The organism is Methyloversatilis sp. (assembly GCF_030698125.1).
Taxonomy (GTDB): Bacteria; Pseudomonadota; Gammaproteobacteria; order Burkholderiales; family Rhodocyclaceae; genus Methyloversatilis.
In genome coordinates this window covers 1-54509 of record NZ_JAUYNV010000008.1, presented here as the reverse complement: position 1 = coordinate 54509, position 54509 = coordinate 1, and the positions used below count along the sequence as shown (strand labels likewise).

Below are 54509 nucleotides of genomic sequence, written 5' to 3'. Positions count from 1 at the left end.
ACGCTCGACCGGCTTTTCGATCAGCTGTACCTGGGCCTGGCCGTTGTCGCCCTTGCGCAGGCGGAACAGCTCCGGATGGCTTTCCAGCAGGCCGGACAGGCTGGCGTGGCCGTAGTCCTTGTTGCTGAAGCCGGGTTCGTACTGGCGCACGATCTGGCCGACCCGCCCGATACCCGCCCAGCCGGTGTCTTCGTCGGTGGCGGAACGGATGCCCTGCGACAGCAGATCGAGCACCTGCGCATCCGGCTGCGTGCTGCGTGCCTTGCGCGGTGCCTCGGCGCGTGCCGGCGCTGCGCCGGCCGGGCTCGCCGACGTGGTCCGTTCGGCCGGACGTCGTTTCGATGACGATGATGCGGCGGAAGGTGCGGCGCGCATGTCGTCGGTGAACACGAATTCTTCGCAGGCGCGCTGGAAGGCGACCGGCGTAGTGCGCCGGCCGACCCCCATGACGAACAGGCCGCTTTCCTGGATGCGGCGCGCCAGCGACGTGAAATCGGAGTCGCTGGACACGATGCAGAAGCCATCCACGAGACCGGAGTGCAGAAGGTCCATCGCATCGATGATCATCGCGCTGTCGGTCGCATTCTTGCCGCCGACGATGCGGAACTGCTGGATCGGCCGGATCGAGTGGTCGAGCAGGTGCGCCTTCCAGCTGGTCATGTTGGGCGAGGTCCAGTCGCCGTAGATGCGGCGCACCGTGACGCGCCCGCGCGATGCGGCGGCCAGCAGCACCGGCTGGATCAGCGACGGCTGGGCGTTGTCGGCGTCGATGACCAGCGCGAGGCGGCGTTGCGAGGTATGGGTATCGTTCATGCGGAGCAGTTGAAAATGCAAACCGGCATGCTACCCCTGTCGGCGCGGCAGCGCGGCAGTTGCGAGGGCTGTTCCCGTGGGAGCTGTTCTGTGGGAGCTGCGTCCGCGCCGCGATACGCACTCTGCAAGGCGACCATCGCGGCACCATCGCGGCGAGGACGCCGTTCCCACAGGGGACGCCGCTCACAAGAGCCCGGCTCAGTCTTCGATCGTCAGATAGACCAGCGTCTGGTTCAGCAGCTGATAGGCCACTTCGCCGTAGGTCATCGGGCCGAGCAGCGAAGGCACGCGCTTGCCTTCAAGTTCGCTGTACAGATAGTTCAGCACGCAGTTGCAGCTGAAGCCGACCGGCCCGGCCTGGCCGCCGTCGCGCGCGCGCAGCGCCTGCTGGAAGGCACTGACGTAGTCGGGCACCGGCGCGGCAAAGCGGTATTCGACGTCGTCGAACACCGGTGCATAGAAATCGACCGCGCCCTTGCCCAGATCGACGGCCTTGATGCTGACGTTGATCATCGCGCCGCTGTAATCGGCCACCAGCGGCAGGCGGGTGTCGATCGCGTTCGTGGTGACATAGCGCGCGAAATTGGCCGGCTCGCCGTTGATGCGGCATTCGGCGACCGAAAATCCCTTGGCCGGAAAGCGGATGCTGTCGCCATCACCCGGCGTGAACAGATTGATGATGTCGATGTGCGCGTACTTGTCGGCCGGCAGCGGCACGTGCATCACCAGTGCGCGGTCGGGTTCGAATTCCAGCGTTTCGCCATTGACCGCGAGCGGACTGGCGCGGCCGAGATCATCGAGATGAATGCCCGAAATCCAGCCGATCAACGGTTTGAGGTACATGTCCTCGTAGCCCGGCGCATTGCGCGCGAACAATGAGTGCACGGCCGAGAAGGCGGGAATGACGATGATCGAAAAGCCGTTTTCCGGTGCGTCGGCGCACACCCGCTCCAGGCTGATCTGGTCGTAGAAGCGCATCAGCGGCACACCGCCGCTGACCGGCACCTGCGCGACATAGAGCTGGTCGCGTGTGGTCACGCCGCCGTCCTGCCCCATGAAATAGGGAATGGTGCCGCCGATCCAGTGGCCGCGCGGCAACTCGCGCAACAACAACTCGTCCCCGGCTACGCTGTAGTAGCCACCACCGCGAATCAGGGCAGTCGCTTCCGACAGCCCCATCATGCGCCCGCTCAATTCCTGCTTGGTCTGACTGTTCATGAAATCGGGACGGGCGTCAGCTGGCGCGCAACTGGGACAGCTCGTGCCCGAGCATGCGTGCGTTCTTGACGAAATAACGGTGCAACTCGCGTAGCTTGAGCATGCGCACTTCTTCGTCGGTGATCACTTCGAGCTGGCTGCGCAGACGGGTCATCAGCAGCTTCAGGCTGAGCGCACGGATATCGAGATCCACCTGGCCTTCGATCAGCTTGAGCCAGACCGGATCCGTCAGGTCGGGGATATCGTCCGTCAGCGCGGCAGGCGCGACGGAGCCGGCGGGCGCCAGATCGACCAGCGGCGACGCAGGCGTCGCGATGGCAGTCTTGCCCTGATCGAGCGAGTACTTGAACTTCCACAGTTCCTGCAGCGGAATGCCGGTGATCGTGCAGATGCCGTTCAGCGGAACACCTTCGTTGAACAGTGCAAAGACGTGCTTTGAAAGGGCCTGGGAAAACGGCATATCGACGGCGCCGGCCCAGGGCAGCGCGCTCAGATCGGCACCGATCGGCGCCTGCACATGCACATGGCAACGCCAGCCCGCGAGATCAACATGGCGCCAGGCGCGCTCCGGCCCTTCGGCCGGCTGACGCCGCACGCGAGCGAACCAGCCGCGCGGCGGCTCGACGCCGACCCAGGCATCCAGCTTGCGGGCATCCGGATCGAAGCGAAAATCGCGTACCGTCCACGGCTCGTTCAACTGCAACAAGCGGCCCAGAAGTACTTTATCCAACGCCATCGGTTTCTCCTCCTCCGACCGAATTCTGTCCCGGTTACGTGACCGGAATTTTTTCTGTATTGAGACGGGCCCGGAATTGCGAGACGGATGGTAGCAAAGGGATGCCGCGACACGGTTTGCGCTGCAACATCGCAACCGGTGCCCGGCATGCCTGACCAAAACGTGGATTTTCCGGCCGGGCCGACCGGAGGGTGAAACAGAAACGCAATGAAGCGCCTGAGACACTGAATGTGTGGTGCGCGGAAAGAGACTCGAACTCTTACGCCTTGCGGCACTGCCCCCTCAAGACAGCGCGTCTACCAATTTCGCCACCCGCGCACTTCGGATAGGGGCCGGAATATACAACAAAACTGCCACAACAAGGAGTCAGCAGTGTGACGGATATACAGCGAGCGCGACAGGTGATGGTCGAAATGGTGAAGCCGCATCGGGGCCGGCTGCTGTTGGCCACCCTCGGTCTGGTACTGGCGGCGAGTGCGGCGCTGGCGCTCGGTCAGGGGTTGCGCAGCGTGATCGATCAGGGGTTTGCAGCCGGTGACGCGGCCTGGCTGGACCGGGCGCTCGGTGGTTCGCTGCTGCTGGTCGTGCTGCTGGCGGGCGCGACCTGGCTGCGGTTCTACAACGTGTCCTGGCTCGGCGAGCGGGTGTCGGCGGATCTGCGCACGCGGGTCTATGCGCATCTGCTGACGCTGCCGCCGTCGTTCTTCGAAGCCGGGCGCACCGGCGAAGTCATATCGCGGCTGACCAACGACACGGCGCAGATCGAAAATGTGGTCGGTTCGACGCTGTCGATCGCACTGCGCAACATCCTGCTGCTGACCGGCGGACTCGTGATGCTGGCGCTGACCAGCGGGCGCCTTACCTTGCTGGTGCTGGCCGGCGTACCGCTGGTGGTCGCACCCATCGTGCTGTTCGGCCGCAAGGTGCGGGCGCTGTCGCGCGAGCGTCAGGCGCGGGTGGCCGACCTCGGCACCCATGTCGACGAAAGTGTGCACGCCATCCGCATCGTGCAGGCCTGCGGCCACGAAGACGCGGACCGCGAACACTTCACGTCGCTGGTCGAGCGCAGTTTCGACACCGGCGTGAAACGCTACCGTCATTCGGCGCTGATGGTCGTGATGGTCATCCTGCTGGTGTTCGGCTCGGTGGCGGTCATCCTGTGGGTCGGCGGGCACGATGTGCTGGAAGGTCGGCTGAGCGCCGGCGAACTGTCGGCCTTCGTGTTCTACGCGGCCATGGTGGCCAGTTCGGTCGGCGCGCTGTCGGAAGTGTGGGGCGAGTTGCAGCGGGCAGCGGGCGCCACCGAGCGGCTGATCGAACTGCTCGACACCCAGCCCGACATCACGGCGCCGTCGTCACCGCGCGCGCTTCCCACGCCGGCGCGCGGCGACATCACCTTCCGTGACGTGCGCTTCAGCTACCCGAGCCGACCGGACACACCAGCGCTCGACGGCTTCAGCCTCGACGTGCGGGCAGGCGAAACCGTCGCGCTGGTCGGGCCTTCGGGCGCCGGCAAGTCCACACTATTCCAGCTGCTGTTGCGCTTCTACGATCCGCAGTCGGGCACGGTGAGCATCGACGGCGTGCCGCTGGCAGACGCAGATCCGGCCGAGGTGCGCGCACGCATCGCCCTCGTGCCACAGGAGGCGGTCATCTTTGCCGCCAGCGTGGCCGACAACGTGCGCTATGCGCGGCCCGGCGCCAGCGACGCCGAGGTGCGCGTTGCCTGCGAAGCGGCCTTCGCCGACGCCTTCATCCGCGCCATGCCGGGCGGCTATGACAGCCCGCTCGGCGAGCGCGGTGTGCGCCTGTCCGGCGGCCAGCGTCAGCGCATCGCCATCGCACGCGCCATTCTGGCTGACCGGCCCATCCTGCTGCTGGACGAAGCCACATCGGCGCTCGACGCCGAAAGCGAGCGCATGGTGCAGGCCGCACTGGCGCCGCTGATGGCCAGCCGCACCACGCTGGTGGTGGCGCACCGTCTGGCGACCGTGCAGCGTGCCGACCGCATCGTCGTGCTCGAGCACGGCCACGCCGTCGAAACCGGCAACCACGCCGAGCTGCTGGCACAGGATGGCCTGTACGCGAAGCTGGCGCGGCTGCAGTTCATCGACGCCTAGACGGGCACGGGGAACGCGCCGACATCCGGCGCATGCCGCAGAGCATCACTGCTTGCGCAGCGTCAGTTCATCGTGCAGCGCATGCACGCCCTCGACGCCGCGTGCCACCTCCAGCACCCGCTCGCGCTGCACCTGGGTGTCGACTTCGCCAAGCAGGCGCACATCGCCCTTGAGCGAAATGACTTCGATCGGGTAGGCCTTGATGCTCGGATCGGCCAGCAGGGCAGTGGTGACGCGGGTTGTCACACCGGCATCGTCGAGATTCGCTTCCGAACCGGGCATCGACTGGGTCGTCGCGTTCGATGGCATCGCAGCAGGCGCAGGCGAAGACGACTGGGTGACCGGCAGGGGCCCTTCCTTGTCGCAGCCGGCGAGCAGCAGCACGCCGAAGCAGGCAAGCGTCGCAGCCGTCCGCAGTGATCGTTGGGGGGTGTTCATGAGGGTTTCTCCGCGCAGACGGTCAAGTCGACCGCAGTTCCGATCATCGGCGTCCCGACGTGGCGCGTCCGTACCAGAACGAACACAGCGGACGACCCGCCGGACGCGGCCGATTCGGGATCGCGCGATGCGATTCGTCCGCCAGCGCACAGACCGTTGGTGTCGTCCGCGAGCAACGTCGCCTCCCAGGCATCGGTCGCGCGGATCGTCCATCCGGCGCCGCGCGTCCGGATCCACGATGACGATTCAAGGAGAAATCAATGAGCACGCTCGAGATTACGCCGAATGAACTGACGGACGCGCCAGTGTGGAAGACGGAGTCCTATCACGATCACGACATGCATGTCTGCACCGAACGACTCATGAACCCGAACCCCTCGCTGTCAGGCCACGGCAACGAGTGGACCTTCACGGTCACGATCAGCCGGCGGGATGCAAAGGTGCCGGACGAAGAAATGGTGAGCGCAAAAGCAGACCTGGGACTGTTCTACGCGTCACAGGAGATTGCAGAAGGCATGGGCTTTCTGCGGGGACGCGAACTGATCGAGTCACGGTGACGCCTCCTGGCGCCCGGTTTGTCTGTTGCTGCGAGGGACGGGCCGGACCGGTGACGCCGGGACGCAAACACCGGACACAAATTTCAGCGCCCTCTCATGACTCCCGGGCCGAACGCCCCTGATCCGGATCATTCCGGGCACGCCGTGCGCCCGCGTTCGATTTGACGGCGACCGGCGCGGGCGAAGATACTTCGGCCTGCAGCGACCATCCGGTCACGACTTTCGGTCGCCTGCCCCGTTTTTCCGCCCCGCCACCCCTTCCCTGGTCTTGCCGCCTGTCGTTGCGGGACGTCCGCTGGAGCTTCACCCGCATGATCACACTCAGGAACGTCACCCTGCGCCGCAGCGCCAAGGTGCTGCTCGACGGCGCCACCGCCACCATCAATCCGGGCGAAAAGGTCGGTCTGGTCGGTCGCAACGGCGCCGGAAAATCGACGCTGTTCGCGTTGCTCAACGGCACGCTGCATGAAGATTCCGGCGAATTCAACGTGCCGGTGCAGTGGCGCATGGCGCAGGTCGCGCAGGACATGCCCGAAACCGACCAGCCGGCGACCGACTTCGTCATCGAGGGCGACACCGCGCTGCTCGCGGCCCAGCAGGAAGTGCATGCCGCCGAGGCGGGCGACGACGGCGAGCGCATGGCCTATGCCTACATGGCGCTGCACGATGCCGGCGCGCACGACGCCCAGGCGCGGGCGCAATCGCTCATTCTCGGGCTGGGTTTCAAGACCACCGAACTGAACAATCCGGTGAACAGCTTTTCCGGCGGCTGGCGCATGCGCCTGCAGCTGGCGCGCGCGCTGATGTGTCCGTCCGACCTGCTGCTGCTCGACGAACCGACCAACCACCTGGATCTGGACGCGCTGGTCTGGCTGGAAAGCTGGCTGACGCGCTACGAAGGCACGCTGGTCGTCATCAGCCACGACCGCGAGTTTCTCGACGCCATCACCAATGTCACGCTGCACATCGACGCGGCGAAGCTGACCCGTTACGGCGGCAACTACAGCACCTTCGAAGACATGCGGGCTCAGCAGATGGAACTGCAGCAGAACGCCTACGCCAAGCAACAGGACAAGATCGCCCATCTGCAGAAGTTCATCGCCCGCTTCAAGGCCAAGGCGAGCAAGGCCAAACAGGCACAGAGCCGCGTCAAGGCGCTCGACCGCATGGAGCGGCTGGCGCCGATGCTGGCCAGCGCCGACTTCACCTTCGAATTCAAGGAACCGGCCAATCTGCCCAACCCGATGCTGGTGATGGAGAACGCGAGCTTCGGCTATCCGCCGCCGGACGACGCGCCAGCCGGCGCGCCGCCGACCACCATCGTGCGCAATGTGAACCGCACCGTGATGGCGGGCCAGCGCATCGGCATCCTCGGCGCCAACGGCCAGGGCAAATCGACCGTGGTGAAGACCATCGCGCGCGCGCTCAAGGCCACCACCGGCACGGTAAGCGAGGGCAAGGGTCTGTCGGTCGGCTATTTCGCGCAGCAGGAACTGGATGTGCTGCGGCCGCAGGACAATCCGCTCGAACACATGACGCGCATGGCGCGCGAAGGCCTGCCGGCCGGACAGAGCGGTCGCGAGCAGGACCTGCGCAATTTCCTCGGCACCTTCAATTTCAGCGGCGACATGGTGAAGCAGGCGGTCGGCACGATGAGCGGCGGCGAAAAGGCGCGCCTGGTGCTGTGCATGCTGGTGTGGCAGCGCCCTAACCTGCTGCTGATGGACGAACCGACCAACCACCTCGACCTCGCCACCCGTGAAGCACTGGCGATGGCGCTGAATGAATTCGAAGGCACGGTGATGCTGGTGAGCCACGACCGTTCGCTGCTGCGCTCGGTCTGCGACGAGTTCTGGCTGGTGTCGCGCGGCGGCATCGAACCGTTCGAGGGCGACCTCGACGATTACCAGCGTTACCTGCTCAATGAAGCGAAACGCGCACGCGAAGACCTGAAGGAATCACTGAAGACGCCGGCAGCCTCCGCAGCGCCAGCCGCCACAGCCGCCCCCGTACCGGCCCCGGCGATGAAGAAGACGCCGGTGAACCTCAAGGCGCTGAAGCTCGAACTGGGCAAGCTCGAACAGGCCATCCTTGACCTGCAGAAGCAGAAGCACGGCATCGAGGCGCGTCTAACCACGTCGTTGCCGCCACAGGAGATCGGCGAACTGGGCGTGACGCTGCAGAACATCGACGCCGAACTCGACACCCACGAAGAGCGCTGGCTGGTGGTGTCGGAACAGATCGAATCGGCGACCTGACGCGTCAGGCGGACGCCGCCTGACGCGCTGCATTACACGACCGTGACGCGACGGCGGGCGATCGCGCCGATCAGACCCAGCCCGGCGAGCAGCATCGCCCAGGTTTCGGGCTCCGGCACCGGCGCCAGCACGAAGCCACGGCGGGCGTCGGTCAGCGTGTTGTACGCACTGCCGACGATCCAGCCCTGATCGTTGATGTCATTCGCCGACTCAAGCACCCAGCCAGCAGTCAGCGTTTCGCTGTCGAGCAGACTGGTGAGATCGATGATCGAAGGGCCGTCCCACAGGAACGCCCTCTGCTCGAAGGTCGACGCCGGATCGAAGATGCTTGCCTTCAGGCCGGATCCCACGATCTGACCGGCATTGTTGATGCCGAAGGCTGCGGCAAACTCGCCTGCCAGCGTGCCCAGGTCCGTCGCGACCGTACCATCCCAGCGCACCGGGCGGATATACCCTTCGCTGCTGAACATCTCTCCCACGACAACGCCGGCGTCGTTGATGTCGTAGGCCTGGCTGTTCGGGCCGCCCAGCGTGCTGAGCACGTAGTTGTCCCAGCGGGCGGCCTGGTACGCGACGACCGTTGGTCCGTTCGAACCCGCTTCGGTGACGGCGTAGATGCCTGCAATCTGGCCTGCGTTGTTGATGGCACGGGCTTCGCCGCCGATGCCGGGCAGTACGATGACAGCGCCATTTCGCCACAGCGTGGCGTTCGACAGGCCACCCCCGAACGTTGAATCACCGACGATGTCACCCGCATCGTTGATCGCACGGGCGGTGCTTGAACTCATCTGCGGCAGCGCGAGGTTCGTCGCGTTCGCCCCCATCCACAACGTAGCCTGGCTGTTTGACCCGGATCCGGTGAGCGCGCCGACGATCTGTCCCGCGCTGTTGATTCCCTGCGCAATGGCGGTGCTAGCGGGCGGCAAAGCGAGCGTCGAGGTGACGCCGCCCAGCCACAGCCGTGGATGCTGTGCTGACCCATCCGGGCCGCCGGAACCGATGACCTGCCCGGCCGCATTGATCGTGGTTGCCGTCGTGTATCCGTCGCCCGGCAATTCAATCAGGGAGAACGTGTATCCGGCCGCCTGCGCGGCCACTGCATGACCGGCAAGTGCCAGCGCGACCAGCAATCTGTGAGGGGTGTTGCGCATTGTTGTTGTCTTTCTCTCCGCGAGGAGGGCAGTGATGAGCGACCTGTAGACGCGAGACGTGTCGTTCCCTCCGCTTGGTGCGTCAGGACCCGGTCGTGGCGAGTGGATTATGCAGATGCACCTCTCATCCGATCATCGTGAATCGATAACTTTTGATTCGCCGATTTGACTTTCGAATGACATTGACCTGCCGATCTATAACTTTCGATATAGAAGCAAAGCTGGCCATTCATTTGCCATACATTCGATCGTTGCCCGGCCGCGCGAGCAGCTCCAGCGCCGCCGCCCAATCGCGCGGCACGTCCTTGCGGGCCATGTTCAGCCGCTTCAGCCGGACGGTCACAATCGCCGACTCGCTTTTCGCGATGGCCTCCTGATGCACGGCGGAGCGGACGAAGCGGGCGCGCGGGGCGTCGCCGGCCCACACGCTCATCGTCCACGCCTCGTTGCCGAACAGTTCGCGCCGCGCCGAATAGCCGATCAGGCCGGGCTGTGTCGCCATGCTGTCGATGACGCGGCGCGTCTGGCGGTCGAATTCATCGCGCCGGGCGCCATCGACGACGATGTGCGTCAGCACCAGCACGACGGCGTCGTCCGCCTCGCCGGCGACGGCCGTGTGGATGCGCGGAAACGGTGTCGACAGCGCGCACGCGCCCGCCAGTGCGGACAGGCCGGCCGCCATCAGCAGGGTGCGCAGCGACAGCATGAAAGGGCGGCTTCCCGGCGGCAGGGCAGGTGACATGACGAAACCTCGCATCAGGGTCAGGGTGACGTGATCGACGCCTTGGGTTGACGCCGTCTACTTCAACCTTCATCCCACCTCGACGCGCGCGGGCAGTTCGACGATCCCGGGGACGATCTCGGCGCGCTGGGTCGGCAATACCTCGATTTCGCGCATCGCCATCCGCTGGAGTACCGGCTGATGTTCAGCACACCGTGGCCGGCGTCTGCCGCGCATCCCGACCTGGTGCGCGACGCCGCGCACGCCTTCGACATCCTGCGTCAGGTGCTGCGACGTGTGCATGGCGACACACCGCAACAGCAGGCGCTGGTCGATCTCGATGCGCTGTACATCCGGTCGGCGATGCATGGGTTGGCCGGCGTCATGACCGGCAATTGCATCGGCCAGCTCGACCTCGCCCCGGCGTGCTGGAGCAGGCCATGCGGCACGTCATGTCACGGATCGGCAGCGGGATGGCCCCACCCTGACGCCAGCAAGCTCAGCGCAGAAGTCGGCGCTGACCAGCGCAATCTTTACTGTAGTCCTCGATCATCCGGTTATGCGCCTCGACGCGCTGGTCATAGTCCGCATGGCGTGTGTTGACCGCATCGACGCGCGCGCGCAGCGCCCCAACAGCTTCGTTGTACGCCGCGACCGCCTGCCGAAGCGCCTCCAGCCCACGGTTATGCGCATCAATCGTTTCGTTGTGGCGCCTGACGTCGGCGTTGAAGGCGTCCACTGACTGCTTGCGCGCGGCGGCCTGTCTGGCGTCCGCGGGCGGCGCCTTGATTGCCGCTTCAAGGGCCGCGTGGCGCGTGTTGATCGCAGCGCCGTTGCGAGTCACCTCTGCGCCCTCTTGCACGGACGTCGCTTCAAGCGCGTCCAGCGCCTCGCGTTGCCGGGCCAGTGCGTCGATATCGGGTTTCAGTGTGGCCGCTTGATCGGTCTGTTCTCCGGCGTAGGCGGCCAGCACCTTTCGCTCGGCTTCGATGATGCGGCGCTTCCCGACACATTCGTTGAGCATGGCCGGATCGAGCGTGTCAGGTGGCTCGGGCAATTCGTCAGGCTTGGCGTTGTAGCGCAGCACGCTGCGGATTTCCGGCAGCCGGACAGGCTCGGCCAGGACATCCGCCGGCGCGGGGCCTTGCGTGCGGCCCGACAGGCTCACAAGCAGTGCCGGCAACGCCAGGAGATACAGGGGTCGGAACAGACGGTTCATGCCACCAGAGCCATTAACGGAACCGGAGACCACGCCTTCTGGCAGCCCGATTACTCCGTGTCCGGCGTACTGCCGTCGATATGTTCCAGCAACACACCCAACGCGGCGATGCTCTTCGGATCTTCGGCGTCGTCGAGCGCGTCGAGCAGCACTTCGCGGATATCGGCGCTTTCGACGAACTCCATGTCCCACTCGGGAAACAGCCGCTCGCGCACCTCTTCATTCGCGCACAGTTCCACCACGGTGTCGTGCCGCGGATCGGCCTTCAGTGTCTCCATCAGCGCGGTGACGCTGTCGCGCGGGCCTTCCAGCCACTGGAAGAACACGCCGCTGCCGAACACCAGCAGGCCGGTGATGCCATACGCCGGATTGCGCCGCCGCGATGACGCGATGATGCGTTCGACATCGGCTGCATCGACGCCGGGCGCGGAGCGGCTGCAGTAGACAACGTTGTAGAGCCGCGGCTGCAGCGGGTCCAGCATCGGCTCATCGCCACGCGTGGGGTGGACAGCGCTCATGGGATGGTTCTTTCCGGTAATGGTCAGGCAGGCGAAAATCGCTCTGCACAAAATTGAAGCATAAGTTGCCGTTGGGATCCGATGCAATAAAGCGAAGTTCCATCATCCGGTGGCTTGCAGATGGAGCGCGGACAACAGGTTCGGGCGCTTGCCAACGCTCATCCCCGAACCGTTGGCACAGGCCCGCAAGTGCAGGCGGCGACGGTTGCAGCGCGTCATCCTCGCCGTCCGCAGGCCACTCAGGTCACGCCGCTTTCAGGGCTTCGAGCGACCGTGCGGCCACGCCGATGTCACGCCAGGTCTCGGGGTGGCAGGTGAACAACAGTATCTGGTGCCGCGTGGCGGCGTCGAACAGCACGCGTTTCATGCGGGCCAGTCGTTCATCGTCGCTATGTACCAGCGCATCGTCGAGGATGATCAGCGTCGGGCGACCGGCTTCGCGCAGCAGGTCGGCGTAGGCAAGCCGGCTGATGACGCCCATCTGTTCGCGGGCGCCGAAGCTGAATTCCTCGAAGCCGCCGCTTTCTGCACCGTTGGCACCGGCACGCGTCATTGCACCGGGAACAAGCTGGTCGTCGATATCGAGACTCGCGTTCGGAAACAGCAGTTGCAGATAGCGGTCGAGGTGCTTCTGCAACGGCGCCTGCAGGCGACGGGTCAGTGCGCTGCGATGACTTTTCAGCAGTGTCAGCAAATGGTCGAGTGCGGCGGCGCGGCGGCGCAGTTCGGTGGTGCGACGCACGGCCCGCGCATGGTCGCGCGCACGCTCGGCGCGCCGCTCGTCGAGCCCCTGTGCGCCGGCTGTCTGCAGTTCCACCTCCAGCCGGGTCAGTTCGTCGCGGCGCAGGCCGGCTGTGCGCTCCAGCTGTTCGGCGCTGCCACCGAACCGCTTGATGTCCTGCTCGAGGATGTCCGGGCGCGCATCACGGCACTGGGCGGTCAGCGCTTCGATGTCGGCATCGGCGGCCATCTGCCCGGCAAGCGCTTCGTTCAGCGCGCGCTGCGTGGCGGCCAGTCGTGCAGCGCGCTCGGGCGCGTCGAGGGTGGCCTGCGCACTGCGCAATTCGCGCTGCGCGGCGTCGACCGCGCTCTGCGCGTTGGCCGCGGCGATGTCGGCTGCCGCCAGCTGTTTCGCCGCATCCGCCGCCGAGGCGCGCGCGGCCTCCTCCTGCGACTCGGCCTCGTTGATCGACGGCAGGGCCGCGTCGTCGTCGGGCTCCCCGATCAGCCGCGACAGCGACTGCGCGGCTTCGGCCAGACGGCCTTCAAGCATCGCCAGTTCGCCGCGCAACGCATCCAGTCCCTGCGGCGCGCGCGCCTTGAGCGCGGCCTCGGCGGTCTGCGCATCGGCCTGATGCTGCATATATCTATGCAGACGTGCTTCGGTCGCATCGAGCGACTCGACGCCGAGGCGGGCCAGCAGCGCTGCGTGACGGTCGAGCAAGGCGGCTTCCTGGCGGCCCAGATCCGCCAGATCGGCGCCGCCCGGGGTGATGTCGAGCCGGCCGAGGCCAGGCAGCGTCACCGCGGTGGCGTCGGTCAGCAGGCGCTCGCCGTCACCGGTCAGGCTTTCCTCACCGATCCGGATGACCCGGCCATCATCGAGCGTGAAACGCAGGCGGGTGGCGGCCGCCTCCTGCCGCAGGCGCAGCGTGCGGATGTCCTGCTGCTGGGCGCGCAGGGTGGCCAGATCGGCGCTGCGCAGCTCGGTGGCCGCCATCTGCTGGCGCGCGCTGCGCAGGCGGCCGGCTTCGGTCTCGGCCCGCATCAGGGAAGTCCGGGCAGCGTCGCGCCGGCGTGTCAGTTCGTCGAGCTGGCGTGACAGCGTGGCCCGGGTGTCGCGCTGGCGGGCGCGGTTGAGCGTATGTCGCGCAGCCTCATGGCGCGCCGCCGCCTCGCTGCTGCGGCGCTGCCACTGCTGCGCCGTGGCCTGTGCCGCGGCCAGCCTGTCTTCTGCGGCGGTCAGCGCCGAGCTGCGCTGTTCGACGTCGCGCTGATCCGCGCCGTGGCGTTCGAGCTGGCTGTGCAGCAGCGCCAGCGTGTCGCCGAAGCCGCGTGCGCGCTGCTGCGCGTCGCCCAGTCGCGCACCCAGCGCCTGTGCCTCGTCGAACTTGCGGCGCGCCGCCTGTTCCTGCGCGCGCAGCGCGAGCCAGGGCTTTTGCGCGTCGTCGGCCTCGTGTTCGCGGCGCAGCGCAGCGAGCCGGTCAACCTTGTTGCGGTAGGCGGCGATATCGGCATCCAGCGCGGCTATCTCTGCGGCAAGGCCGGTTTCGGTCTCGATCGCCTCCTTGTAGAGGCCGCGCGGCGTGGCGTTCGCCGGCGTCAGCAGTTCGTTGCGCAGCGCCTCGACCTGGTCGGTCACCGCGTCGCCGCCGCTGCTGGCCACTTCGCCCAGCGAGGTGTTCAGCGCCGTGCGCAGGTGATCGGTGGCATGCGCGACCGGCTCGCGGATGTCGTGCGCCGTGCCCTGCTGTATCCACAACAGGCCGGGGATGCCCCAGTGCTCGGCCGCGCTGGCGCCGCGACCGGCATGGCGGAAACCGAGCAGTTCAGCCAGCCGGTCTTCGGCGTCGGCGCCATCGAACTGCTGTGCGCCGCTGGTCAGCGTGCAGCGCTTGCGGACGAGGAAGCTCTTGCTCAGACGGTAGGCGACGCCGCCGGTTTCGAACTCGAGTTCGACCGTCGGCGACGCGGAGGCGTCGCCCCACGGACGCAGGTCATCGACACTGCCCGAACGGTGACGCTCGAAGAAGGCTGCACGAATGGCTGCGACGACCGTGCTTTTGCCGGCTTCATTCGGGCCGGTGAACAGGTTGAGGCCGAGGCCGAGCTCGCCGATCTGCAGCGGCTGGCGGAACTGCCGGAACTGTTCGATGCGGATGCGCGTGAGCTTCACGAGGCACCCCCGCCTGCAGAGCGCCGGTCACGCAGCAGGCCGGCGAGCAGCACCAGCGCATCACGCGCCGTTTCGGCTGTGCCGGCACGGTCGCCATCGCCGTCACCCTGGAGCGTGCGCAGTTCGGCGATCACGTCGCCGAGATAGCCGTCGGCGGACAGCGCATCGATGTCGTCTTCGGTCGGTGCAATGCGCAGCGCAGACAGATCGACCGTCAAGCTGCGCACCCGCCCCTGCGTCTGCGCGAAGGCATCGCGCAGACGAGCGTGACCGGCCAGATCGGTCTCGCCGTCGAGCGTGATCTGCACGACATCCGCATGACCGAAAGTGGCCAGCCGGGCGAGCAGCACGTCGATGTCGCTGGCCACCTGCAGCGTCGCACTCTCGTCGAACCAGCGGTACTGCCCGGTCACGACCGGCGTCACGAGCGGTTCGGCACCGGGCGAAGCAAGCTCGACGATCAGCGCACGGCCGGAGTCATTGGCGCGGAAGCGGTCGGTTTCCGGCGTGCCGCTGTACCAGGTGCGTGCATCGACCTGCCGGCAGCCGTGCCAGTCGCCGAGCGCGAGGTAGTCGAGCCGCGCCTCGGCGGCGCGCCCGGCGGCGATCGGATTGGACGAATCGATGCCGTCGGCAAGAATGCCCTGCACGCTGCCGTGCGCCAGCCCGATGCGATGAAATCCGGCCGGGGTGTCAATGGCAGCGAAGGCGTTCGTCAGGTCACTGTGCGTGATGCGCTGGGTCAGTGGTGCGGCCAGCACGGCCACGCGCAGGGCGTCGAACTGCACGGCGCCCGGTGCGAGGCAGACGGAGACATTGGGCGGGATGGCACCCAGACGCGCGGCGCGCGTCCATACCGATTCGCTCAGCGCGGCGTCATGGTTGCCCGGGATCATCACCCAGGGCCCGGCGTAGCCACGCAGGCAGTTGAACAGCCGGTGGATCGTCCGCTCGGCGACTCCCTGCGCATCGAATACATCGCCCGCCACCAGCACCATGTGCACGCCCTGCACGCTGGCCAGCTGCGCCAGCCGCTCGACGGCCGCGAAGCGCGCCTCGGCGAGCAATGCAGCGTCATCAGGCTCGAACTGGCCGTACAGCTTGCCGATCTGCCAGTCGGCGGTATGGAGAAGTTTCAGCAAGGTGCGAGGTCTGAAGCGATGGTGGGCGGACTATACAGAACGGGTGAACACGACGCGGAAGCGCTGTTGTGGGAGCTGCCATGACAACAATCGTTTCAACCCGGCCTGCGGAACACGACGACGTGCTGCCACGGCAGATGGTCGATCGTGCGCTCCCACTTCAGCCGGTGCACCGTGGCCTCGCGCCGCACGCGCGCCTCGCTCATCTTGTGCAGCGGCTTGATCGGGATGTCCGGATCTTCTTCCTTGAATTCGACGAACACGATCTGCCCGCCCGGCTTCGTCGCGCGCACGATGCTCGCCAGCATTTCGAACGGGAAGGACAGCTCGTGGTAAACGTCGAGCATGACCACCAGGTCGACCGCCGCTCGCGGCAACTGCACGTCATGCTCCAGGCAGCGGACGGCCTCGATGTTGTCGAAGCCGTTGTCGCGCGCCAGCCGCTCGATCTTGAGCACCATCATGCCCTGCACGTCGACCGCGATGATCTTCCCGTGTGGTTTCACAACGGGCGACATCAGCCGCGACAGGTAGCCGGTGCCGGCGCCGATGTCGGCAATCACCATGCCGGGCCGAAGGTCGAGTGCCTCGACCAGCAGGTCGGTGCGCTCCTCCTCAAGCCTCTCGGGGCGCTCCAGCCAGTCAGCGGCCCGCCAGCCCATCACGTCGGAAATTTCTCGCCCCATGTAGAACTTGCCGGTACGGTCGAAATCCGCGGGCGGCGCGATCAGGTAGCCGGGCGCACGCGGCGCGCGGGGGCGGTAATCGGGGCGCTGCGGCGCTGCGTCGGCGTGCGCACGGGGCAGGTATCGGGACATGGCGGCGAACATACCATCGCGCGCCAAATACGTAGCGCACAAGCTTCGCCTTTGGCGTGTATCGTGACGGTCGCCCTGTGCGCTTCCGCGGCGCTGCCGGATCCGGCGTGCCGCACCTTTCATGCTGACCCACAACGAGGAGGCAGACCATGTCGATTGCCCCCACCCTTCCTCTCTCCCCGGACGAGTTGTCCGAAGCAGAGGCGGCACTGCTGGCTGCGCCCGACAGCGAATACATGTCGGCCGGCCAGCTCGACTTTTTCCGCCAGCGGCTGCGCGCCGAGCGTGATGCGTTGCTGCAGTCGGCGCACGACACGACGCAGCACCTGCACGAGTTCGAGCGCACGCCGGACCCGTCGGACCGTGCGTCGCTGGAAGAGGACCATTCACTGGAATTGCGCGTGCGCGACCGCGAACGCAAGCATCTGCACACGATCGACGAGGCGCTGGTGCGCATCGACGACGGCACCTACGGCTGGTGCGAATTCACGGGCGATCCGATAGGTATCGCCCGCCTGCTCGCCCGCCCGACGGCCACACTGTCGCTGGAGGCGCAGGAACTGCACGAACGAAAACGCAAAATGCGCGGCCGCTGAGCCGTCCCCCGTTACGGTGCGGTTTGCCCCGATGAGAGGGGCGCACTGCCGACGGAGCAGCCCCAGTAGGGCAGCCCTGTGGGGGCGGCGTCCCCGCCGCGATCAGTGCCGCGATGGTCGCCGTGCAAAGTGAGTATCGCGGCGGGGACGCCACTCCCACAAAAACCACACTTGGTCGCCGCTCGCAGAGCCGGCTGCAGGGCCCGCAGTGGATTGCCGCTCCCGCAAGGGGCGACGCCCCGGGACGCGCTTTCCGGAAACCGGATCCGGCCACGTGGCGGGCCCGTCAACGACCGATCAATGCACCCGGCGGCGCGGCGCGGCGGCAGGACCGCCACGACCTTCGATTTCGCGGAACGTGATGCGACCCTTGCTGAAGTCGTAGGGCGACAGTTCAAGCGACACCTTGTCGCCGGCCAGGATGCGGATGTGGTGCTTGCGCATCTTGCCCGAGGTGTAGGCGATGATCTGGTGACCGTTTTCCAGCGTCACGCGGAAGCGCGAATCCGGCAGCACTTCGGTCACGACGCCATTCATGTCTATCAGTTCTTCTTTGGCCATGGGTACATCTCCAGGTTGAATTGGGTGCGGGCACGCCGACCGCGCGCCGGTGCCGGGGTCTGCCGGATCGATGACGCGCTGATCAGCGGTGGTCTGCAGGCACACTTGCCCGACAGACAGGTTGGGGCGGGTCGTCCGCGCTTTTCCGCATCGAAAGGATGCGGGGCCTGCACGGTGACCGGCGGGTGAGCTCTGCGGACTGAAGCCCGGGGCAATCCCGGAGCGCTGGCGTCCTGCGACATCCCTGCCGCGAGTGCCGAAGCAGCACACGGACCTTTCGGGGACGCCGATTCCAGAGGGTGAAAATCCGGTGGGAACGGAATGCGGATACAACGGGCGATGTCCTGGACGCGCGACATTCGCCGCCGGCCGATTTACACCGCCCTGCACTATGCCCTGAATCGATGCCTTCTGCAGCGCTTTCTTGCGCGTCGCGGACACGCCACGGCCGCAATGAGGGGCACAATGATGATTCAGGCAGCGCGCGACATCAATGACGATCCCGCGCCGCCTCCAGGGTTTTCCGCGCTTTCCGCATTCTGCCTGCGCCCTGCCACCCGCCTGCGCACGGCGCACTGACTGGTCCCTGCCTTGATGATCGAACCCATACTGCTGACTGCCGCGCGCGTATGCACGCTCGAAGGCGCGCGCGTGCTGACCAACGCGAGCGGCTTCTTCTTCGAACGCGACGAACGCCTTTTCCTGGTCACCAGCCGCCACGTGGTGGTCGATGAGCCGAGCAAGCACTTCCCGGACAGCCTCGAAATCGAGCTGCACACCGACTCGGCCAACCTGGCCGAGTCCACCGGCTTTTCGATCCCGCTGTACCGCGGCGGCAAGAGCATCTGGCGTCAGGGCCAGGACACGGCGGGCGAAATCGACGTCGCGGTGATCGAAATCGAACGCGCGGCGCTGCCCGCCAAGACCGTTTATCGCGCCTTCACGCCGGCCCATCTGGAAGTCGATGCACGACAGATCGAGGTCGGCAGCCTGCTGCTGGTGGTCGGCTTCCCGCTCGGCTTTCACGACACGCTGCACCACATGCCGGTGGTGCGCCACGCGGTCATTGCGTCGTCCTTCGGCCTGCGCTTTCAGGGCGAAGGCTATTTTCTGACCGACGCACGCACCCATCGCGGCACCAGCGGCGCTCCGGTGGTGATGCGTGCTCCGGCGGGCAGCGTCGCCAAGGGCGATCTGCCCTGGCAGTTGCTCGGCGTGCATTCCGCCCGGCTTGATGTCGGCACGCGCGACCGCAAGCTCGACGAGGCGCTCGGCCTGAACTGCGCCTGGTACGCCGACATCCTGATGACGCTGACCGAAAGCTGACCGCGCCGCCCGGGAACGCGATACGCGGCCAGGGCTCTCACCGGTGTCCGCTGCACCTCGCGGCGGGCTGATCAGGACTTCCCGGTGCCCGGCATGACCTTGAATACCTTCTTTCGCATGGCCCGCCGCCTGCTGCTGCTGGTGTGTGCGGGCGCACCGGCGTGGGCGGCTGCGCCGACCTGGCAGGGCGCCGCCTTCGAAGGCGACCGCGCGGCGCTGGAAAAGCTCGCGCAAGCTGGCGCCAAGGTGGTGCGGGTGTATCGCGAATCCGACGTCTGGGTGCTGGACGCGGCACACCGGCTGGGCATGAAGGTGGTCATGGGGCTGTGGCTTGACCACCCGCGCCACGGCTTCCGGCTTGATGACCCGGCGGCGGTGCGCGCGCAGGAACAGTCGGTGCGCCGCTTCGTCACCCGGTATCGCACCCATCCGGCGCTGCTGGCCTGGGGCGTCGGCAACGAGGTGGAAACCGGGGTCGCCGATCCGAAGCCGATCTGGCAGGAGGTGAACCGGCTGGCCGGCATCGTGAAGTCGCTCGACCCCGACCACCCGACGCTGATGGTGGTCGCGGACAACAGCGACGACTGGCTCGCACCGCTCGCCCGCTGTTGCGCCTCGGTCGATCTGCTCGGGCTCAACCTGTACGGCGGCTCGGTGTTCCAGCTGCCCGAACGGCTGCGCCGCCTGGGCATCGTGAAGCCGGTCGTGGTGACCGAACTGGGACCGCTGGGCCAGTGGCAGGCGGGGCGCAAGCCCTGGGGCGCGCCGGTCGAACTGACCAGCAGCCAGAAGGCCGATTTCTTTCGCGAGGCGCTGGGGTTTCTGGCCGCCCAGCCGCAGGTTGCGGGCGTCTTTCCGTTCCTGTGGGGGGCGAAGCAGGAACAGACCGGCACCTGGCACGGCCTGCTGCTGGCCGACGGCAGCCCGACTGCAATGACCGACGCGCTGTCTGCCGCCTGGGGCCGGCCGGTGAAGCAGGCCGCACCGCTGATCCGCGGCATCGGCATCGCGGCCGACGAGTTCTCGCCCGGACAAACCATGTCGGCCGGCGTGGACGCCGCATCCTTCGACGGCGCACCACTGACCACGGTGTGGGAAGTGCGCGCAGAAGCGATCCACCTGCGCGTCGGCGGCGATCACGAAGCCGTGCCGCCGCGCATCGACGTCGCGTTGCAGCAGGCCGATGCACAGGGCGTCCGCTTCACCGCCCCGGCTGCACCCGGCGCCTACCGGCTGTTCATCACCGTACGCGACCGGCTGGGCAAGGCCGCGACCGCGAACCTGCCGTTCCTTGTGCGCCAGGCGAACGGCGTAAGGGAGTAGCGGCTGTTGACGCTCGGCTTACGGGGGCGGAGGTCTGATACGGCTGCGCCTGCAGGGCCATTCCCAACGCCCGCTCTGGCAATCCGCCCCGCGATAGCGCTCAGCGCATCGCCTGCTCGAGCCACAGCGCGGGTTCTTCCATCGCGGCGACCTGTTCGCGCAGTTCGAGGATGCGCGCCTCCCAGTAGCGCGGCGTGTCGAACCACGGAAAGGCGGTCGGGAAGGCCGGATCCTGCCAGCGGCGGGCGATCCAGCCGCTGTGGTGGATCAGGCGCAGGGTGCGCAGCGCCTCGATCAGCTGCAGCTCACGCGGGTCGAATTCGCAGAATTCCTCGTACCCGGCCAGCACCTTGCCGAGCTGTTCGGCGCGATCCGCCCGCTCGCCGGACAGCAGCATCCACAGGTCCTGGACGGCCGGCGCCATGCGGCTGTCGTCGAAATCGACGAAGTGCGGCCCCTGCCCCTCCACCCAGAGCATGTTGCCGATGTGGCAATCACCGTGCGTGCGGATGCGCCGGATGACGCCGCCGCGCTCGAACGCGGCACGCACGCCATCGAGCGCCTGCGCGGTGATGCCGCGATAGACACTTTCCAGCTCCGGCGGCACGAAGTGGTGCTCAAGCACGAAGGCGGCCGGTTCTTCGCCGAAACTGGCGATGTCGAGCGACGGCCGGTGCACATACGGCTGCACCGCGCCGAGCGCATGGATGCGGCCCATGAAGCGGCCGATCCATTCCAGCGTGTCGGCGCGGTCGAATTCGGGCGCCCGCCCGCCGCGGCGCGGAAACACCGCAAAGCGATAGCCGGCGTGCGTCATCAGCGTGCTGCCGCACGGCAATTCGAGCGGCGCAACAACCGGAATTTCGCGCGCCGCCAGCTCAAGGCAGAAGGCGTGTTCTTCCAGGATGGCGGCGTCGGTCCAGCGCGACGGGCGGTAGAACTTGGCGATCATCGGCGCGCCGTCATCGACGCCGACCTGATAGACACGGTTTTCGAAACTGTTCAGGGCCAGCAGCCGGCCATCGACCGCATAACCGGCGGCTTCCAGCGCGTCGAGCACGGCTTCGGGTGTGAGCCCCGCGTAAGGTTGAAGCTCGGGCTGGGAATCCGGCTGAAGCTCGGTATGTGAATCGGTCATCGCGTCTCGTTGATTGAGGGCCCAACCTTGAATTCGGGGTCGGCAACCCCTACCCTAGCGCGTTTCCCGCCGCAACTGCGCTCGCCGTGACGTATCAGGTCAAGGAAATCTTCTACACGCTGCAGGGCGAAGGGCTGAACGCCGGCCGGGCCGCGGTGTTCTGCCGCTTTGCCGGCTGCAATCTGTGGAGCGGCCGCGAGGCGGACCGCGCCAGCGCGCAGTGCCGCTTCTGCGATACCGATTTCGTCGGCACCGACGGCACGCTGGGTGGCCGTCACGAGCAGGCCGACACGCTGGCCGACGCGATCGCCGGCTGCTGGGCCGGCGCCGGCGGCCCGCGTCTGGTCGTGCTGACCGGGGGCGAACCGCTGCTGCAGCTCGACGCCGCACTGATCGACGCACTGCACGCGCGCGACTTCGAAGTCGCGGTCGAAACCAATGGCACGCTGGCCGCACCGGACGGCATCGACTGGATCTGCGTCAGCCCGAAAGCCGGCAACGACGTGGTGCAGCGTCATGGCCACGAACTGAAAGTGGTCGTGCCGCAGCCGGGGCTGGATCTTGCGGCGATGGAAAGCTGGGATTTCCGGCACTTGCTGGTGCAGCCAATGGACAATGCGGCAGCAGCCGACAACCGCCGCTGGGCGATCGACTGGTGCATGCGCCATCCGCGCTGGCGGCTCAGTCACCAGACGCACAAGGCGCTGGGCATCCGCTGATCGACGCCGTCGCCACGGCCGTCCGCTTGCGTAGCGTCCTGTGGTGAATCCATGCCCCGCGTTTTCCTTCAATCCTGATTTCCCTCACCTTTCAAAGATGGTCGTCGAACTCAGTCAGCGCTTCTACTTCGAAGCCGCACACACCCTGCGCCGCAAGGTCGATACCGACAGCAGCCTGCGCATCCACGGCCACACCTATCACGCCGAAGTGATGCTGCGCGGCGAGCCCGACCCGGTCAGCGGCATGCTGGTCGATCTGGCGCTGCTGCGCGCCGCGCTGGCCGGCGTGCGCGACGCGCTCGACCACCGCTTCCTCGATGAGGTGGCCGGCCTCGGCCCGGCCACGCTGGAAAACCTGTGCCAGTTCATCTGGCGCGAGCTGGCACCGCAACTACCGCAACTGGCACGCGTCACGGTGGAACGTCAGGCCTCGGGCGACAAGTGCGCGCTGTGCGCGGCTTGAGCCAGCCGACGTCGGGCCGCGATGCAGTGCGGTGCGTGCTGTGTGCCGTCTGCCTGCTGGCCGGCACGGCCGCACACGCACTGGCACCCGACTTCGACACCGTGCGCAACGCCTGGCGCTCGTCGGAAGCGCGTCTGCTCGACCGTCACGGTGAGCCGCTGGCCGAGGTGCGGGTCGACTTCGACGAACGGCGGCTCGACTGGGTCAGCGCCCGTGCGTTGTCGCAGCCCCTGGTGCGCGCGCTGCTGGTGGCCGAGGACAAGCGTTTTCTGCAGCATGACGGCGTGGACTGGCAGGCGCTGGCCGGGGCCACCTGGGACAACCTTTGGCGCGCGCTCGAAGGCCGCCGGCCGCGCGGCGCGTCGACCCTGACCATGCAGCTGGCCGGCCTGATCGATCCGGCGCTGCGCCTGCAGGGCACGCGCCGCAGCGTCGGCCAGAAGTGGGATCAGGCGGCCGCAGCGCGCCAGATCGAACGACGCTGGAACAAGGCACAGATCCTCGAAGCGTATTTCAACCTGGCACCGTTCCGCAGCGAACTGCGCGGCATCGGCGCCGCCTCGCGCGGCCTGTTCGGCAAGGATCCGGACGCGGTCGATGCGGTCGAGGCGGTGCTGCTGGCCGCGCTGCTGCGCGGCCCGAACGCTTCAGCCAACAAGGTGGCGATGCGTGCCTGCGCGGTGGCCAGGCGACTTGATCCGGCGCCGGACTGCCGCGATATCCGGACGCGTGCCGACGGCGTGCTGTCAAAGCGCTACCACATCGAACCGCGCTGGCAGGACGCCACCGCGCTGGCGCGGCGGCTGCTGCGCGAACCCGGCGAGCAGCGCCCGACCACGCTGGACGCCCGCCTGCAGCGACGCGCCCTGCAGGCGCTGGGCGCCAACCGCGACGACACCTCCGTGGTGGTGCTCGACAACCTGACCGGTGAGGTGCGTGTCTGGGGCGGCGGGCCGGACACTGCCGACACCGTGCTGCAGCGTCAGACGGCCGGCAGCGCATTGCAGCCCTTTATGTATGGCATGGCGATCGAACAGCGCTGGCTGACAGCGGCTTCGGTGCTCGACGACGGCCCGGCCTTCGTCACGCTGCCCCTGCCGCCCGGCGCGCCCGATGGCGAGCCGCGCGGCGCCGTCAGCGTGCGCAGCGCACTGGGCCTCGGCGCCGACATTCCTGCACTGCGCGTGCGCGCGCTGATCGGTGACGACGCGCTGGAGGCCACCCTGCAGGCGCACGGCCTGGCGGCCGTGTCGAAGGGCGGCGCACGCGCCAGTCTGATCGAGCTGGCGAACGCCTACCGCACCTTTGCCAGCGCCGGCCTGTGGAGCCCCTGGCGGCTCGAACCGGTCACTGCGGCCGAGGCGCTTCCCGCGTCTCCGGCGCAACGACTGTGGTCGCCGGCCACGGCCTGGATCGTCGGCGACCTGCTGACGGTGCGTCCAACCGAAGGCGAAGCGACGCCACGGCCTTGGGCGGCATTGATGAATGGCCGATCCGCCGACCGTTCGGTCTGGTGGTCGGTCGGATTCACACGCCACTACACGGTGGCGCTGCGCGCACCACGCCCGGTCGCCGCCACCTGGCTGGCGCTGATCGACACGCTGGACGCGCCTTCATTCGAGCCACCGCCCGAACGCCCGGCCGCGCCACCGGGCGTGGAGCGGGTACGCGTGCAGTTCGAGCCGGCGATCGAAGCGTCCCGCGACGAGTACTTCCTGCCCGGCACCCAGCAGGCTTTCGTCGATGCCGCCGTGCGCGATGTGGCCGGCCGACCGCGCATCGTGCTGCCAGTCAGCGGCGTGAAGCTGGTCAGTGCTGCGCTGCCGGCCAGCCGCCAGACCGTGCTGTTCGAGGCGCGCCCGCCGCTGCCCGGGCTGGTCTGGCTGATCAATGGCGAACACCTGCCGGCAGTTGAAGGCCGGGCGCTGTGGAGCCCGCGCCCCGGCCGGCATCGGCTGGCGCTGCTCGACGCCGCCGGCCTGCAGGTCGAATCGATGGAATTCGAGGTGCGGCTGGACGAGTCCGCCGCAGCGCCCGCACTGCCCTGATCAGAGCGTATGGCTGCGGTCGCCGCGTGCGAAGCCGGTCAGCGATGCGGCAATGCCGCGCGTCATGCAGATCACCTTGAACAACTCGCCCATTTCGGCCGGCGAGGTGAGCTGGTTCACTTCCGCGTTGCGCTTCGCGCGAGCCAGCGGTTCCGGTTCATCCGACAACAGCGCAGGCAGGCCGCAGTTCAGCAGGAAGCTCGCTTGCGAGGTATAGCCGGCGAGCGACAGGCCGGCGTCGAATGCGCTCTGCGCCACCGCTGTGAAGTCGACATGGGCCGTGATGTCGCACAGGCCGGGCATCCACATCGGCTCGGCGTGCGCATGGTGGCGGTAGTGGCACATCAGCGTGCCGGTGCTGCGGTCGGGGTGGTAGTACTCGGCCTGCGGGAAGCCGTAGTCGATCAGCAGCAACGCACCGCGATCGATGCGCCGCGCCCATTCGGCGACCCAGGCGCGACCGGCCAGGCCCAGTTCGGTCTCGTAGCCGGACGGCAGGCCGAGCGCGCGGACCGCGTCGGCCAGCGCCGGCGGGGCGGCGCGCCAGTCCGCTGCGATCTGCCCGCCGCCGTCGAGCACGAGGCCGGTCTCTTCGATGCCCTGCGCCGTGGCGCGGATGCGCTCGACCGGCAAAGCATCGAGCAGTTCGTTGCCGAACACCACGCCACTGAAGCGCTCGGGCAGCCCATCCAGCCATTCGACACGCCCGGCCAGTGCCGGCACTTCGCGCTCGATCAGCGCGCGCTGGCGCTCGCGCAGATCGGCCGACAGTTCAAGGATGCGGTAACTTTCGGGGGCGCGGCCGATGCGCTCGAGTTCGCGCAGCAGATCGGCGGCGAGCCGGCCGCTGCCGGCGCCTGCTTCCAGCAGGTGCGGCGCCGACAGATGCATCAGTTCGGCAAGTTGGGTCGCCAGACAGCGCCCGAACAGCGGCGACAGCTCGGGCGCGGTAACGAAATCGCCGCCGCTGCCGAACTTTTGCAGCGCACCGCTGTAATAGCCGAGGCCGGGCGCGTACAGCGCAAGCGCCATGTAGCGGCTGAACGGCATCCAGCCGCTGTCGGCGATTTCGGCCCGGATCAGCGCCTGCAGGCGGGCGCTGTGGTCGAGGGCGTCGGCGTCGGGAGGGGGCAGATGCACGGGCGGGGACATATGGGCAAAGATTCGGGCGGGCTGCGCATGATGCGGCAACTGACGGGCGCGGCACAATCGGGCAGGGCGACATGAACGACGAACGGGTAGTCTTGATCACCGGCGCGGCGCGTCGGGTCGGCGCGCAAACCGCGCGCACGCTGCACGGCGCTGGCTGGCGGGTGGTGATCCACCATCACCGTTCGACCGGCGAGGCGCATGCGCTGGTCGAATCACTGAATGCACTGCGCCCCGGCAGCGCCGCCGGGCTGGCGGCCGATCTGCTCGATACCGACGGCCTGCCGCCGCTGGTGACGGCGGCCACCGCGCTGTGGGGCCGGCTCGACGCGCTGGTGAACAATGCATCGAGCTTCTTCCCGACGCCGCTGGGCAGCGTGACCGCTCAGGACTGGGACAACCTGGTCGGCAGCAATTTCAAGGCGCCGCTGTTCCTGGCCCAGGCCGCCGCGCCCGAACTGCGGGCGCGCGGCGGCTGCATCGTCAATATTGCCGACATCCACGCCGAACGTCCGCTTGCCGGCTACGCGCTGTACAGCGCATCGAAAGGCGCGCTGGCCACGCTGACCCGGGCGCTGGCGATCGAACTTGCGCCGCAGGTCCGGGTGAATGGCGTGGCGCCGGGACCGATACAATGGCCGGATGACCCGCTGTTCGACGCAACCGAACGTGCGCGCATCGTCGAACACACCCTGCTCAAACGCGAAGGCTGCCCACAGGACATCGCGCGTACGGTACGCTTCCTGATCGAAGATGCGCCGTACATCACCGGTCAGATCATCGCGGTGGACGGCGGGCGCAGCGCACATCTGTGACGCATGCGGCAGCCATCTGGATGATTGCCGACCAAAAACCGGACAGATCGGGCGCGCATTTGTAAAATGCATTGACAGTCGTTCGCCACTCCGGCCACTCATGAGCTCCCAACAAAAATCTCTTTGCGTGCTGTTCGCTGACGTGTCGGGCAGTACCCGGCTGTACGAAAAGCTCGGGGATGCCGAAGCCCTGCGTGCGGTCGAACGTTGCCTGAACCGCATCCGCCGGGTGATCGACAGCCACGGCGGAAAGGTCATCAAGACCATCGGCGACGAGGTCATGACGACGTTCCCGAGTGCCGACGAAGGCATCCAGGCGGCCTGCGAAATGCAGCACCGCATCACCGACCTGCCGCCGGTATCGGGCGTCAAGCTGGCGATCCGCGTCGGCTTCCATTACGGACCGGCGATCGAGGAAAACGACGACGTGTTCGGCGACACGGTCAATACCGCGGCCCGCATGGCCGGTCTTGCACAGGCCGGTCAGGTGATCACCACCGCCGAAACCCTGTCGTCGCTGACCCTGTCGCTCGCCCCGGCGGTGCGCGAAATCGATGCGCTGACCGTCAAGGGCAAGGCCGAAGACGTGCGGGTGTGCGAAGTGCTGTGGCAGGAAGGCGCCGACCTCACGATGAAGGCGTCAAGCACCGCACCGCTGTACGTGATGGCGCGCCTGTTCGTCAAGTATCGAGAAATCGAGCGCACGCTGGACCCGACGCAAGGCCCGCTCACGCTCGGCCGGGACATGGGCAACGAGTTCGTCATCAAGGATCAGCGCGCCTCGCGCAATCACGCCCGCATCGAGCGCAGGCGCGACAAGTTCGTGCTGATCGACCAGAGCACCAACGGCACCTTCCTGCGCATCGAAGGCGAAAACGAAGTCATCCTGAAGCGCGAGGAAATGATCCTGCGCGGTCACGGCACCATCGGCTTCGGCCACAGCGCGATGGAACAGGGCATCGACCTGATGCAGTTCGAGGTACTGGGCTGACCGGCGCGCCGCCGGACGGCGTCAGATACTGATCCGCTTCAGCATGTCCGGGTCGCGCACCACGGCCTCGCGCCTTGCCGGTGCAGCGTCCATCAGCGCAGCCGGCGGCAGCGTTTCCAGCCGCGCAAGCACCGACGGCTCGCGACACGCCGCCTCGAATTCCAGCGCCACCGCCTCCGGACTGCTCGACACGATGCGCAGACAGTTGCGGCCGAGCTTGCGCGACAGCGGCATCAGGATGCCGGCCTGCACATTCTGGCTGGTTTCGGCCAGTCCGCCCGACATGTCGGCGTTCAGCGCGGCACCCGCCCCGTCCATGCGCAGCACTTCGGTGCCGAGCACTGCCCGCATCGAGGCGATTTCGCGCAGCAGCGCCTGCGCGGTGTCCTGACCCGGCAGTCCGGCAATATCCAGCCTGACCTTGCGGCCGGCGAAGTGGAAGTGACTCAGGAAGAAATCGCGGCTGAACTGCTCGCCGACCCGCTTTCCGATGTCGGCCAGCGCCTTTTCTTCCGACGCCCAGCTGGCACCTTCCGGAATTTCGGTATTCAGATAGACCTCTTCACCGGTCTTGCGGTCGGTGCAGCGGACGGTCCACGAGGTGAGCACCACTTTTTCTATGGTCAGTCCGGACGCCGCCAGCCTGGCGCTCAGTCGCTTGAAGCGCACTTCGCCGTCAATGCTGAAGTCGGCCACCTGCTGGCTGCCCGCATCGTCGTTCCAGGTGCGGAAGCCAAAGCCCTGCACATGCTGCTTCAACATGTTCTCGGCCAGCGGCGAACGCTGCGCGGGGGCGGACGGATCGCCGTCGGCCCAGCGCGATGACACGGCGACCGAAACCTTCGGATCACCGTTGTTGCGGATGAAATCGACCCGTTCGTCTTCCGACATCTGGTTCAACGACTTCTGCACCTGGCGTACGCGCACTGCGGCACGCACGGCGCCTGCCATCAGACCGTCCTTGCCCAGCTCGGGCGGCGCCTCTTCGAGCACCGCCTGGATGAAATCACCGCTGCGACCCAGCAGCTTGTCCTGCAGCAGTGCGTAATGGCTGTTGACCGACTTCGGATCGACGAACAGGGCGACCGCCTTTTCGAGTATCTGGCGCCGCGCGTCGTCGCGCAGTGCGCCCGCCAGCGCAGCCTGATCGTTGGCGAAGCGCGGGTCGGTCGGGTCGGCCAGCCCGATTGCGCTGATCACCGTGACGCCGGGGTCGAGCGCGCGCTCCGGGGTCGCGGCGGCTGTCGAAACAGGCTCGGCAGGCGCCGCGGCCGGTGCGATAGCTTCAGTGGCGGCAGTCGGCGCCGACGTGTCCGCGGCCGGCTGCAGTGCGAACCAGACGCCCGCGCACACGGCGACCAACGCAGCGGCCGCCATCACAAGGGGCAGCGGTCCCCGGCGCGCGGGCGTATTGACGGGGTGAGCGCGGGGCGGCGACTCGATCGCCGGCGCCTGCTTGACCGCCGTTGGCGTTGGCGCTGTCGCTGTCGCTGGCGTTGCAAGCGTCGCATCCGCCTGCGTCACGAGCGTGGCGTCCTCGTCCGACAGGTTGACGACGGTGGCGTCATCGTCGGCGGACGCGACCAGCGCTGCATCGAGTGCCGCGCGGAATGTCGCGGCATCCTGAAAGCGGTCGTCCGGACGTTTGGCGAGCGCCTTGCGCACCACGGCGTCCAGCCGGGCATTGACGTGCACGTTGAGCACCGAAGGCCAGGTCGGATCTTCCTTCAGCACCTTGTGCATGATGGTGGTCAGCGCGCCGGTGAAGGGCTTTTCGCCGGTCAGCAGCTGATACAGCACGACACCCGCAGAAAACAGGTCGCTGCGGCCATCGACCGTCTGCCCCATGAATTGCTCGGGCGACATGTACGACGGCGTGCCGATGACCGTGCCGGTCTGGGTCAGATTCGACGATTCGATCCGCGCGACACCGAAGTCCGCCACCTTCACCGTGTTGTCAGCCAGCAGGATGATGTTCGCCGGCTTGATGTCGCGGTGGGTGACACCATGGCGGTGTGCATGCCCCAATGCGTCGAGCAACTGCCCCATGAGCTGTCCGACCATGGGCAGCGGTATGCGCTCGTCGGCTTCGAACAGATCCTTCAGTTCGCGGCCCTGTACGAACTCCATCGCAATGAAAGCCGTGCCGTCTTCGGCTTCGCCATACTCGTAGATGGCGACGACATTCGGATGGTTGAGCCGTCCGGCTGCCTGTGCCTCGCGCTTGAAGCGCGCAATCACCTCGTCGGCTTCGCTGCGTTCCAGCTGCTCGCGCTTGAGCGTCTTGATGGCGACCCGGCGGTCGATGACCGGGTCGCGCCCTTCATAGACGATGCCCATGGCACCCTGACCGAGCTCGCGCAGGATGTCGTACTTGCCCAGTCTGGCAGGAAGGCTCACGGCTTGTGCTCCGGCAGCAGGTTGCTTACTTGTATTTCGAGTCGATTTCCCAGACTGATTTCTGCACCAGCCGCTGCACCATGCCGTCCAGCGTGATGCCGCCTTCCTGGCTGCTCGACACACCGAGGATGGAGGTGCCCTTGGCGCCGACTTCCATCTTCTCTTCGGTATAGCCCTGCGCCAGCTGTTCCGTGGTGTTTGCGTCGATGATCTTGTAGCGCATGCCGATGATCCACACGCCCGAAGCAGCAGCAGTTTCGACCGATCCGACCGCTTCGCCGGCGGCGTAGCTGCCGCGGCTGCCGCCGAGGATGCTGATGATGTTGCCGATCGCCCGACCGCTGACGCCTTCCTTCGCGGCAGCGACCTGCTCCGCTTTCAGGATGTCGAACTTCACGACGTACTTGGTCGTCTTCAGCTTGCCCTTCTGCAGCATCTTGCGCGCCGAGTCGGGGTCGCCCATCGAGTAGGCCAGCTGGAACTCGCCCAGCAGCGGACCGAGATCGGACCGCTCGAGCACCTTGAAATTGGCCTGCGACAGTTCGAGTTCGCCGAAGTCGGCGATGTTGTTGGACGCGAACTTCTGCGTGAACGTCGCGTTGTTGCTCTTGATTTCGCCCGGGACGACGATGACGGTCGGCCCCTTCTTGTTCTTGTTGCTGTACTCGACAGCCTTGTACATCGCCTTGTCGGCGCTTTCGTTGGCCTTGTCGGAAGTGCTGGTACCGGCCGTCGGCGAAGCGCTCTCGAAGGTCGGTTGTGCAAAAGCCGGCGCCCCGATGCAGGCGAGTGCGACTGCAAGTGCCACCCTGTGGCGCAACATCCCGTGGTTGATAGTCATGACATCCCTTTCATTTGGTCATCCCGATCGATTGCACGCCGGTTCTGCGCCGGCTGGAGATGCTCGGGCCTGAAGGCCGTTGCCCCGTGTGGACTGCCTACTTTCTTTTCTTGCCGCCGCTCGATGCCGCATTCGCGCAATAGCCGCCCAACAGCGTACTCACGACGCCGTCGGCCTTTTCTTCCACCAGCGTACCTGCCATGGCCAGCGTGTCGCTGCCCGAGTATGAGTCGGCCGATGCCTGGGCATCGGACAGCAGCGTACCGTCGGGCTTCATCAGCGCGAAGGCGATCGTCACGTAGACCTCGGGAATGCGGACCACCGGATTCAGCATCGAGCGCGAGGCAATCGTGCCGCGCAGGATGAGTTGGGCGCCCATCTTTTTCGAGGCCGCCAGTGCGGCGTCGGGATCGTTGCGGAAGTAGGCGTCTACTTCTGCCTGGGCGATATGGGCCGTGATTTCCTGCTGGGAATAGGTGCGGATGCCCTGTCTGAGCAGGCGCTTGTTGATTGAATTGAAATGCGGGCTGTAGCGGGCCTGGCTGGCGGTGATGCCTTCGCCGGTGCGCTCGCCCATGACGATCATGATCTTCTTGCGCTTCAGCTCGTCGACACAGCTCGCGGGGAGCGACAGCGCAGTGTGCGAGGCGGCGCTGCGTTCTTCTTCAGCCCGCGCGTCCTTCTCCGCTTCTTCGGAAAAACTGAATGCCGCTGCCATCGACGCGGCTGCAAGGAACGTCACGCCACACAGCAGCCGGATGCCCTTATTGCGATAGCGCAGCACGACGTACCCCGACAGTCGAACACCGCCGGACTATAGCAAAAGGAAATCGCGTCGCCGCGCCCCGTGCGGCACGATTCACCGCGGGTTGTTGCATAAGCCACATCCGCCGGTGCCGAGGTTGCGACACCGGCAACACGGAAGTCAGGCCTTGACGCATTCCGCAATGAAGGATTTTCGGTCTTCGCCCTTGAGTGCCTTGTCCGTGGCTTCGGTGCGGCACTGTTTCTTGCGGTCCTTCAGCGCGCTGGCCTCGTCTGCAGTCAGCGTCGGTTTAGCGGCAGAACCCGACGACAGGCAGCCGCTCATGAAGCTGCGGCGTTCGTCGCCCTTGAGGGCCTTCTCTTTCGCTTCAGCGTTGCAGGCCTTCATCTTCTCCTGCTGCGGCCCGGCGATGGCGGCGGTCGACGAGACGAACAGGAAAGCGGCTGACAGGGCGGTCAGCGCCGAGGTAAAACGGTATGCGGACATGATGTACCTCCTCACGACAACAATGAATGAAAATGCGAATCGACTGACATAAGTCAGTCGATTCGCATGATATTCGCATGTCATCGAACAGGGAAGTTCTGTTTCAGCCCTCGTCGCCACCGAGCGCGCGACGCTGACGCTCAACGAATTCGAGCGTCGAGTCGATGCCGCGGAAGCGCAGGATCGTGACGCGTACGGCCGCTTCGACGAGCACGGCCAGATTGCGTCCGGCTGCCACCGGTATGACGACCTTGCGTATCTTCACGCCGAGGATGTCCATCACCTCGTTGTCGAGCGGCATGCGCGTGGCTTCAGGCAGACCGGTCACCTGCTTCTGCAGGTGCACGACCAGCTGCAGCTTCATCTTCCGCCGACAGGCGGTCTCGCCGAACACGGTGCGGATGTTCAGCACACCAAGCCCGCGGACCTCGAGAAAGTCCTTCAGCAGTTCGGGGCAGCGCCCTTCGAGCACGGTGGGTGCGATGCGCGAGATTTCCACGCAGTCGTCGGCAACCAGCCCGTGACCGCGCGAAATCAGTTCGAGTGCAAGTTCGCTCTTGCCGACGCCCGAATCACCGGTGATCAGCACACCCATGCCGAGCACATCCATCGACACGCCGTGCAATGTGGTCTGGTCGGCCAGTTCGCGCGCGAGATAGGCGCGCACCTGGTCGATGACCGATGCCGCGCTGCGTTGAGTCGTGATGAGCGGAATGCCGTGCTCCGCACAGCCGGCACGTATCGTTGCCGGTGGCTGGGCGCCGTCGGCGACGATGAAGGCCGGCGGATGGGCTTCAAGCAGCGCGCCGACGATGTCCTCGACCTTGCGCGGGCTGACGTTTTCGACCCACAGGATTTCCGGCACGCCGATGACCTGGATGCGCCGGGTGTGAATGGTATTGAGGTGGCCCACCAGATCGGCGGGCGACAGGCCGATCTGGTCGGCAACGATCAGCGTGTTGCCGTCGCCGCACTGCCACTGCAGGCGAAGACGATCGCGATTGTCCTCAAACAGCCGCGCGACGCTGAGCTTCCGCATGCACCGGTTGCCAGGTAGTGAAAAGAGTGTGGATGGCGGCGGCGGCGTCGGCCTGAAGCAGCTGCTCGCGGAACGCCTTGTCTGCAAACATTTGTGCCAGCTCTGACAATATCTGCAGATGCAGTTCGGTCGCCTGTTCGGGCACCAGCAGCACGAACAGAAGATTGACCGGTCGTCCGTCCGGCGCATCGAAGGCGACGGGAGTATCCAGGCGGACAAACCCGCCGATGGCTTCCTTCAGACCCTTGATGCGGCCGTGCGGGATTGCAACGCCCTGACCGAGACCGGTGGAGCCGAGCTTTTCCCGTGCGAACAGGCTGTCGAACACCTGACTGCGGGCAATACCCTGATGGTTCTCGAACAGCAGGCCGGCCTGTTCGAACACACGTTTCTTGCTGCTCGCCTCAAGGCCGATGCAGACATTCGAAACGGGCAACAGTTTGGCGATGAGCGTCATGTCAGGGGTTACTCCGAACACGCGGCAGGCGCGATCACCGGATTATCGGAAATCGCGCCGTGAAGTTGATTGCACTGCAACAAGGCGTTGGATTATACGCTCGTGACAGTTGGCAATCGTGTCATTCTGCCGCTTGGTGCTTGACCGACTCGCGGGTGTGTTCGTTCGATTTTTCCTTGTGTTTGAGCACCTGACGATCGAGTTTGTCCATCAGGTTGTCGAGCGTGGCGTACATGTCTTCACTTTCGGCTTCCACAAAGATGTCGCGGCCACGCACGTGCAGCGTGACTTCCGCCTTCTGTCGCAGCTTTTCGACCGTCAGGATCACGGAAACGCTTGTTACGTGGTCGAAATGGCGGATCACGCGTTCGAGCTTCGACTCGATGTAGTCGCGGATCGGCTGCGTCACTTCAAGATGATGGCCGGTGATGGTGAGGTTCATGCTGCCTCCTGTCGTTGCGGGACGATATATGCGTGACGGTCCGGGCGTTCTTCGTTGAACGCGCTAGATCGCCTTGCGCACGCTGACCGGCGGGATGTTGAGCGATTCGCGGTATTTGGCGATTGTGCGCCGCGCAACCACGATGCCCTGCTGACCCAGTATTTCCGCAATGCGCGAGTCCGACAACGGACGCTTGGCATCCTCGGCAGCCACCAACTGGCGGATGAGTGCGCGGATTGCGGTGGCTGAGCAGGCCCCGCCGCTTTCGGTGGCCACATGGCTGCCGAAAAAATATTTCAGTTCGAACAGGCCGCGCGTCGTCGCCATGTACTTCTGCGACGTCACGCGAGAAATGGTGGATTCATGCAGTTCCAGCGTCTCAGCGATCTCGCGCAGCGTCAGCGGCCGCATCGCGACCTCGCCGAACTCGAAGAACTGGCGCTGGCGTTCGACGATGGCCTGCGATACGCGCAGGATGGTGTCGAAGCGCTGCTGGACATTCTTGATCAGCCACTTGGCCTCCTGCAGCTGGCCGGACAGGCCGCTGCCGCGCTGGCCCTGCAGGATTTCCGCATACAGCCGGTTGATGCGCAGACGCGGCATGGCATCCGGATTGAGCAGAGCCGTCCATTGGCCGCGCACCTTGCGCACCACCACGTCGGGCACGATGTAGCGCGCATCGATCGGCGCAAACTGTGCGCCCGGACGCGGGTTGAGCGAGCGGATCAGGCTCTGCGCGGCACGCAGCAGCTCTTCGTCGCAGCCCACTGCGCGGCGGATCTTGGCGAAGTCGCGCGCGGCCAGCAGATCGATGTGCTGGTCGATGATGACGCGGGCAAGCGTCGACACTTCGTCGGTCGGCAGGAAGTTGAGCTGCATCAGCAGGCATTCGCGGGGGTCGCGCGCCGCCACGCCGGGCGGGTCGAAGTTCTGCAGCTGGCGCAGTGCGATCGACAGGTCGTCGAGGTCGATATCGGCCTCTTCCGGCAGCAGCTCGACCAGTTCATCCAGCCCCTGGTTCAGGTAGCCGTCATCGTCGAGCGCTTCGATCAGCAGGCGGATCAGATAGCGGTCGCGCTCGCTCATCTGCGACAGCGCGAGCTGGCCGCACAGGTGATCCCTCAGCGATGTGCCTGCCGCCTGCACATCCTGGTAGTCGCCGTCGTCATCGTCGCCGCCGCTGCGCGTCCCGTAGTTGCCACCTTCGCCCGACCATTCGTCCATGTCGGCACTGCCCGTGCCTTCCGGAGCGCGCTCGTCTGCACTGGCCTGGGTGCTTTCCTGCGGCGCGTCACGCACCTCGGTCACGCTCTCGGGCGGCGGCTGGAAGCTGGCGGTGGCATCGGGCTCGTCACGCTCGAGCATCGGATTCTCATCGAGGAAACGTTCGATTTCCTGATTGAATTCGATGGTCGACAGCTGCAGTAGCCGGATCGACTGTTGCAGCTGCGGCGTCAGCGCAAGATGCTGGGAAAGTTTGAGTTGCAGCGACTGCTTCATGGTGTGCAAATTTCGGCGGGCTACAGGCGGAAATGCTCGCCCAGATAGACCTTCCTGACACTTTCGTTATACACGATTTCGTCCGGACGGCCGCTCGCCAGCACCTCGCCTTCGTTGATGATGTAAGCCCGGTCACAGATGCCCAGCGTTTCCCGCACGTTGTGATCGGTGATCAGCACGCCGATGCCGCGCTCCTTCAGGAAACGGATGGTTTTCTGGATGTCGATCACTGCGATCGGATCCACGCCGGCGAACGGTTCGTCGAGCAGGATGAAGCGTGGCGACGTGGCCAGTGCGCGGGCAATTTCGACCCGGCGCCGTTCGCCACCCGACAGCGCCACGGCCGCACTCTTGCGCAAGTGGGCAATGCCCAGTTCGTCCAGCAACTCTTCCAGCCGCTGCGCGCGCACCCGCGCATCCTTCTCGTTCAGTTCCAGGATGGCGAGGATGTTTTCCTCGACGTCCAGCTTGCGGAATACCGAGTTTTCCTGCGGCAGATAGGACAGGCCCTGATGCGCCCGCCGGTGTATGGGCAGGTGCGTCAGCCGCTCGCCATCGAGGTTGATCTCGCCGCCATCGGCGCTCACCAGGCCGACGATCATGTAGAAACAGGTGGTCTTGCCAGCACCATTCGGTCCGAGCAGGCCAATCACTTCGCCGCTGCCAACCTCGAAGGACACATCCTTCACGACCGGGCGCGATTTGTATTTCTTGCGCAGCCGCTCAACCTTGAGCCGGCTGGCACTCCGGTTTTCAGTCATCGTTGTCGGGTTGTTCGCGCAGTACCTTGCGTATGCTATCGGCGGAAAAACCGCGTGATTGAAGAAATCTGGCCTGCCGGGCCCAGGCTTTCGCATCCTGCGGTGCGGCATCGAACCGGCGCGCCCACACTGCACGCGCCCGAACGGTCTCATCCTGTTCCAGTGAAGCCAGCGCAGCGCCCGCATCCTCTTCCGGTACGCCACGCAGTTTCAGTTCGTGTTGCAGTCGGCGCGCGCCGAAACGGGTCGCACGTGACGACACGAATTGTTCCGCAAAACGCGCATCCGAAACGAGGCCACATTCCTCGAAACGGGTCAGCAGCGCGGCGATGTCGTTCTCGTCGCCATCCCCGGACAGTTTCCGCACCAGTTCCGCGCGACTGTGATCACGCCGCGCGAGCAGGCGCAGGGCCTTCTCGCGCAGGCTTGCACTCACGCAGCTTCTTCCCGTCCGGCGACCACGGCGCCCATTTCCGGCATGCCGCACGCCACGCGCACCTTGTTCTCGATTTCGCGTGCCATGACCGGATTGGCGCGCAGGAACTCGCGCACGTTGTCCTTGCCCTGGCCGATGCGTTCGGTGCCGTAGGAATACCAGGCACCCGACTTCTCGACGAACTTGTGCAGCACGCCCAGTTCGATGATTTCGCCTTCGCGCGAAATGCCCTCGCCGTAAAGGATGTCAAACTCGGTTTGCTTGAACGGCGGCGCGACCTTGTTCTTCACCACCTTGACGCGGGTTTCCGAGCCGATCACCTCCTCGCCCTTCTTGATCGCACCGATGCGGCGGATGTCGAGGCGGACCGAGGCGTAGAACTTCAGCGCATTGCCGCCGGTGGTCGTTTCCGGATTGCCGAACATGACGCCGATCTTCATCCGGATCTGGTTGATGAAGATGACCATCGTGTTGGTGCGCTTGATGCTCGCCGTCAGCTTGCGCAGCGCCTGACTCATCAGGCGGGCCTGCAGGCCGGGCAGCGAATCGCCCATTTCGCCCTCGATTTCGGCCTTCGGCGTCAGCGCGGCGACCGAGTCGATGACGATCACGTCCACGCCGCCGGAACGCACCAGCATGTCGACGATTTCAAGTGCCTGCTCGCCGGTGTCGGGCTGGGAAATCAGCAGGTCGCTGACGTTGACGCCGAGCTTGCCGGCGTACTGCACGTCGAGCGCGTGTTCGGCGTCGATGAAGGCCGCCGTGCCGCCGACCTTCTGCATTTCGGCGATGACCTGCAGCGTCAGCGTGGTCTTGCCCGATGATTCCGGACCGTAGATTTCAACCACGCGCCCGCGCGGCAGGCCGCCGATTCCAAGCGCGATGTCCAATCCCAGCGACCCGGTCGATACGGCCTGGATGTCGTTTTCGAGCTGGCCGTCGCTCATGCGCATGATCGAGCCCTTGCCGAACTGCTTCTCTATCTGAGCCAGCGCTGCCGCGAGCGCCTTGGCCTTGCTGTCGTCCATGCGGAATCCTTTCGTTTGCTTTCGGTCGATTATGGCACAGTTCTTGCCACGTTCTTTCAGGTCTGTACTGCCTGCAAAGCCAGCAGCACAGTCAGTGTATGACGTACGGATAGGCGGCGTACGGTTTCGCGGCCGCCGTCGAAATGACGCGTTTCGCTGCGTTCGACTCCACCTTTCACGGCCCAGCCGAAGCACACGGTGCCGACCGGTTTACCCGGTGTCGCACCGCCCGGACCGGCAATGCCGGTGACCGACACGGCGACCGTCGCGGCCGAGCGGGCCAGCGCGCCGCGCACCATGGCCAGCGCGACCGGCTCGCTGACTGCACCGTGTGCGGCCAGCAGGTCGACCGGCACGCCGAGCAGGCGCTGCTTCGCAGCGTTCGAATAGGTCACGAAGCCGCAGTCGAACCAGCCCGAACTGCCGGCGGTGGCGGTCAGCACTTCAGCCACCCAGCCTCCGGTGCACGATTCCGCGCTGACGATGATGTGTCCGGACGCGACACACGCTGCGCCGACTGCAGCCGACAGCGCGTCGAGCTCGTCGTCCATCACGCGAAGCGTTCCAGCAGCAACTTGCCCAGCGCCAGCGACACCATGGCGAACAGGGCTGCAATCAGGTCGTCGAGCATGACACCGAAGCCGTTCTTCATGTGGATATCGACCCAGCGCGCCGGCGGCGGCTTGAAAATGTCGAACAGGCGGAACGCGAAGAAGGCCGCAAGCTGCCAGAAGAAGTCGGGCGGCGTCACCCACAGCACGAGCCAGAAGGCGACAATTTCGTCCCATACGATGGCGCCGTGGTCGGGCACGCCGAGGTCACGGCCGGTGCGCTGACAGGCCAGCGAACCGATGATGAAGGCGATCAGCAGGAAGACGCCGAAGGCGGCGTCGGAAAACTGCGGCTTGATCAGCAGATAAAGCGGCCAGGCCGCCAACGTGCCCCAGGTGCCGGACGCAAACGGCACCAGGCCACTGCCGAAGCCGCAGGCCAGCATGTGGGCCGGATGGGCCAGAAAGCCGAAGCCGGGCGGAACGGAGGTCTTGATCATCGCTTCAGGAAAAGTGGTCGTAGCCGCGATGCGCGACCGGCAGTTCGCACCCCTGCGCGTCGATCAGGCTGACATCGCCGGCGCGGCCGACGCACATCGCACCGATGCGGGTCAGCGGCAGCGACAGGGATTCGGACAGCTGGCGCAATGCATCGTGCGCGCTGCGCGGCGCGCAGAACAGCACTTCGTAGTCGTCGCCGCCGGCCAGCAAGGCGCGGCGAACAGTTGCCTCATCCGCGCAGGCGGCGCGCAGCGATGGCCAGGGCAAGGCAGCGTCCTCGACCACGGCATGCAGGCCGCTGGCTGCGGCGATGTGACCCAGATCGGCCAGCAGGCCGTCGGAAACGTCGATGGCCGCGCTCGCAACGCCCTGCAGGGCGCGTCCGAGCGCCACCCGGGGCAGCGGCTTTTCCAGCGCAGCGATGCATTCGTCGCGACGTGCGTCCGTCAACCGCAGGCGGCCGAGCGCGTCGGCCAGCCCCAGCGCAGCCCGGCCCGGCTGGCCGGACACCCAGATATCGTCGCCGTCCTGCGCACCACTGCGGCGCAGCGCCTTGCCGGTCGCCACTTCGCCGAACGCCGTCACGCACAGCGTCAGCGGGCCGCGCGTCGTGTCACCGCCGATCAGGTCGACACCATATATATATGCACACTCGAAGAATCCGTCGGACAAGGCGGCCAGCCATGCGTCGTCGACCTCTGGCAGCGACAGGGCGAGCGTGACCCAGCGCGGGGTGGCTCCCATGGCGGCGAGGTCGGACAGGTTGACCGCCAGCGTCTTCCAGCCAAGTCGGCGCGGATCGGTATCCGGGAGGAAGTGGGTGCCGCAAACCAGCATGTCGCTGGTGACGGCCAGTTCGCAGCCGGGCGACGGCGCGACCAGCGCACAGTCGTCGCCCGGACCGAGCGCATCGCCACGCATCGGCCGGATGAAGTGGCGGCGGATCAGCTCGAATTCCGGGCTCACCGGACTCACTGGAACAGCGACTACCGACGTGGACGGTTGCGTGCCGCCTCGACTTCCACCGCGCGCAGTTGCGGCGCCAGCTTGTCGAGTACGCCATTGATGAACTTGTGGCCATCCGAGCCACCGAAATCCTTCGCCAGTTCGATCGCTTCGTTGATCACGACGCGGTACGGCGTGTCGATCTGGTGCGCCAGTTCGAAGGTCGCCACCAGCAGGATGGCGTGCTCGACCGGCGACAGCTCGCCGACCGGCCGGTCGAGGTGACTGCCGAACTGGACGCGCAGTGCGTCGGCCTTGTCGTGCGCGCCATTGAGCAGCGCGCGGAACAACTTGCGGTCGACCTTCGTGAAGCCTTCGTCATCGCTCAGGTGCGCGTCGATCGCCGGCAGGTCATTGCCGGACAGCAACCACTGGTAAATGCCCTGTACCGCGAATTCGCGTGCCAGACGGCGGCCCGATTTGCGCGGTGCGTCGGCGGTCTTGATGTCGACGGTGTCGGAGTTGTTGTCCATGGATCAGTCTGTCAGTGTGGCGATCAGGCGGGCCATTTCGACCGCGGCGCGGGCGCAGTCGGCGCCCTTTTCGTGCATGCGGGCAAGCGCCTGGTCATCGTCTTCGGTGGTCAGCACGCCGTTGGCAATCGGCACGCCGGTCTTGAGCTGCACGTCGGACACGCCGCGCGCCATTTCGTTGGACACGATTTCGAAGTGGTAGGTCTCGCCGCGGATGACTGCACCGAGCGCGACCAGCGCGTCGTACTTGCCGGACAGCGCAAGCCTTTGAAGTACCAGCGGAAGTTCCAGCGCACCGGGTACGCTCACGATCAGCGTGTCGGCCGGCGCCACGCCCAGCGTGCGCAATTCGGCGCAGCAGGCCGACAGCAGACCGCTGCCGATGTCCGGGTTGAAGCGGGCCATCGCAATGGCGACACGCAGGCCCTTGCCGTCGAGGTTTTCGGCGATTTCGGGGATGTCATTGAAGCGCGGCATGGAGGTTCTCGCTTGCTGAGTCAGTCGGTCAGGTAGCCGGCCAGTTCGAGGTCGAAGCCGGCCATGCTCGGAATCTTGCGCGGGTTGGCCAGCAGCCGCATCTTGCGCACGTTCAGCGCACGCAGTATCTGCGCGCCGACGCCGAAGGTGCGGGCGTCCCAGCGCACGGCGGGCGCAGCGCCCGGATCGTCGAGCAGTCGGCGCAGCTCGGCATCGGTTTCGGTCCGGCGCAACATCACGATGACGCCACGGCCGGCGTCGTTGATGATCTGCATCGAGCGGTCGATGCTGAAACTGTGGCGCGGGCTGTCGCCGTCGAGAAAATCGAGCACCGATATCGGTTCATGCACGCGCACCAGCGTTTCGACGTCGGGATCGATGTCGCCCTTGACCATGGCGAGATGGATTTCGCCGGTGGTCGTGTCTTCGAAGCCGTGCAGCATGAAGCCGCCATAGGCGCCATTGACCTCGCGCCGCGACACTTCGCGCACCAGCGCTTCGGTGGCTGCGCGCCATGCGATCAGGTCGCGGATGGCACCGATCTTCAGGCTGTGTTCCTGTGCGAAGGTGATCAGGTCGGGCAGACGCGCCATCGTGCCGTCGTCCTTCAGGATTTCGCAGATCACCGCCGCCGGCTCAAGCCCCGCGAGTTGGGCCAGATCGCAGCCGGCTTCAGTGTGGCCGGCGCGGATCAGCACGCCGCCCTTCTGTGCAGTCAGCGGAAAGATGTGGCCCGGCATCACGATGTCGTCGGGCTTCGCGTTGCGCGCCACGGCGACCTGGATGGTGCGCGCGCGGTCGTGCGCCGAAATGCCGGTGGTCACGCCGGTCGCCGCTTCGATCGACGCGGTGAAAGCGGTGCCGTGCGGCGTGCGGTTGTGGCGCACCATCTGTTCCAGCCCGAGCTGGCGGCAGCGCTCTTCGGTCAGCGTCAGGCAGACCAGGCCGCGGCAGTGCTTGACCATGAAATTGATCGCTTCCGGGGTGACGAATTCGGCCGCCAGCACCACATCGCCCTCGTTTTCGCGATCTTCCTCATCGACCAGGATGACCATGCGGCCGGCCTTGATGTCGGCGATGATGTCCTGCACCGGTGCCAGTGCGCTCATGCGTTGTCTCCTGCAGCCATCATGCGCTCCGCGTAGCGGGCGATCAGGTCGATTTCCAGATTGACGCGGCTGCCGGCGGCGAGCGCGCGCAAGGTCGTCACCGCGACGGTGTGCGGAATCAGATTGATCGAAAACTCGCAGCCCTCGTCGACATCGGTCACGCGATTGACCGTCAGGCTGACGCCCTGCACCGTGATTGAGCCCTTGCGCGCGATGTAGCGCGCCAGCGGCCGCGGCGCGACGATGACCAGTTCGTGCGATTCGCCGATCCGGGTGAAGCTGCGCACCACGCCCACGCCATCGACGTGACCGCTGACCAGGTGGCCGCCCAGCCGGTCCGACAGGCGCAGCGCCTTTTCAAGATTGACTTCGCCCGGCGCGTCCAGCCCGACCGTGCACGCCAGCGTTTCCTTCGACACGTCGAACAGCGCGAGCCGGCCGTCGATGGCAACCACGGTCAGGCAGACACCGTTGTTGGCGATGGAATCGCCGACGATGACGTCGTCGAGTCCGAGACCGTCGGTGTCCACGGTCAGACGGACGCCCTGCTCAAGCGGGGCGATATGGGTGATGCGGCCGGTGGCGGCCACGATGCCGGAAAACATGGGAGAGGGACGTGAGCTGCGAAAGAAAGCGGATTTTACGCGATCAACGCGAGCCGCTGGCGGCGATCGCGCGGCCCAGCGTCGACGAGAAGGGCCCGGCCGGCACGAAACCGACCACCCGCGTCCCGGCAATCTCCTGTCCCGACCGGTCAAAGAACAGGATGCCGGGCGGCCCGAACAGCCCGAATCGCTTCAGCAGCGCCTGGTGTTCGGCGGAATTGGCGGTCACGTCTGCCTTCAGCAGCGTCATGCCCGCCATCTGCGCCGCAACCTGCGGGTCGCTGAAGGTGAAACGTTCCATTTCCTTGCAGCTGACACACCAGTCGGCATAGAAATCGAGCATGACCGGTGCCGTGGCCGCAGCCAGACGGGCATCCAGTTCGGCCGCGCTGCCGACCGGCTGGAACGCGGGTGCCGCGGACGCCGCTGCAGCACCACCGCGCAGCACCGCCAGCGGCTGCAACACGTCGCGCGAACCCGCCGCCGCACCGATCAGCAGGCTGGCACCGGCCAGCAACGCGATCACACCAACGCCCTTCCACAGCTTGTGCCAGCCGCTGGCGTGCGCCGGCAGCGGGTCGAGTGCGTGCAGATAGATGCTCGATGCGATCAGCAGCGCCGCCCAGGCCAGCATGGTCACCAGCCCGGGCAATACCGGCGAGGCGATCCAGATGGCGGTGGCCAGCAGCAGCACGCCGAAGAAGCGTTTCACGCCTTCCATCCACGGTCCGGTGTGCGGCAGCAGCGAACGCGAAGCCACGCCGACCGCGATCAGCGGCACGCCCATGCCGAGCGCCATGGCGAACAGCGCCAGCCCTCCGAGCACGGCGTCGCCGCTCTGCGCGATGTACAGCAGTGCACCGGCCAGCGGTGCCGCCACGCAGGGGCCGACGATCAGCGCAGACGCCGCGCCCATGAGCAGCAGGCCGCCGATCGAGCCGCGCTGGTGGTTCGCCGTGTCGGACAGGCGCGACTGCAGCGCAGTCGGCAGTTGCAGCTCGTAGAAGCCGAACATCGACAGCGACAGCACGACGAACACCAGCGCAAAGCCGCCCAGCACCCAGGCGTTCTGCAGCGCAGCCGACAGCAGCGTGCCGGACAGACCCGCCGCCACGCCGGCCAGCGCATAGGTCACCGCCATGCCCAGCACGTAAGCTGCCGACAGCGCGAAAGCGCGGCTGCGCGAAATGTGCGCGCCATGGCCGACGATGATGCCGGACAGGATGGGCACCATGGGCAGCACGCAGGGCGTGAAGCTCAGCAGCAGCCCGAAACCGAGGAAGCTCACCGCGATCAGCCACAGATTGCCGCTGCGCATCAGGCCGGCGACCATCGACGACTCGTCGCCAGCCGGCGCGGCGGCTGGCTGAGCCTGCGACGCTGCGGGTGCCGCCGGTTCCGCAACCGGCGGCTCGCTGCGCCCGCCGAGCCCGCGCAGGCGGTCAAGCACCGAAGCGCCGGCCGCCTCGTCAAATCCGGCCACACTCACCCGCACCCCCGGGTTGGCCGGATCCAGCACCAGTGTCTGTTCGGACGGCGGATAGCAGATGCCGGCGTCGGCGCAGCCCTGCGAACGCACGGTCAGCATGATCGGCATGTCGGGCGTGGAGCCGAGCGGCAGCCGGATCGGCAGTACGCCGCGGTGCACCTCGACATCGCCGAAGATTTCGTCCTTCTTCATCTTGCCGGGCGGGATGTCGGCCGGGCCGAGCGCCGCCTGCTCGGCCGCGAAGCCGAACTTGTCGCGATACAGGTAGTAGCCGTCGGCGATGTCGAAGCGCACTTCGACCGTCGTCGCATCCACCACTGTTGCGGACAGCCGGAACGCCTGCTCGAGCGGCAGCAGCGCGGGCTCGGCCCGTACGAAAGCGCCGACCGACAAGGTCAGCGCGAAGCACAGCATGTGAAACAAGCGGGGCAGCATCGCGATCATCGGTGGCGCTTCACGGGCGGACGGAACATCGGTGGGAAAGTCATTTGTCAGGCGCTCGGGGCAGCGGGTCGGGTGCACTCACCGACCCAGGTCAGGTAGTCATCCAGCCCGCACTCGACCGGCACGGCAATGATTTCGGGCAGGTCATAAGGATGGGCGGCGCGCAATGCGGCTGCCAGCGCATCGTAGGCGAGTGCGCTCGTCTTGATGGTCAGCGGCACTTCCTGCGCGTCCTCGACCGCACCCTGCCAGCGATAGATGGACCGGACCGGCGCACCGATGCTGACACAGGCGGCCAGCCCGCGCTCCACCAGATCGCGCGCGATGCGCGTGGCCGCCGCTTCGTCGGGCAGCGTGGTCAGCACCAGCAGCATGCGTGCGTCGCTCATTGTCCGCCTGGCGCGGTGGCGCGCCACCAGCGTTCGATCAGCAGGCGCAGCACGTGCAGCCGGCCGTGGAAGAAGTGGTCCGCTTCGCCCAGCACGCTGACCGGCAGGTTCTGCGGCGCGGCCCAGGCCAGCACATGCGCCAGCGGCACGACCTGATCGCGCTCGCCGTGGATCACCAGCGCATCCTCGCGCACCGGACCCGGCGCGTAGTGGCGAATGCCTTCGACCGATCCGGCAGCCAGCCCGACCAGCACCATGCCGGCGACCGGCGCGCCGCGGGCGGCCAGCGCGTCGGCCACCCGGGTCGTCACGTAGGCGCCGAAGGAAAAGCCGGCAACGATGACCGGCAGATCGCCGAAACGCGCCCGCGCATGCTCGATCACCGCCAGCTGGTCGTCGGTTTCACCGCGACCTTCGTCGTGCGTGCCTTCGGTCCTGCCGACGCCGCGGAACTGCGCCCGCAGCGCGACGCAACCCAGTTCGCGCAGCGCGCGCGCCACTGTCAGCACCACCTTGTTGTCCATCGTGCCGCCGTACAGTGGGTGCGGATGACCGACCAGCGCGATGGCGCGCGGCGCGCCGTCCGGCAGTTCGGTCAGCGTTTCGATCGTGCCGACCGGGCCGGCGATCACGCCGCGTTCGGACTGTATGCGTGCGTTCATCACACTTTCAACCGCTCGACCACGCGGTCATTGACCAGATGTTCTTCGATGATTTCGTCGATGTCTTCCTGATCGACGTAGGTGTACCAGACCGCTTCCGGGTAGATCACCATGACCGGGCCTTCGCTGCAGCGGTCGAGACAGCCCGCCATGTTGACGCGCGCCTTGCCTTCGCCCGACAGGCCGAGCGCCTTGACGCGCTTCTTGGCGTAGTCGCGCAACCCGGCCGCGCCCAGGCTGTTGCAGCACTGCTCACCTTCGGACCGCTGGTTGCAGCAAAAAAACACATGGTGCTTGAAGTGGCTCATCGGCCGGTCTCCGGATGTGTAAGGAGTCGTGTGCGGAAGGTCGTCAGACCGTGATTATCGGTGATCGTGGGCGGCATGTCGGCTGCGTCCTTCACGCGCCTGCAGCGCCATCAGGTAAGGCAGGGCGAAATATGGCCACAGCGCCGACGCCAGTCGCGTCAGACCGCTGAAATTGAAAAAGTGGCCGGCGCGCCACGCATCCGACACCGCCGACGGATAAGGGTTGTACGGCGCGAGATTCACCAGCGCGACACCCGCCAGCAGCGCCAGCGCGGCCAGCGCGAAACGCAGCGTGGCCGGCAGCCACAGCACGATGCCCAAAGCCAGAGTGCCCGCCACCAGACCGGCCAGCGCTCCAGGCGTCGCCCACAGCCAGGCACCGCCGGCGGGCACCAGCACCGCCCCCGAACCCGCCTTGATCGCCAGCGCGACGACGAAGCCGCTGGCCAGCAGCCACAGGCTGCGCGCGCGCATGCTGTGCCAGCCGATCACGCCCACGCCGACCATGGCGCAGATACAGGCACCGATCTCGACCGCGCGGTAGCGGTGTGCGGTGAAATCGACCGGTGGCGGCAGGCCGAGCAGATCGCGCAGGTCACCCAGACCGAACAGCGGCGTGTCCGGATCGATCTGTGCCACCCACCACAGACACAGCAGCACCAGCGCAATGTCGCCGGTGTGGCCGCGCACGATGCGCCGCGTACGCCAGCGGGCAAGCGCACCGCCGTCATTGAGCGCGCCGCCCCAGCGCCAGCCGATCAGCGCGCCGATCGCCGCACCCACCATGTTGGACAGCACGTCCAGATTCGACGGCACACGACTCGGCAGGTAGTGCTGCAGCACTTCCAGACTGATCGACAGCCCGGTCGCCAGCACGATCGCCAACATCAGTGCGGGCGTGCGGCGCAGCCGGGGCGCCGCGGCCGGCACCAGCAGGAAACCGAGCGGCAGGTAACCCAGCGCGTTGGCGACGACGTCGAAGCGCGTCCAGTAGCGCGGCCAGGGCGCCGTCAGAAAATCCAGCAGCCGGTCGCCGGCATCGCGGAACTCGCCCAGCGGGTGCAGGCTGGCATAGGTGATCAGGAGCGCCCACGCGACCGCGAGGTGGCGCGCCAGCTGGGTGGTGTGCGGGCCGGAGCGGATCATGCCAGCAGCGCGGCCAGTGCCACGTAGCGCGCGCCCTTGCCCAGCCCCATCATCAGCGCGCTGCGCCAGGGCGGCAGGCGCAGCCAGCCGGCTGCGACGCACAGCGCATCGCCGACGAACGGCGTCCACGACAGCAGCAGCACCGGCGTGCCGTGCCGGCGCACGAATTCGAGTCGTTCCGGCAGCGCCCGGCCCGGAATCAACCGCCCCATCCAGTAGCTGGCCATGCCGCCGGCCGTATTGCCCAATGTGGCAAGCAGCACGGCTGCCTCGCGCTGTTCCGGATGCGCCGTGACGACGGCCATGAACATCGGCTCGGAGCCGACCGGCAGTATCGTCGCCGCGAGAAAGCTGGCGATGAACAGGCCACCCAGGCTGGCTTCGGCGCCGGGCATCCAGTCCATCATTGCCATTCGGTGCGCGTGCATGGCATTTGCCGGCAGAGCGCGCGCGCTGCTAGGCTTGCGCCCCTGTGCGCCGGCCATTCCCGCGACGGCGCGCGCAAGGCTGTATCCCCATCATGCACATCGACTACCTCGAAAAGATCCTGAACGCGCAAGTGTACGACGTGGCGATCGAAACGCCGCTCGACCTCGCCCCGAACCTGTCGCGGCGCATCGGCAACACGGTGCTGTTCAAGCGCGAAGACATGCAGCCGGTGTTCTCGTTCAAGCTGCGCGGCGCCTACAACAAGCTGGCCAACATGACGCCGGAGGCGCGCGCGCGCGGTGTCATCTGCGCCTCGGCCGGCAATCACGCCCAGGGCGTGGCACTGTCGGCGGCAAAGCTGGGCTGCCGGGCGGTCATCGTCATGCCGACGACTACGCCGCGCATCAAGGTCGATGCGGTCGCAGCGCGCGGCGGCGAGGTGGTGCTGGCGGGCGAATCCTACGACGAAGCCTACGCCCATGCGCGCACGCTCGAAGCGGAACAGGGCCTGACCTTCGTACACCCCTTCGACGATCCGGACGTGATCGCTGGTCAGGGCACGATAGGGGTGGAAATCCTGCGTCAGCACCCGAAGCCGATCGATGCCGTGTTCTGCTGCGTCGGCGGCGGCGGGCTGGTGGCGGGTGTCGCTGCATATATAAAGCGGCTGCGGCCGAACACCCGGATCATCGGCGTGGAGGCATCGGATGCCGATGCGATGGCGCAGTCGCTGGCGGCCGGCCGGCGCATCCAGCTCGACAGCGTCGGGCTGTTCGCCGACGGCGCGGCCGTCAAGCTGGTCGGCGAAGAAACCTTCCGGCTGGCGCAGCAATACGTCGATGAAATGGTGCTGGTCGATACCGACGCCATCTGCGCGGCGATCAAGGACGTGTTCGAAGACACGCGCTCGATCCTCGAACCGGCCGGCGCGCTCGCGGTGGCCGGTGCCAAGGCCTGGGCCGCCAAGAACAATGTGAAGGGCGCAACGCTGGTGGCGATCGCCTCCGGCGCCAACATGAATTTTGACCGCCTGCGTTTCGTCGCCGAGCGCGCCGAGATCGGCGAGTCGCGCGAAGCGGTGCTGGCGGTGACGCTGCCGGAGCGGCCGGGCGCCTACCGCGAGCTGGTGGCGCTGTTCGGCCGGCGCAACATCACCGAGCTGAACTATCGCTACAAGGACGCGAAAGAGGCGCACGCCTTCGTCGGTGTACAGGTGTCGGGGCGCGACGAGGCAGCCGAGCTGGTGCGCCACCTGGTGGCGAACGGGTATCCGGCGCTGGACCTGACCGATGACGAACTGGCCAAGCTGCACGTGCGCTACATGGTCGGCGGGCGCAGCCCGGAAGCGGGCCACGAGCAGGTGTACCGCTTCGAATTTCCGGAACGCCCGGGCGCGCTGATGAAATTCCTCGAAGCGATGAGCCGCGACTGGAACATCAGCCTGTTCCATTACCGCAATCACGGTGCCGACTACGGCCGCGTGCTGGTCGGCATGCAGGTGCCGGCGAGTGATCGGGCCGCGTTGCAGACCTTCCTCGACGCGCTCGGCTACGCCTACCGCGACGAAACCGACAACCCGGCCTACAAGCTGTTCCTCGGATGAAACCTTCGCTGTTCGCAAGGCTGCTGGCGCTGATGTGCGGCGCACTGACAAGCGCTGCCGCACTGGCCGGCCCGCTCGCCTACATCACGAACCAGGGCTCGCACGACGTCAGCGTGGTCGACCTCGACACGTCGCGCGTGATCGCCGCGCTGCCGGCCGGCAAGTCACCGGCCGGCGTGTGGGTCAGCGAAGCGGCGGGCAAGGCCTTCATCAGCAGCCCGGACAGTGCCAGCATCACCGTCATCGATCTGGCGACGCGCCAGGTCACCGGCAGCATCCCGGCCGGCAAGAGCCCGGTCGGCATCACGGTGACCCCGGATGGCCGCCGCCTGCTGGTGGCCGACTGGTTTTCGCACCGCGTGCTGGTGTTCGACGCTGGAACGCACGCCGCGCTGGGTGAAATCGCGGTCGGCAACGCGCCGGCCGGACTGGTCGCCTCGCCGGACAGCCGCACCGCCTGGGTGGCCAACCGCGACGACAATGCAGTCGGCGTGCTCGACCTCGCGCAGATGAAGCAGGTGTCGACGATTGCGGTCGGCAATCATCCGTTCGCACTGGAACTGTCGGCCGACGGGCGCACGCTGTACGCGCTGAACGTGTGGAGCAATGACGTGTCCGTGGTGGACATCGCGCAGCAGCGCAGCGTGGCGACGCTGCCGGTCGGCAAGGGGCCGTACGGCATCGCGTTTTCGGACGACGGCGCGCGCGCCTATGTGACCAATCAACAGGGCGACAGCGTGTCGGTCATCGACACCGCGCAACGTCAGGTCATCGCGACCTGGCCTTCGGTCGTTTATCCCGAGGGCGTCGCGGTGACCGGCAATACACTGCTGGTCGTCAGCTGGATGGACGATCTGGTCGGCGTGTTCGACGCGCAGACCGGTGCGGCGCGCGGCACCATCGATCTGGGCCGCAACCCGCGCGGCTTCGGCCGCTTCATTCACCGGTCGGCGCCAGCGCCTTGATCGCTGCGCCGCCTGCGGCTATCGTCGCGGCCTTTGCAACAACCGTTTTTGACAACCGAGGAGACACCATGCGCGCAGTTTCGGCGTTCATCATCATGCTGGCCGCATCCCTTGCCGCCACTTTCGCCCACGCTCACGGACCGACACGCCAGAAGGCGTTCGAATCGATCACGATCAAGGCCAGCCCGGAGGCCGTGTGGGACAAGGTCGGCGACTTCACGAAGTTGCATGGCTGGCATCCGGCCGTCGAAAGCAGCAGCGCCACCAATCGCAGCGAAGTGGGTTCGGTCCGCACACTCAATCTCAAGGGCGGCGGTCAAGTCATCGAAACACTGGAGTCCATCGACCCGGCCGCGAAGAAGTTTTCCTACCGCGCCAAGGATGGCGGTGCGCTGCCGGTCACCAACTACAGCTCCAACATGACGGTGAAGGCCGGCGAAGGCGGCACCACGGTGGTGGAATGGCGCGGCGCCTTCTACCGCAAGTACATGAACAACGACCCGCCGAAGGGCGAGGACGACGATGCTGCGCTGAGCGCCATCACCGGTGTCTACAAGAGCGGTCTGGAAAACCTGAAGGCCGTACTGGAAAAGTAGTCGGCCCGGGTGACACGAAAGCCGGCGCCTGCGATTAATCTTGCTGTCTCATGAATCGGCCTGCTTCCGCACCATGGGCGGCGGGGCAGGCGTTGAATCAGCGCTTCGGTCGAGAGCAATCGCGGTGTACGTATTGAGCGAGGCAGGTGTCGCTGCGCCCGCGCAGGCAGTAGTTCTGGGCAAGGCAAGTTGCCTGCACAGGCGGGGAGACAGTGAAGTTTTTTTGCCGTAGACGATGCGTCCGGTGCCAACCGCTGGCCCGTGTCTCTCCATTATTCAGGGTAGCCGGGTTGCTGGCCACGCCAGCAACGGTGTAGCCGCCCCCGGACCCTTGCGTGATGACCACGCCCGGCTCGCGCGCCAGATTCACCGACGGTTCGGGCTCGCCGAACGTCGCCACCACCGACCCCGCACTGTCCTGAACGTAGTGCGCCACCAGCGCCTGCGGCGAGCCCACATAGCCCGTCAGGCGCATCAAGCAGATAAATGGGTCGCGCCCCCACCTTCGAGCTTTGTGGTGCGGTTACCGACTCAGAGAAGTGTTTCTATGTCCCCAATGCCGTTTACCTGTCCGCTCAAGATGCACAGCGTCAGCGAGATGTGCAGAAGTCTTGTGGCCACCGTCATGACCCGCACCATGCCCCTGCCGTATGACAGGAAGTCATCCAGACGCGACAGCCGAATGGCATTCTCAAGGAAACCGTGAGGACTTGCCATGTGCCTGCTGCTCCTGCTGATCGCCCTGTTCGGACGGCACGTCCGGCCGGCAACCGCGCCTCGGACCCTGCGCCGACGAAATAACCCGGTCGTTCGCCATCGTGCAAAACCGCCGTGGGTAAAAGTCGAACTCGTCCTGCTCAAGGCCCGCATGTCCAGGGCCGGCTGTCGCACGCTGGCCGACCTCTTCAATCGCCGGCACGCGCCGGACATGACGGTAAGCAAGTCATATGTGGCGGACGTACTGAAACGCCATGCGCGCGAAATACGCATCGAGCGTCGCCGGATGCGCCGGCAGCGGCCCGGCGCCTCACCGCGCAACCACGTCTGGGCGCTGGACCTCACCGGCAAGACCGACCAACACGGCCGGCTGCACATGATCCTCGGCATCATCGACCACGGCTCTCGGCTCGCGCTCGAACTGGCGCGAATCGCCGACAAGCGCTCGCTCACCGTGCTCGGCCATCTCGTGCGCTGCGTGCTCAAACACGGCCGGCCCCGTTTCCTGCGCACCGACAACGAAGCGATCTTCACCTCCTTCGCCTTCCGCGCCGGGCTGGCCCTGCTGGGCATCCGCCACCAGCGCACCGAACTTCACTGTCCATGGCAGAACGGACGCATCGAGCGGCTCTTCGGCACACTGAAGGCACCGCTGGACCAGCGGCAGGTCGAGGACGCAGCGCAGCTGGACAACGACCTGAAGGCATTCCGCCTCTGGTACAACCACGTCCGGCCTCACCAGAACCTCGACGGGCGAACGCCCCGCGAAGTCTGGCGCGGCATCGATCCGCTGGCTCGTCGCCTGAAAATCCGCCGATGGTTCAGCGCCTGGGACGGGCTGCTGCAGGGGGAGCGCTATCTGTTGTAAGGCGCAACGGAACCGGAGCGGACCCGATGGACAAGCGACTGTCCAGGGACCGCCTCGCCTGCCGGCAGGCGAAGGAGAAGTTGGCAGGAAAAACCGGGCAGAAAGGAGACAGATCAAAACAGCGATGTGAAGCAGACCTTGCCGATTCGTGGCAGATGGATTCCAGCTCCATGAATCCGCCGTGGTTTCCCTGTCATGGGGAAGTCACAATCGGCTTTTGGACGGTTGGACGGGACAGCGTCGTGCTGCCTTGATAGGTCGTCTTGGTGAGGAGATTGCCCGCCGCGTCGTAGCTGAAGGCGAGGCTGCGGCCGCGGCTGTCGAGCTTTTCTGTCAGGCGGTTCAGGGCATCGTATTCAAAAGTGTAGGCCAGCGTGCCGTTGGCGGCACTGGCCAGCTTGCCCGCCGCGTCGTAGGCGAAGGTTTCCGAACTGCCGTCCTTCAGGTAGTCGATGCGCGTCGGGCGGTTGAGCAGGTCGAACGTGGCATGCGTGACTTCGTTCAGCCGGTTGGTCACCTGCCACGCGTTACCCGCCTGGTCGCGACGGGACACCGCTCCATCGTATGGGTAGTCCACCTGCGTGTAATCCGGATTACGCTGCACAAATCAGTTATTTTCCGGCAACCGGAAACCCTTGAACCAGCACTACGCCCAGACAAGCGATACTGAGCAACAGACCGATCACGGCGGGCGCTGCGCACACAACGTAGAAATACCGACGGTAGCCTTTGGGAACGTAGTAGCCATGCATAACCGCCGCTAGGAAGACCAATCCGGGTCCCCACGCTATGGACGCCAAGACCGTTTCTTTACTGAAATGTACCAGCCATACTCCAGAGAGGAATGTGAGGATCGCCATCATCATCGGAACCAAAAGCCATGTCATCGCAACATGCCCAATACGATTCACGCAAGTTTGCAGCGTCGTGTTGTCGATCAGCTGATAGTTCGTGATGCGCTTCCACCCGCTCATGACTGATTACTTCCGGTAGACCGATTGCATCTGGTTGGTGTTGGACTTGTTCGGATAAAGCAGGAAGCCGCCCGCCGCGCCGCTGCATGTCGTGCAGGCCGTGCCAGCGACCCAGTCAAGCCCGTTGGATACGCCGCTCGCAAAGGTGCCCAAGACGTTGGCGGCAGTACCCAATGATGTTCCGGGTGCAGCCACCGTCAAGAACTGCAAATTTTCAATGCTCTTGCTTGCAGCACCCCAGTTGGAAATCTCCATCGAATTTTGCCGCACAAAGGTGCCGACACTGTTGTAGTAACCTCCGACCGGAACTTTGAGAGCCGCCAGATCAGTTACCAGATCAATGGCGTCTGCCGCCGCAATAGCGGCTTGGTTGCCCGGTGCGTAACCTTCCGCGATCAATCTGGGTAAGGACGTCGGCATGGACGCCGGCTTGTTGTTCCAAGCATCCATGAAATTTGTCGCGTTGAGGGCAACGCCGCCTACGCCTTTGCCAACGAGCGTGCTACCAAGCGCGATCCCTCCGTACCCGATTACTTGGTTGACGCCGGTGGGAACCGCCGCAACCGCTGACCCTCCGCCGATTAGCGCTCCACCGGCGACGGTAGTGGCCGTATTGGCGACAACTCCGACAGCAGATTTACCCGCCTCGAACCAGCCAGCGAGACTATCGGGCATCAACCCACTCGGATCGTTCGCATTGACCGGATTATTCCCCACGTACGCATAGAAGTTAGGCCCGGCTCCGAATCTCAACGGATCTTCCGACACGAAGATTGCGCTCTTCGGATCGTAATACCTTGCTCGGTAGAAGTAGAGTCCTGACGGCTCCTCCTCCCGCCCTGTGTATTTCAGCCTCGATATAGTCGTCCCGGTTGCCGCCTGATTTTCCCCGAAGGCGAAATAGCTTAGGGCAGCCTGCGTTCCCCCGTTCGGCTTCGTCTCCGCCGCGACACTCATCACCTGATCGTGCTGAAAGAAGAACGGCGTCAGCTTCCCAGTTTGTGTCGTGTAGCCCGCCACCAGCTCATCGACCGTGCTGCCCCGGAAGTATTTTTCGGTCAGGGTGCCCAACTGCTCCACCGACTCCAGATGTTCGCCTTCCAGGTAGTAGTCCAGTGTGCCCAGTGAACCGCCTGACCTTCTGATGCGATGGTTCATCGGGTCGTAGGCGTAGGTCTCGCCGTTCAGGCTCTTCAGTCGGCTCTTCGCGTCCCAGGTCAGCGTTCTGGCGTTGCTCCCGGTCTGCCCGGTCATGCGGCCTTCGTGGTCGAACGCGAAGCTGCTGTCGATGGCGCCTGTGGCGCTGCC

General features: G+C 66.1%; 60 protein-coding genes and 1 tRNA gene (1 of these 61 running past the window's edge). 17 read left to right on the top strand and 44 right to left on the bottom strand.

Annotated elements, in window-relative coordinates:
- The 4 genes from Q8Q80_RS04140 to Q8Q80_RS04125 form a co-directional block, all read right to left on the bottom strand.
- A protein-coding gene (locus Q8Q80_RS04140; RefSeq protein ID WP_305631712.1) for an NYN domain-containing protein crosses the window boundary here: on the bottom strand, positions 1–813 show its 5' portion. Its footprint begins 249 nt before the window's first position; the window shows 813 of its 1062 coding nt (coding positions 1–813); its start codon is at positions 811–813; its stop codon lies beyond the left edge, outside the window.
- Positions 814–1011: 198 nt separating this feature from the next.
- Positions 1012–2031, bottom strand: a complete 1020-nt coding sequence (locus Q8Q80_RS04135) for a hypothetical protein (protein ID WP_305631711.1) — start codon at positions 2029–2031, stop codon at positions 1012–1014.
- Positions 2032–2047: 16 nt separating this feature from the next.
- Positions 2048–2767, bottom strand: coding sequence for a hypothetical protein (locus tag Q8Q80_RS04130; RefSeq protein ID WP_305631710.1), 720 nt, complete (start codon positions 2765–2767; stop codon positions 2048–2050).
- 233 nt (positions 2768–3000) lie between these two features.
- Positions 3001–3085, bottom strand: a tRNA-Leu gene (locus Q8Q80_RS04125).
- A gap of 86 nt (positions 3086–3171) precedes the next feature.
- Here Q8Q80_RS04125 and Q8Q80_RS04120 point away from each other — a divergent pair.
- On the top strand, positions 3172–4887 hold the full coding sequence (locus tag Q8Q80_RS04120; protein ID WP_305631786.1) for an ABC transporter transmembrane domain-containing protein: 1716 nt from the start codon (positions 3172–3174) through the stop codon (positions 4885–4887).
- Positions 4888–4932: 45 nt separating this feature from the next.
- Here the strand turns inward: Q8Q80_RS04120 and Q8Q80_RS04115 are convergent, their stop codons facing one another.
- A complete protein-coding gene (locus Q8Q80_RS04115) occupies positions 4933–5325 on the bottom strand; it encodes a BON domain-containing protein (protein WP_305631709.1) in 393 nt (130 codons plus the stop codon).
- A gap of 260 nt (positions 5326–5585) precedes the next feature.
- Between Q8Q80_RS04115 and Q8Q80_RS04110 the strand changes: the two genes are divergently transcribed.
- Both Q8Q80_RS04110 and Q8Q80_RS04105 read left to right on the top strand, forming a co-directional pair.
- Positions 5586–5882 (top strand): hypothetical protein, encoded by a 297-nt coding sequence (locus tag Q8Q80_RS04110; RefSeq protein ID WP_305631708.1) that lies wholly within the window; start codon positions 5586–5588, stop codon positions 5880–5882.
- Positions 5883–6193: 311 nt separating this feature from the next.
- Positions 6194–8140 (top strand): ABC-F family ATP-binding cassette domain-containing protein, encoded by a 1947-nt coding sequence (locus Q8Q80_RS04105; RefSeq protein WP_305631707.1) that lies wholly within the window; start codon positions 6194–6196, stop codon positions 8138–8140.
- A gap of 32 nt (positions 8141–8172) precedes the next feature.
- On the opposite strand, the gene Q8Q80_RS04100 is transcribed toward Q8Q80_RS04105, so the two are convergent.
- Both Q8Q80_RS04100 and Q8Q80_RS04095 read right to left on the bottom strand, forming a co-directional pair.
- Entirely contained in the window at positions 8173–9270 is a 1098-nt protein-coding gene (locus Q8Q80_RS04100; RefSeq protein ID WP_305631706.1) for a PEPxxWA-CTERM sorting domain-containing protein, read from the bottom strand.
- A 250-nt stretch (positions 9271–9520) separates the two neighbouring features.
- Positions 9521–10033: an antibiotic biosynthesis monooxygenase gene (locus tag Q8Q80_RS04095; protein WP_305631705.1), complete on the bottom strand. Its 513-nt coding sequence runs from the start codon at positions 10031–10033 to the stop codon at positions 9521–9523.
- 180 nt (positions 10034–10213) lie between these two features.
- Here Q8Q80_RS04095 and Q8Q80_RS19785 point away from each other — a divergent pair, with 180 nt between their 5' ends.
- Positions 10214–10615: a hypothetical protein gene (locus tag Q8Q80_RS19785; RefSeq protein WP_371132690.1), complete on the top strand. Its 402-nt coding sequence runs from the start codon at positions 10214–10216 to the stop codon at positions 10613–10615.
- Here Q8Q80_RS19785 and Q8Q80_RS04085 read toward each other — a convergent pair.
- From Q8Q80_RS04085 to Q8Q80_RS04065, 5 genes are all read right to left on the bottom strand, one after another.
- A complete protein-coding gene (locus tag Q8Q80_RS04085) occupies positions 10512–11231 on the bottom strand; it encodes a hypothetical protein (protein WP_305631703.1) in 720 nt (239 codons plus the stop codon). The genes Q8Q80_RS19785 and Q8Q80_RS04085 overlap by 104 nt on opposite strands.
- A 50-nt stretch (positions 11232–11281) precedes the next feature.
- Complete coding sequence (locus Q8Q80_RS04080) at positions 11282–11749, bottom strand: BLUF domain-containing protein (RefSeq protein ID WP_305631702.1); 468 nt, start codon at positions 11747–11749, stop codon at positions 11282–11284.
- Between the two features lie 244 nt (positions 11750–11993).
- Positions 11994–14645, bottom strand: coding sequence for an AAA family ATPase (locus Q8Q80_RS04075; RefSeq protein ID WP_305631701.1), 2652 nt, complete (start codon positions 14643–14645; stop codon positions 11994–11996).
- The gene (locus Q8Q80_RS04070; RefSeq protein WP_305631700.1) at positions 14642–15787 is read right to left on the bottom strand and encodes a DNA repair exonuclease; all 1146 of its coding nucleotides are present in this window, start codon (positions 15785–15787) and stop codon (positions 14642–14644) included. Before Q8Q80_RS04070 ends, Q8Q80_RS04075 begins: the two co-directional genes overlap by 4 nt.
- Positions 15788–15882: 95 nt before the next feature.
- Positions 15883–16605: a class I SAM-dependent methyltransferase gene (locus Q8Q80_RS04065; RefSeq protein ID WP_305631699.1), complete on the bottom strand. Its 723-nt coding sequence runs from the start codon at positions 16603–16605 to the stop codon at positions 15883–15885.
- A gap of 149 nt (positions 16606–16754) precedes the next feature.
- Here Q8Q80_RS04065 and dksA point away from each other — a divergent pair, with 149 nt between their 5' ends.
- Entirely contained in the window at positions 16755–17201 is a 447-nt protein-coding gene (gene dksA / locus Q8Q80_RS04060; protein ID WP_371132689.1) for an RNA polymerase-binding protein DksA, read from the top strand.
- A 297-nt stretch (positions 17202–17498) separates the two neighbouring features.
- Here the strand turns inward: dksA and infA are convergent, their stop codons facing one another.
- A complete protein-coding gene (gene infA, locus Q8Q80_RS04055) occupies positions 17499–17762 on the bottom strand; it encodes a translation initiation factor IF-1 (RefSeq protein ID WP_069038651.1) in 264 nt (87 codons plus the stop codon).
- A gap of 339 nt (positions 17763–18101) precedes the next feature.
- Here infA and Q8Q80_RS04050 point away from each other — a divergent pair, with 339 nt between their 5' ends.
- The 3 genes from Q8Q80_RS04050 (at position 18102) to Q8Q80_RS04040 (ending at position 20411) form a co-directional block, all read left to right on the top strand.
- On the top strand, positions 18102–18341 hold the full coding sequence (locus Q8Q80_RS04050) for a hypothetical protein (protein ID WP_305631698.1): 240 nt from the start codon (positions 18102–18104) through the stop codon (positions 18339–18341).
- A gap of 15 nt (positions 18342–18356) precedes the next feature.
- The gene (locus tag Q8Q80_RS04045; protein ID WP_305631697.1) at positions 18357–19088 is read left to right on the top strand and encodes a serine protease; all 732 of its coding nucleotides are present in this window, start codon (positions 18357–18359) and stop codon (positions 19086–19088) included.
- 93 nt (positions 19089–19181) lie between these two features.
- Positions 19182–20411, top strand: a complete 1230-nt coding sequence (locus Q8Q80_RS04040) for a glycoside hydrolase family 2 TIM barrel-domain containing protein (protein WP_305631696.1) — start codon at positions 19182–19184, stop codon at positions 20409–20411.
- Positions 20412–20511: 100 nt separating this feature from the next.
- Here Q8Q80_RS04040 and Q8Q80_RS04035 read toward each other — a convergent pair whose 3' ends face one another.
- Complete coding sequence (locus tag Q8Q80_RS04035; RefSeq protein ID WP_305631695.1) at positions 20512–21549, bottom strand: serine/threonine protein kinase; 1038 nt, start codon at positions 21547–21549, stop codon at positions 20512–20514.
- Between the two features lie 86 nt (positions 21550–21635).
- Here Q8Q80_RS04035 and queE point away from each other — a divergent pair, with 86 nt between their 5' ends.
- From queE to Q8Q80_RS04020, 3 genes are all read left to right on the top strand, one after another.
- Complete coding sequence (gene queE, locus Q8Q80_RS04030; protein WP_305631694.1) at positions 21636–22268, top strand: 7-carboxy-7-deazaguanine synthase; 633 nt, start codon at positions 21636–21638, stop codon at positions 22266–22268.
- Between the two features lie 97 nt (positions 22269–22365).
- The gene (locus Q8Q80_RS04025; protein ID WP_305631693.1) at positions 22366–22731 is read left to right on the top strand and encodes a 6-carboxytetrahydropterin synthase; all 366 of its coding nucleotides are present in this window, start codon (positions 22366–22368) and stop codon (positions 22729–22731) included.
- The gene (locus Q8Q80_RS04020) at positions 22719–24779 is read left to right on the top strand and encodes a transglycosylase domain-containing protein (protein ID WP_371132696.1); all 2061 of its coding nucleotides are present in this window, start codon (positions 22719–22721) and stop codon (positions 24777–24779) included. Before Q8Q80_RS04025 ends, Q8Q80_RS04020 begins: the two co-directional genes overlap by 13 nt.
- On the opposite strand, the gene Q8Q80_RS04015 is transcribed toward Q8Q80_RS04020, so the two are convergent.
- On the bottom strand, positions 24780–25919 hold the full coding sequence (locus Q8Q80_RS04015) for a class I SAM-dependent methyltransferase (RefSeq protein WP_305631691.1): 1140 nt from the start codon (positions 25917–25919) through the stop codon (positions 24780–24782).
- Between the two features lie 83 nt (positions 25920–26002).
- On the opposite strand from Q8Q80_RS04015, the gene Q8Q80_RS04010 reads away from it, so the two are divergent.
- Both Q8Q80_RS04010 and Q8Q80_RS04005 read left to right on the top strand, forming a co-directional pair.
- On the top strand, positions 26003–26743 hold the full coding sequence (locus Q8Q80_RS04010) for a pteridine reductase (protein ID WP_305631690.1): 741 nt from the start codon (positions 26003–26005) through the stop codon (positions 26741–26743).
- Between the two features lie 100 nt (positions 26744–26843).
- Positions 26844–27734, top strand: a complete 891-nt coding sequence (locus Q8Q80_RS04005) for an adenylate/guanylate cyclase domain-containing protein (protein WP_305631689.1) — start codon at positions 26844–26846, stop codon at positions 27732–27734.
- 21 nt (positions 27735–27755) lie between these two features.
- Here the strand turns inward: Q8Q80_RS04005 and Q8Q80_RS04000 are convergent, their stop codons facing one another.
- The 24 genes from Q8Q80_RS04000 to Q8Q80_RS03885 form a co-directional block, all read right to left on the bottom strand.
- A complete protein-coding gene (locus tag Q8Q80_RS04000) occupies positions 27756–30134 on the bottom strand; it encodes a serine/threonine-protein kinase (protein WP_305631688.1) in 2379 nt (792 codons plus the stop codon).
- 25 nt (positions 30135–30159) lie between these two features.
- On the bottom strand, positions 30160–30975 hold the full coding sequence (locus Q8Q80_RS03995) for a hypothetical protein (RefSeq protein ID WP_305631687.1): 816 nt from the start codon (positions 30973–30975) through the stop codon (positions 30160–30162).
- A gap of 97 nt (positions 30976–31072) precedes the next feature.
- Positions 31073–31759, bottom strand: coding sequence for a hypothetical protein (locus Q8Q80_RS03990; protein WP_305631686.1), 687 nt, complete (start codon positions 31757–31759; stop codon positions 31073–31075).
- 141 nt (positions 31760–31900) lie between these two features.
- Positions 31901–32227, bottom strand: a complete 327-nt coding sequence (locus tag Q8Q80_RS03985) for a PsiF family protein (RefSeq protein WP_305631685.1) — start codon at positions 32225–32227, stop codon at positions 31901–31903.
- A 103-nt stretch (positions 32228–32330) separates the two neighbouring features.
- Complete coding sequence (gene hprK, locus Q8Q80_RS03980) at positions 32331–33266, bottom strand: HPr(Ser) kinase/phosphatase (protein WP_305631684.1); 936 nt, start codon at positions 33264–33266, stop codon at positions 32331–32333.
- Entirely contained in the window at positions 33235–33723 is a 489-nt protein-coding gene (gene ptsN, locus Q8Q80_RS03975; protein ID WP_305631683.1) for a PTS IIA-like nitrogen regulatory protein PtsN, read from the bottom strand. Before ptsN ends, hprK begins: the two co-directional genes overlap by 32 nt.
- Before the next feature lie 121 nt (positions 33724–33844).
- Complete coding sequence (hpf, locus tag Q8Q80_RS03970) at positions 33845–34165, bottom strand: ribosome hibernation-promoting factor, HPF/YfiA family (RefSeq protein ID WP_069038663.1); 321 nt, start codon at positions 34163–34165, stop codon at positions 33845–33847.
- A gap of 63 nt (positions 34166–34228) precedes the next feature.
- Positions 34229–35665, bottom strand: a complete 1437-nt coding sequence (locus Q8Q80_RS03965; protein ID WP_305631682.1) for an RNA polymerase factor sigma-54 — start codon at positions 35663–35665, stop codon at positions 34229–34231.
- Positions 35666–35685: 20 nt separating this feature from the next.
- Positions 35686–36426: an LPS export ABC transporter ATP-binding protein gene (lptB, locus tag Q8Q80_RS03960; protein ID WP_305631681.1), complete on the bottom strand. Its 741-nt coding sequence runs from the start codon at positions 36424–36426 to the stop codon at positions 35686–35688.
- Positions 36419–36862 carry a recombination regulator RecX gene (gene recX / locus Q8Q80_RS03955; RefSeq protein WP_305631680.1) on the bottom strand — a complete coding sequence of 148 codons (444 nt, stop codon included), beginning with the start codon at positions 36860–36862 and terminating at the stop codon, positions 36419–36421. The genes lptB and recX overlap by 8 nt, the downstream gene beginning before the upstream one ends.
- Positions 36859–37890 carry a recombinase RecA gene (gene recA / locus Q8Q80_RS03950; RefSeq protein ID WP_305631679.1) on the bottom strand — a complete coding sequence of 344 codons (1032 nt, stop codon included), beginning with the start codon at positions 37888–37890 and terminating at the stop codon, positions 36859–36861. Before recA ends, recX begins: the two co-directional genes overlap by 4 nt.
- A gap of 56 nt (positions 37891–37946) precedes the next feature.
- Positions 37947–38441 (bottom strand): CinA family protein, encoded by a 495-nt coding sequence (locus Q8Q80_RS03945; RefSeq protein WP_305631678.1) that lies wholly within the window; start codon positions 38439–38441, stop codon positions 37947–37949.
- On the bottom strand, positions 38441–38887 hold the full coding sequence (locus Q8Q80_RS03940) for a phosphatidylglycerophosphatase A (RefSeq protein WP_305631785.1): 447 nt from the start codon (positions 38885–38887) through the stop codon (positions 38441–38443). Before Q8Q80_RS03940 ends, Q8Q80_RS03945 begins: the two co-directional genes overlap by 1 nt.
- 58 nt (positions 38888–38945) lie before the next feature.
- Positions 38946–39908, bottom strand: a complete 963-nt coding sequence (gene thiL / locus Q8Q80_RS03935; RefSeq protein WP_305631784.1) for a thiamine-phosphate kinase — start codon at positions 39906–39908, stop codon at positions 38946–38948.
- Positions 39909–39928: 20 nt separating this feature from the next.
- Positions 39929–40420 (bottom strand): transcription antitermination factor NusB, encoded by a 492-nt coding sequence (gene nusB / locus Q8Q80_RS03930; RefSeq protein WP_305631677.1) that lies wholly within the window; start codon positions 40418–40420, stop codon positions 39929–39931.
- Between the two features lie 3 nt (positions 40421–40423).
- The gene (ribH, locus tag Q8Q80_RS03925; protein WP_069038672.1) at positions 40424–40897 is read right to left on the bottom strand and encodes a 6,7-dimethyl-8-ribityllumazine synthase; all 474 of its coding nucleotides are present in this window, start codon (positions 40895–40897) and stop codon (positions 40424–40426) included.
- A gap of 20 nt (positions 40898–40917) precedes the next feature.
- Positions 40918–42006 (bottom strand): bifunctional 3,4-dihydroxy-2-butanone-4-phosphate synthase/GTP cyclohydrolase II, encoded by a 1089-nt coding sequence (gene ribBA, locus Q8Q80_RS03920; protein WP_305631676.1) that lies wholly within the window; start codon positions 42004–42006, stop codon positions 40918–40920.
- Entirely contained in the window at positions 42003–42611 is a 609-nt protein-coding gene (locus Q8Q80_RS03915; protein WP_305631675.1) for a riboflavin synthase, read from the bottom strand. The genes ribBA and Q8Q80_RS03915 overlap by 4 nt, the downstream gene beginning before the upstream one ends.
- Before the next feature lie 43 nt (positions 42612–42654).
- The gene (dsbD, locus tag Q8Q80_RS03910) at positions 42655–44535 is read right to left on the bottom strand and encodes a protein-disulfide reductase DsbD (RefSeq protein WP_305631674.1); all 1881 of its coding nucleotides are present in this window, start codon (positions 44533–44535) and stop codon (positions 42655–42657) included.
- Between the two features lie 56 nt (positions 44536–44591).
- Positions 44592–44933 (bottom strand): divalent-cation tolerance protein CutA, encoded by a 342-nt coding sequence (gene cutA, locus Q8Q80_RS03905; RefSeq protein WP_305631673.1) that lies wholly within the window; start codon positions 44931–44933, stop codon positions 44592–44594.
- The gene (locus Q8Q80_RS03900; protein WP_305631672.1) at positions 44930–45595 is read right to left on the bottom strand and encodes an alpha/beta hydrolase; all 666 of its coding nucleotides are present in this window, start codon (positions 45593–45595) and stop codon (positions 44930–44932) included. The genes cutA and Q8Q80_RS03900 overlap by 4 nt, the downstream gene beginning before the upstream one ends.
- Positions 45595–45903 (bottom strand): ferredoxin, encoded by a 309-nt coding sequence (locus Q8Q80_RS03895; RefSeq protein WP_257078960.1) that lies wholly within the window; start codon positions 45901–45903, stop codon positions 45595–45597. The genes Q8Q80_RS03900 and Q8Q80_RS03895 overlap by 1 nt, the downstream gene beginning before the upstream one ends.
- Before the next feature lie 54 nt (positions 45904–45957).
- A complete protein-coding gene (locus tag Q8Q80_RS03890) occupies positions 45958–47049 on the bottom strand; it encodes a VanZ family protein (protein WP_305631671.1) in 1092 nt (363 codons plus the stop codon).
- Positions 47046–47453 (bottom strand): YqaA family protein, encoded by a 408-nt coding sequence (locus Q8Q80_RS03885; protein WP_305631783.1) that lies wholly within the window; start codon positions 47451–47453, stop codon positions 47046–47048. The genes Q8Q80_RS03890 and Q8Q80_RS03885 overlap by 4 nt, the downstream gene beginning before the upstream one ends.
- Positions 47454–47569: 116 nt before the next feature.
- Here Q8Q80_RS03885 and ilvA point away from each other — a divergent pair, with 116 nt between their 5' ends.
- The 3 genes from ilvA (at position 47570) to Q8Q80_RS03870 (ending at position 50642) form a co-directional block, all read left to right on the top strand.
- Positions 47570–49081, top strand: coding sequence for a threonine ammonia-lyase, biosynthetic (gene ilvA / locus Q8Q80_RS03880; RefSeq protein WP_305631670.1), 1512 nt, complete (start codon positions 47570–47572; stop codon positions 49079–49081).
- Complete coding sequence (locus Q8Q80_RS03875; protein ID WP_305631669.1) at positions 49078–50046, top strand: beta-propeller fold lactonase family protein; 969 nt, start codon at positions 49078–49080, stop codon at positions 50044–50046. Before ilvA ends, Q8Q80_RS03875 begins: the two co-directional genes overlap by 4 nt.
- Positions 50047–50114: 68 nt before the next feature.
- The gene (locus Q8Q80_RS03870) at positions 50115–50642 is read left to right on the top strand and encodes an SRPBCC family protein (protein WP_305631668.1); all 528 of its coding nucleotides are present in this window, start codon (positions 50115–50117) and stop codon (positions 50640–50642) included.
- Between the two features lie 97 nt (positions 50643–50739).
- On the opposite strand, the gene Q8Q80_RS03865 is transcribed toward Q8Q80_RS03870, so the two are convergent.
- Positions 50740–51117 (bottom strand): hypothetical protein, encoded by a 378-nt coding sequence (locus Q8Q80_RS03865; protein WP_305631667.1) that lies wholly within the window; start codon positions 51115–51117, stop codon positions 50740–50742.
- Positions 51118–51173: 56 nt separating this feature from the next.
- Positions 51174–51359: a hypothetical protein gene (locus Q8Q80_RS03860; RefSeq protein ID WP_305631666.1), complete on the bottom strand. Its 186-nt coding sequence runs from the start codon at positions 51357–51359 to the stop codon at positions 51174–51176.
- On the opposite strand from Q8Q80_RS03860, the gene Q8Q80_RS03855 reads away from it, so the two are divergent.
- Positions 51358–52227 (top strand): integrase core domain-containing protein, encoded by an 870-nt coding sequence (locus tag Q8Q80_RS03855; protein ID WP_305631665.1) that lies wholly within the window; start codon positions 51358–51360, stop codon positions 52225–52227. The genes Q8Q80_RS03860 and Q8Q80_RS03855 overlap by 2 nt on opposite strands.
- A 193-nt stretch (positions 52228–52420) precedes the next feature.
- On the opposite strand, the gene Q8Q80_RS03850 is transcribed toward Q8Q80_RS03855, so the two are convergent.
- From Q8Q80_RS03850 to Q8Q80_RS03840, 3 genes are all read right to left on the bottom strand, one after another.
- The gene (locus Q8Q80_RS03850) at positions 52421–52831 is read right to left on the bottom strand and encodes an RHS repeat protein (RefSeq protein WP_305631664.1); all 411 of its coding nucleotides are present in this window, start codon (positions 52829–52831) and stop codon (positions 52421–52423) included.
- Positions 52832–52838: 7 nt separating this feature from the next.
- Entirely contained in the window at positions 52839–53201 is a 363-nt protein-coding gene (locus tag Q8Q80_RS03845; RefSeq protein ID WP_305631663.1) for a hypothetical protein, read from the bottom strand.
- A gap of 6 nt (positions 53202–53207) precedes the next feature.
- Positions 53208–54509, bottom strand: a 1302-nt coding sequence (locus tag Q8Q80_RS03840; RefSeq protein WP_305631662.1) for an RHS repeat-associated core domain-containing protein, incomplete at its 5' end; no start/stop codon positions are given.

Excerpts from the sequence above, each read along its gene's own strand:
- ribH (WP_069038672.1), bottom strand. The coding sequence starts at position 40,897 with ATGCCGCGCTTCAATGACATCCCCGAAATCGCCGAAAACCTCGACGGC.
- nusB (WP_305631677.1), bottom strand. The coding sequence starts at position 40,420 with ATGGACAACAACTCCGACACCGTCGACATCAAGACCGCCGACGCACCG.
- Q8Q80_RS04065 (WP_305631699.1), bottom strand. The coding sequence starts at position 16,605 with ATGTCCCGATACCTGCCCCGTGCGCACGCCGACGCAGCGCCGCAGCGC.
- Q8Q80_RS03855 (WP_305631665.1), top strand. The coding sequence starts at position 51,358 with ATGTGCCTGCTGCTCCTGCTGATCGCCCTGTTCGGACGGCACGTCCGG.
- Q8Q80_RS03865 (WP_305631667.1), bottom strand. The coding sequence starts at position 51,117 with ATGCGCCTGACGGGCTATGTGGGCTCGCCGCAGGCGCTGGTGGCGCAC.
- ribBA (WP_305631676.1), bottom strand. The coding sequence starts at position 42,006 with ATGAGCGCACTGGCACCGGTGCAGGACATCATCGCCGACATCAAGGCC.
- Q8Q80_RS04045 (WP_305631697.1), top strand. The coding sequence starts at position 18,357 with ATGATCGAACCCATACTGCTGACTGCCGCGCGCGTATGCACGCTCGAA.
- Q8Q80_RS03895 (WP_257078960.1), bottom strand. The coding sequence starts at position 45,903 with ATGAGCCACTTCAAGCACCATGTGTTTTTTTGCTGCAACCAGCGGTCC.
- infA (WP_069038651.1), bottom strand. The coding sequence starts at position 17,762 with ATGGCCAAAGAAGAACTGATAGACATGAATGGCGTCGTGACCGAAGTG.
- lptB (WP_305631681.1), bottom strand. The coding sequence starts at position 36,426 with ATGACTGAAAACCGGAGTGCCAGCCGGCTCAAGGTTGAGCGGCTGCGC.
- Q8Q80_RS03940 (WP_305631785.1), bottom strand. The coding sequence starts at position 38,887 with ATGCTGGCCTGCGGCTTCGGCAGTGGCCTGGTGCCGTTTGCGTCCGGC.
- Q8Q80_RS04115 (WP_305631709.1), bottom strand. The coding sequence starts at position 5,325 with ATGAACACCCCCCAACGATCACTGCGGACGGCTGCGACGCTTGCCTGC.
- Q8Q80_RS03890 (WP_305631671.1), bottom strand. The coding sequence starts at position 47,049 with ATGATCCGCTCCGGCCCGCACACCACCCAGCTGGCGCGCCACCTCGCG.
- cutA (WP_305631673.1), bottom strand. The coding sequence starts at position 44,933 with ATGAGCGACGCACGCATGCTGCTGGTGCTGACCACGCTGCCCGACGAA.
- Q8Q80_RS04040 (WP_305631696.1), top strand. The coding sequence starts at position 19,182 with ATGACCTTGAATACCTTCTTTCGCATGGCCCGCCGCCTGCTGCTGCTG.
- Q8Q80_RS03860 (WP_305631666.1), bottom strand. The coding sequence starts at position 51,359 with ATGGCAAGTCCTCACGGTTTCCTTGAGAATGCCATTCGGCTGTCGCGT.
- Q8Q80_RS03985 (WP_305631685.1), bottom strand. The coding sequence starts at position 32,227 with ATGTCCGCATACCGTTTTACCTCGGCGCTGACCGCCCTGTCAGCCGCT.
- dsbD (WP_305631674.1), bottom strand. The coding sequence starts at position 44,535 with ATGCTGCCCCGCTTGTTTCACATGCTGTGCTTCGCGCTGACCTTGTCG.
- Q8Q80_RS04050 (WP_305631698.1), top strand. The coding sequence starts at position 18,102 with ATGTCCTGGACGCGCGACATTCGCCGCCGGCCGATTTACACCGCCCTG.
- ilvA (WP_305631670.1), top strand. The coding sequence starts at position 47,570 with ATGCACATCGACTACCTCGAAAAGATCCTGAACGCGCAAGTGTACGAC.
- Q8Q80_RS03965 (WP_305631682.1), bottom strand. The coding sequence starts at position 35,665 with ATGAAGCAGTCGCTGCAACTCAAACTTTCCCAGCATCTTGCGCTGACG.
- Q8Q80_RS03870 (WP_305631668.1), top strand. The coding sequence starts at position 50,115 with ATGCGCGCAGTTTCGGCGTTCATCATCATGCTGGCCGCATCCCTTGCC.
- Q8Q80_RS03915 (WP_305631675.1), bottom strand. The coding sequence starts at position 42,611 with ATGTTTTCCGGCATCGTGGCCGCCACCGGCCGCATCACCCATATCGCC.
- hprK (WP_305631684.1), bottom strand. The coding sequence starts at position 33,266 with ATGCGGAAGCTCAGCGTCGCGCGGCTGTTTGAGGACAATCGCGATCGT.
- Q8Q80_RS04080 (WP_305631702.1), bottom strand. The coding sequence starts at position 11,749 with ATGAGCGCTGTCCACCCCACGCGTGGCGATGAGCCGATGCTGGACCCG.
- Q8Q80_RS03945 (WP_305631678.1), bottom strand. The coding sequence starts at position 38,441 with ATGGACGACGAGCTCGACGCGCTGTCGGCTGCAGTCGGCGCAGCGTGT.
- Q8Q80_RS04135 (WP_305631711.1), bottom strand. The coding sequence starts at position 2,031 with ATGAACAGTCAGACCAAGCAGGAATTGAGCGGGCGCATGATGGGGCTG.
- Q8Q80_RS03885 (WP_305631783.1), bottom strand. The coding sequence starts at position 47,453 with ATGGACTGGATGCCCGGCGCCGAAGCCAGCCTGGGTGGCCTGTTCATC.
- Q8Q80_RS03995 (WP_305631687.1), bottom strand. The coding sequence starts at position 30,975 with ATGACTATCAACCACGGGATGTTGCGCCACAGGGTGGCACTTGCAGTC.
- Q8Q80_RS04085 (WP_305631703.1), bottom strand. The coding sequence starts at position 11,231 with ATGAACCGTCTGTTCCGACCCCTGTATCTCCTGGCGTTGCCGGCACTG.
- Q8Q80_RS04095 (WP_305631705.1), bottom strand. The coding sequence starts at position 10,033 with ATGTCACCTGCCCTGCCGCCGGGAAGCCGCCCTTTCATGCTGTCGCTG.
- Q8Q80_RS04005 (WP_305631689.1), top strand. The coding sequence starts at position 26,844 with ATGAGCTCCCAACAAAAATCTCTTTGCGTGCTGTTCGCTGACGTGTCG.
- Q8Q80_RS19785 (WP_371132690.1), top strand. The coding sequence starts at position 10,214 with ATGTTCAGCACACCGTGGCCGGCGTCTGCCGCGCATCCCGACCTGGTG.
- Q8Q80_RS03875 (WP_305631669.1), top strand. The coding sequence starts at position 49,078 with ATGAAACCTTCGCTGTTCGCAAGGCTGCTGGCGCTGATGTGCGGCGCA.
- Q8Q80_RS04025 (WP_305631693.1), top strand. The coding sequence starts at position 22,366 with ATGGTCGTCGAACTCAGTCAGCGCTTCTACTTCGAAGCCGCACACACC.
- dksA (WP_371132689.1), top strand. The coding sequence starts at position 16,755 with ATGTCGATTGCCCCCACCCTTCCTCTCTCCCCGGACGAGTTGTCCGAA.
- Q8Q80_RS04035 (WP_305631695.1), bottom strand. The coding sequence starts at position 21,549 with ATGACCGATTCACATACCGAGCTTCAGCCGGATTCCCAGCCCGAGCTT.
- ptsN (WP_305631683.1), bottom strand. The coding sequence starts at position 33,723 with ATGACGCTCATCGCCAAACTGTTGCCCGTTTCGAATGTCTGCATCGGC.
- Q8Q80_RS04110 (WP_305631708.1), top strand. The coding sequence starts at position 5,586 with ATGAGCACGCTCGAGATTACGCCGAATGAACTGACGGACGCGCCAGTG.
- Q8Q80_RS03900 (WP_305631672.1), bottom strand. The coding sequence starts at position 45,595 with ATGAACGCACGCATACAGTCCGAACGCGGCGTGATCGCCGGCCCGGTC.
- hpf (WP_069038663.1), bottom strand. The coding sequence starts at position 34,165 with ATGAACCTCACCATCACCGGCCATCATCTTGAAGTGACGCAGCCGATC.
- Q8Q80_RS04130 (WP_305631710.1), bottom strand. The coding sequence starts at position 2,767 with ATGGCGTTGGATAAAGTACTTCTGGGCCGCTTGTTGCAGTTGAACGAG.
- recA (WP_305631679.1), bottom strand. The coding sequence starts at position 37,890 with ATGGACGACAGCAAGGCCAAGGCGCTCGCGGCAGCGCTGGCTCAGATA.
- Q8Q80_RS04105 (WP_305631707.1), top strand. The coding sequence starts at position 6,194 with ATGATCACACTCAGGAACGTCACCCTGCGCCGCAGCGCCAAGGTGCTG.
- Q8Q80_RS03845 (WP_305631663.1), bottom strand. The coding sequence starts at position 53,201 with ATGAGCGGGTGGAAGCGCATCACGAACTATCAGCTGATCGACAACACG.
- Q8Q80_RS04120 (WP_305631786.1), top strand. The coding sequence starts at position 3,172 with ATGGTCGAAATGGTGAAGCCGCATCGGGGCCGGCTGCTGTTGGCCACC.
- Q8Q80_RS04010 (WP_305631690.1), top strand. The coding sequence starts at position 26,003 with ATGAACGACGAACGGGTAGTCTTGATCACCGGCGCGGCGCGTCGGGTC.